Annotated in this window: 56 protein-coding genes (2 of these 56 only partly in view); 24 read left to right on the top strand and 32 right to left on the bottom strand. The window is 65.3% G+C overall.

Annotated elements, in window-relative coordinates:
• The 6 genes from PZ895_RS15950 to PZ895_RS15925 all read left to right on the top strand — a co-directional run.
• Positions 1-1,819 carry the 3' portion of a xanthine dehydrogenase family protein molybdopterin-binding subunit gene (locus PZ895_RS15950; RefSeq protein WP_275839986.1) on the top strand. 563 nt of this gene lie to the left of the window's left edge, so the window shows 1,819 of its 2,382 coding nt (coding positions 564-2,382); its start codon lies off the left edge, out of view; its stop codon occupies positions 1,817-1,819.
• A 44-nt stretch (positions 1,820-1,863) separates the two neighbouring features.
• Positions 1,864-2,925: a C4-dicarboxylate TRAP transporter substrate-binding protein gene (locus PZ895_RS15945; RefSeq protein ID WP_275839985.1), complete on the top strand. Its 1,062-nt coding sequence runs from the start codon at positions 1,864-1,866 to the stop codon at positions 2,923-2,925.
• 68 nt (positions 2,926-2,993) lie between these two features.
• Positions 2,994-3,554, top strand: coding sequence for a TRAP transporter small permease (locus PZ895_RS15940; RefSeq protein ID WP_275839984.1), 561 nt, complete (start codon positions 2,994-2,996; stop codon positions 3,552-3,554).
• Positions 3,551-4,879, top strand: coding sequence for a TRAP transporter large permease (locus tag PZ895_RS15935; RefSeq protein WP_275839983.1), 1,329 nt, complete (start codon positions 3,551-3,553; stop codon positions 4,877-4,879). The genes PZ895_RS15940 and PZ895_RS15935 overlap by 4 nt, the downstream gene beginning before the upstream one ends.
• Before the next feature lie 96 nt (positions 4,880-4,975).
• Positions 4,976-5,713: a cytochrome c biogenesis CcdA family protein gene (locus tag PZ895_RS15930; protein ID WP_275839982.1), complete on the top strand. Its 738-nt coding sequence runs from the start codon at positions 4,976-4,978 to the stop codon at positions 5,711-5,713.
• Between the two features lie 47 nt (positions 5,714-5,760).
• Entirely contained in the window at positions 5,761-6,660 is a 900-nt protein-coding gene (locus PZ895_RS15925) for an MBL fold metallo-hydrolase (RefSeq protein WP_275839981.1), read from the top strand.
• 9 nt (positions 6,661-6,669) lie between these two features.
• Here PZ895_RS15925 and PZ895_RS15920 read toward each other — a convergent pair whose 3' ends face one another.
• Together PZ895_RS15920 and PZ895_RS15915 are read right to left on the bottom strand one after the other, a co-directional pair.
• Positions 6,670-7,455, bottom strand: coding sequence for a DUF1499 domain-containing protein (locus PZ895_RS15920; protein ID WP_275839980.1), 786 nt, complete (start codon positions 7,453-7,455; stop codon positions 6,670-6,672).
• 47 nt (positions 7,456-7,502) lie between these two features.
• Positions 7,503-9,143 (bottom strand): long-chain-fatty-acid--CoA ligase, encoded by a 1,641-nt coding sequence (locus tag PZ895_RS15915; protein WP_275839979.1) that lies wholly within the window; start codon positions 9,141-9,143, stop codon positions 7,503-7,505.
• 170 nt (positions 9,144-9,313) lie between these two features.
• Between PZ895_RS15915 and PZ895_RS15910 the strand changes: the two genes are divergently transcribed.
• The 4 genes from PZ895_RS15910 (at position 9,314) to PZ895_RS15895 (ending at position 12,226) form a co-directional block, all read left to right on the top strand.
• Positions 9,314-9,679 carry a hypothetical protein gene (locus PZ895_RS15910; protein ID WP_275839978.1) on the top strand — a complete coding sequence of 122 codons (366 nt, stop codon included), beginning with the start codon at positions 9,314-9,316 and terminating at the stop codon, positions 9,677-9,679.
• A gap of 98 nt (positions 9,680-9,777) precedes the next feature.
• Positions 9,778-11,166, top strand: coding sequence for an aminotransferase (locus tag PZ895_RS15905; RefSeq protein ID WP_275839977.1), 1,389 nt, complete (start codon positions 9,778-9,780; stop codon positions 11,164-11,166).
• Positions 11,167-11,393: 227 nt separating this feature from the next.
• A complete protein-coding gene (locus tag PZ895_RS15900) occupies positions 11,394-11,741 on the top strand; it encodes a hypothetical protein (RefSeq protein WP_275839976.1) in 348 nt (115 codons plus the stop codon).
• Between the two features lie 110 nt (positions 11,742-11,851).
• Positions 11,852-12,226 carry a DUF427 domain-containing protein gene (locus tag PZ895_RS15895; RefSeq protein WP_345803534.1) on the top strand — a complete coding sequence of 125 codons (375 nt, stop codon included), beginning with the start codon at positions 11,852-11,854 and terminating at the stop codon, positions 12,224-12,226.
• Positions 12,227-12,229: 3 nt separating this feature from the next.
• On the opposite strand, the gene PZ895_RS15890 is transcribed toward PZ895_RS15895, so the two are convergent.
• Positions 12,230-13,273 (bottom strand): GSU2403 family nucleotidyltransferase fold protein, encoded by a 1,044-nt coding sequence (locus tag PZ895_RS15890; RefSeq protein ID WP_275839974.1) that lies wholly within the window; start codon positions 13,271-13,273, stop codon positions 12,230-12,232.
• 290 nt (positions 13,274-13,563) lie between these two features.
• On the opposite strand from PZ895_RS15890, the gene PZ895_RS15885 reads away from it, so the two are divergent.
• On the top strand, positions 13,564-13,932 hold the full coding sequence (locus PZ895_RS15885) for an SPW repeat protein (RefSeq protein ID WP_275839973.1): 369 nt from the start codon (positions 13,564-13,566) through the stop codon (positions 13,930-13,932).
• Between the two features lie 52 nt (positions 13,933-13,984).
• On the opposite strand, the gene ppdK is transcribed toward PZ895_RS15885, so the two are convergent.
• The gene (gene ppdK / locus PZ895_RS15880; protein ID WP_275839972.1) at positions 13,985-16,648 is read right to left on the bottom strand and encodes a pyruvate, phosphate dikinase; all 2,664 of its coding nucleotides are present in this window, start codon (positions 16,646-16,648) and stop codon (positions 13,985-13,987) included.
• 182 nt (positions 16,649-16,830) lie between these two features.
• Between ppdK and PZ895_RS15875 the strand changes: the two genes are divergently transcribed.
• Positions 16,831-17,169 carry a VOC family protein gene (locus tag PZ895_RS15875; protein WP_275839971.1) on the top strand — a complete coding sequence of 113 codons (339 nt, stop codon included), beginning with the start codon at positions 16,831-16,833 and terminating at the stop codon, positions 17,167-17,169.
• Here the strand turns inward: PZ895_RS15875 and PZ895_RS15870 are convergent, their stop codons facing one another.
• The 4 genes from PZ895_RS15870 to PZ895_RS15855 form a co-directional block, all read right to left on the bottom strand.
• The gene (locus tag PZ895_RS15870; RefSeq protein ID WP_275839970.1) at positions 17,170-17,556 is read right to left on the bottom strand and encodes a hypothetical protein; all 387 of its coding nucleotides are present in this window, start codon (positions 17,554-17,556) and stop codon (positions 17,170-17,172) included. It abuts the gene before it with no gap.
• On the bottom strand, positions 17,553-21,008 hold the full coding sequence (smc, locus tag PZ895_RS15865; protein ID WP_275839969.1) for a chromosome segregation protein SMC: 3,456 nt from the start codon (positions 21,006-21,008) through the stop codon (positions 17,553-17,555). Before smc ends, PZ895_RS15870 begins: the two co-directional genes overlap by 4 nt.
• 60 nt (positions 21,009-21,068) lie before the next feature.
• Positions 21,069-21,782: a DsbA family protein gene (locus tag PZ895_RS15860; protein ID WP_275839968.1), complete on the bottom strand. Its 714-nt coding sequence runs from the start codon at positions 21,780-21,782 to the stop codon at positions 21,069-21,071.
• Positions 21,783-21,918: 136 nt separating this feature from the next.
• A complete protein-coding gene (locus tag PZ895_RS15855; RefSeq protein ID WP_275839967.1) occupies positions 21,919-22,428 on the bottom strand; it encodes a DciA family protein in 510 nt (169 codons plus the stop codon).
• A gap of 50 nt (positions 22,429-22,478) precedes the next feature.
• On the opposite strand from PZ895_RS15855, the gene mutY reads away from it, so the two are divergent.
• Both mutY and PZ895_RS15845 read left to right on the top strand, forming a co-directional pair.
• A complete protein-coding gene (gene mutY, locus PZ895_RS15850) occupies positions 22,479-23,603 on the top strand; it encodes an A/G-specific adenine glycosylase (RefSeq protein ID WP_275839966.1) in 1,125 nt (374 codons plus the stop codon).
• A complete protein-coding gene (locus PZ895_RS15845) occupies positions 23,600-24,211 on the top strand; it encodes an HAD family phosphatase (RefSeq protein ID WP_275839965.1) in 612 nt (203 codons plus the stop codon). The genes mutY and PZ895_RS15845 overlap by 4 nt, the downstream gene beginning before the upstream one ends.
• Before the next feature lie 7 nt (positions 24,212-24,218).
• Here PZ895_RS15845 and PZ895_RS15840 read toward each other — a convergent pair whose 3' ends face one another.
• Positions 24,219-25,352 (bottom strand): site-specific DNA-methyltransferase, encoded by a 1,134-nt coding sequence (locus PZ895_RS15840; protein ID WP_275839964.1) that lies wholly within the window; start codon positions 25,350-25,352, stop codon positions 24,219-24,221.
• A 142-nt stretch (positions 25,353-25,494) separates the two neighbouring features.
• On the opposite strand from PZ895_RS15840, the gene PZ895_RS15835 reads away from it, so the two are divergent.
• Together PZ895_RS15835 and blaOXA are read left to right on the top strand one after the other, a co-directional pair.
• Complete coding sequence (locus PZ895_RS15835; RefSeq protein WP_275839963.1) at positions 25,495-26,181, top strand: HAD family phosphatase; 687 nt, start codon at positions 25,495-25,497, stop codon at positions 26,179-26,181.
• Positions 26,182-26,185: 4 nt separating this feature from the next.
• The gene (gene blaOXA, locus PZ895_RS15830; protein ID WP_275839962.1) at positions 26,186-26,989 is read left to right on the top strand and encodes a class D beta-lactamase; all 804 of its coding nucleotides are present in this window, start codon (positions 26,186-26,188) and stop codon (positions 26,987-26,989) included.
• Between the two features lie 21 nt (positions 26,990-27,010).
• On the opposite strand, the gene PZ895_RS15825 is transcribed toward blaOXA, so the two are convergent.
• Complete coding sequence (locus PZ895_RS15825) at positions 27,011-27,556, bottom strand: hypothetical protein (RefSeq protein ID WP_275839961.1); 546 nt, start codon at positions 27,554-27,556, stop codon at positions 27,011-27,013.
• A 114-nt stretch (positions 27,557-27,670) separates the two neighbouring features.
• Between PZ895_RS15825 and thrC the strand changes: the two genes are divergently transcribed.
• Genes thrC through PZ895_RS15805 form a run of 4 tightly spaced genes read left to right on the top strand, consistent with a single transcriptional unit; the run spans position 27,671 to position 33,911 of the window.
• Positions 27,671-29,077, top strand: coding sequence for a threonine synthase (gene thrC / locus PZ895_RS15820; protein ID WP_275839960.1), 1,407 nt, complete (start codon positions 27,671-27,673; stop codon positions 29,075-29,077).
• 48 nt (positions 29,078-29,125) lie between these two features.
• Positions 29,126-30,418, top strand: coding sequence for a pitrilysin family protein (locus tag PZ895_RS15815; RefSeq protein WP_275839959.1), 1,293 nt, complete (start codon positions 29,126-29,128; stop codon positions 30,416-30,418).
• A 7-nt stretch (positions 30,419-30,425) separates the two neighbouring features.
• Complete coding sequence (locus PZ895_RS15810) at positions 30,426-31,022, top strand: GNAT family protein (protein ID WP_275839958.1); 597 nt, start codon at positions 30,426-30,428, stop codon at positions 31,020-31,022.
• Positions 31,023-31,052: 30 nt separating this feature from the next.
• Positions 31,053-33,911, top strand: coding sequence for an EAL domain-containing protein (locus tag PZ895_RS15805; RefSeq protein WP_275840080.1), 2,859 nt, complete (start codon positions 31,053-31,055; stop codon positions 33,909-33,911).
• A gap of 222 nt (positions 33,912-34,133) precedes the next feature.
• Here the strand turns inward: PZ895_RS15805 and PZ895_RS15800 are convergent, their stop codons facing one another.
• Complete coding sequence (locus PZ895_RS15800; RefSeq protein ID WP_275839957.1) at positions 34,134-34,742, bottom strand: YqgE/AlgH family protein; 609 nt, start codon at positions 34,740-34,742, stop codon at positions 34,134-34,136.
• Between the two features lie 137 nt (positions 34,743-34,879).
• Between PZ895_RS15800 and PZ895_RS15795 the strand changes: the two genes are divergently transcribed.
• Both PZ895_RS15795 and PZ895_RS15790 read left to right on the top strand, forming a co-directional pair.
• Complete coding sequence (locus tag PZ895_RS15795; RefSeq protein ID WP_275839956.1) at positions 34,880-35,668, top strand: protein-disulfide reductase DsbD domain-containing protein; 789 nt, start codon at positions 34,880-34,882, stop codon at positions 35,666-35,668.
• Between the two features lie 61 nt (positions 35,669-35,729).
• Positions 35,730-36,215: a peroxiredoxin gene (locus PZ895_RS15790; RefSeq protein ID WP_275839955.1), complete on the top strand. Its 486-nt coding sequence runs from the start codon at positions 35,730-35,732 to the stop codon at positions 36,213-36,215.
• Here the strand turns inward: PZ895_RS15790 and rnhA are convergent.
• The 11 genes from rnhA to coxB all read right to left on the bottom strand — a co-directional run bounded on the left by rnhA (position 36,212) and on the right by coxB (position 45,397).
• A complete protein-coding gene (rnhA, locus tag PZ895_RS15785; protein ID WP_275839954.1) occupies positions 36,212-36,739 on the bottom strand; it encodes a ribonuclease HI in 528 nt (175 codons plus the stop codon). The genes PZ895_RS15790 and rnhA overlap by 4 nt on opposite strands.
• Positions 36,736-37,698 (bottom strand): homoserine kinase, encoded by a 963-nt coding sequence (locus PZ895_RS15780; RefSeq protein ID WP_275839953.1) that lies wholly within the window; start codon positions 37,696-37,698, stop codon positions 36,736-36,738. The genes rnhA and PZ895_RS15780 overlap by 4 nt, the downstream gene beginning before the upstream one ends.
• 32 nt (positions 37,699-37,730) lie before the next feature.
• On the bottom strand, positions 37,731-38,735 hold the full coding sequence (gene ispH, locus PZ895_RS15775) for a 4-hydroxy-3-methylbut-2-enyl diphosphate reductase (protein ID WP_275839952.1): 1,005 nt from the start codon (positions 38,733-38,735) through the stop codon (positions 37,731-37,733).
• Positions 38,736-38,784: 49 nt separating this feature from the next.
• Entirely contained in the window at positions 38,785-39,534 is a 750-nt protein-coding gene (locus tag PZ895_RS15770) for an SURF1 family protein (protein ID WP_275839951.1), read from the bottom strand.
• Positions 39,531-39,917 (bottom strand): DUF983 domain-containing protein, encoded by a 387-nt coding sequence (locus tag PZ895_RS15765; RefSeq protein WP_275839950.1) that lies wholly within the window; start codon positions 39,915-39,917, stop codon positions 39,531-39,533. Before PZ895_RS15765 ends, PZ895_RS15770 begins: the two co-directional genes overlap by 4 nt.
• Before the next feature lie 166 nt (positions 39,918-40,083).
• Positions 40,084-40,962, bottom strand: coding sequence for a cytochrome c oxidase subunit 3 (locus tag PZ895_RS15760; RefSeq protein ID WP_275839949.1), 879 nt, complete (start codon positions 40,960-40,962; stop codon positions 40,084-40,086).
• A 1-nt stretch (position 40,963) separates the two neighbouring features.
• On the bottom strand, positions 40,964-41,590 hold the full coding sequence (locus tag PZ895_RS15755; RefSeq protein WP_275839948.1) for a cytochrome c oxidase assembly protein: 627 nt from the start codon (positions 41,588-41,590) through the stop codon (positions 40,964-40,966).
• Positions 41,591-41,599: 9 nt separating this feature from the next.
• The gene (locus tag PZ895_RS15750) at positions 41,600-41,758 is read right to left on the bottom strand and encodes a hypothetical protein (RefSeq protein WP_275839947.1); all 159 of its coding nucleotides are present in this window, start codon (positions 41,756-41,758) and stop codon (positions 41,600-41,602) included.
• 2 nt (positions 41,759-41,760) lie between these two features.
• A complete protein-coding gene (locus PZ895_RS15745) occupies positions 41,761-42,699 on the bottom strand; it encodes a heme o synthase (RefSeq protein WP_275839946.1) in 939 nt (312 codons plus the stop codon).
• Positions 42,700-42,776: 77 nt separating this feature from the next.
• A complete protein-coding gene (gene ctaD, locus PZ895_RS15740) occupies positions 42,777-44,426 on the bottom strand; it encodes a cytochrome c oxidase subunit I (RefSeq protein WP_275839945.1) in 1,650 nt (549 codons plus the stop codon).
• A 92-nt stretch (positions 44,427-44,518) separates the two neighbouring features.
• Complete coding sequence (gene coxB / locus PZ895_RS15735) at positions 44,519-45,397, bottom strand: cytochrome c oxidase subunit II (protein WP_275839944.1); 879 nt, start codon at positions 45,395-45,397, stop codon at positions 44,519-44,521.
• Positions 45,398-45,715: 318 nt separating this feature from the next.
• Here coxB and PZ895_RS15730 point away from each other — a divergent pair, with 318 nt between their 5' ends.
• On the top strand, positions 45,716-46,237 hold the full coding sequence (locus PZ895_RS15730; protein ID WP_275839943.1) for an invasion associated locus B family protein: 522 nt from the start codon (positions 45,716-45,718) through the stop codon (positions 46,235-46,237).
• Positions 46,238-46,396: 159 nt separating this feature from the next.
• A complete protein-coding gene (gene tldD, locus PZ895_RS15725) occupies positions 46,397-47,812 on the top strand; it encodes a metalloprotease TldD (RefSeq protein ID WP_275839942.1) in 1,416 nt (471 codons plus the stop codon).
• Position 47,813: 1 nt separating this feature from the next.
• On the opposite strand, the gene PZ895_RS15720 is transcribed toward tldD, so the two are convergent.
• The 10 genes from PZ895_RS15720 to ribB form a co-directional block, all read right to left on the bottom strand.
• Positions 47,814-48,323, bottom strand: coding sequence for an RES domain-containing protein (locus PZ895_RS15720; RefSeq protein ID WP_275839941.1), 510 nt, complete (start codon positions 48,321-48,323; stop codon positions 47,814-47,816).
• Positions 48,316-48,687, bottom strand: coding sequence for an antitoxin Xre/MbcA/ParS toxin-binding domain-containing protein (locus tag PZ895_RS15715; RefSeq protein WP_275839940.1), 372 nt, complete (start codon positions 48,685-48,687; stop codon positions 48,316-48,318). Before PZ895_RS15715 ends, PZ895_RS15720 begins: the two co-directional genes overlap by 8 nt.
• 124 nt (positions 48,688-48,811) lie before the next feature.
• Positions 48,812-50,056, bottom strand: coding sequence for a class I SAM-dependent RNA methyltransferase (locus PZ895_RS15710; protein WP_275839939.1), 1,245 nt, complete (start codon positions 50,054-50,056; stop codon positions 48,812-48,814).
• On the bottom strand, positions 50,053-50,802 hold the full coding sequence (locus PZ895_RS15705; protein WP_275839938.1) for a TlyA family RNA methyltransferase: 750 nt from the start codon (positions 50,800-50,802) through the stop codon (positions 50,053-50,055). Before PZ895_RS15705 ends, PZ895_RS15710 begins: the two co-directional genes overlap by 4 nt.
• Complete coding sequence (dxs, locus tag PZ895_RS15700) at positions 50,799-52,721, bottom strand: 1-deoxy-D-xylulose-5-phosphate synthase (RefSeq protein ID WP_275839937.1); 1,923 nt, start codon at positions 52,719-52,721, stop codon at positions 50,799-50,801. Before dxs ends, PZ895_RS15705 begins: the two co-directional genes overlap by 4 nt.
• A 61-nt stretch (positions 52,722-52,782) precedes the next feature.
• Positions 52,783-53,703 carry a pirin family protein gene (locus tag PZ895_RS15695; RefSeq protein ID WP_275839936.1) on the bottom strand — a complete coding sequence of 307 codons (921 nt, stop codon included), beginning with the start codon at positions 53,701-53,703 and terminating at the stop codon, positions 52,783-52,785.
• Complete coding sequence (locus PZ895_RS15690) at positions 53,700-54,641, bottom strand: DUF429 domain-containing protein (RefSeq protein WP_275839935.1); 942 nt, start codon at positions 54,639-54,641, stop codon at positions 53,700-53,702. The genes PZ895_RS15695 and PZ895_RS15690 overlap by 4 nt, the downstream gene beginning before the upstream one ends.
• Positions 54,642-54,643: 2 nt before the next feature.
• Positions 54,644-54,901 carry an exodeoxyribonuclease VII small subunit gene (locus PZ895_RS15685; RefSeq protein WP_024589059.1) on the bottom strand — a complete coding sequence of 86 codons (258 nt, stop codon included), beginning with the start codon at positions 54,899-54,901 and terminating at the stop codon, positions 54,644-54,646.
• A 2-nt stretch (positions 54,902-54,903) separates the two neighbouring features.
• Positions 54,904-55,830 (bottom strand): histone deacetylase family protein, encoded by a 927-nt coding sequence (locus tag PZ895_RS15680; protein ID WP_275839934.1) that lies wholly within the window; start codon positions 55,828-55,830, stop codon positions 54,904-54,906.
• 74 nt (positions 55,831-55,904) lie between these two features.
• A protein-coding gene (gene ribB, locus PZ895_RS15675) for a 3,4-dihydroxy-2-butanone-4-phosphate synthase (RefSeq protein WP_275839933.1) crosses the window boundary here: on the bottom strand, positions 55,905-55,991 show its 3' portion. Its footprint extends 1,014 nt past the window's final position; 87 of the gene's 1,101 nt are visible here — the last part of the coding sequence; the start codon falls outside the window, past its right edge; the stop codon is at positions 55,905-55,907.

Below are 55,991 nucleotides of genomic sequence, written 5' to 3'. Positions count from 1 at the left end.
GGTCGTCGAGGCCCGTTTCAAGACCGGGCGCCACACCGGCGTCTGCCTCGAGCCGCGCTCGATCCTGGCCGATTACAGCCGCTCGGAAGGCCAACTCACCGTCCATCACTCGACGCAGGCCCCGCACATGATGCAGACGGTCTTCGCCCGGCATCTCGACCTGCCCGAGGCGAAGGTCCGCGTCATCTGCGGCGATGTCGGCGGCTCCTACGGGATCAAGGTCCATGTCTATCCCGACGAGGTCGCGACGGCTGCGATCGCGAAGATCATGGGCCGTCCGGTCAAATTCATCGCCGACCGCCTCGAATCCTTCTCCACCGACATCCACGCCCGCGACCACGAGATCGACGGCCGGATCGCCGTCGACGAGAACGGCAGGATTCTCGCGCTCGACATCGACGACCTGACCGGCATCGGCCCCTATTCCGTCTATCCGCGCACCAGTGCCATCGAGGGCAACCAGGTCGTCAATCTGTGCGGCGGACCTTACGATTTCCAGACCTACCGCGCCCGCACCACCGTCGTCCTGCAGAACAAGACGCCGACCTGCCAGTATCGCGCGGTCGGCCATCCGATCGCCACCGCCGTCACCGAGGGCCTCGTCGACATGGCTGCCGAGGCTATCGGCCTCGACCCGATCGAAATCCGCCGCCGCAATCTCGTCGCCGACGACGCCTACCCCTACACCTCCGCCGCCAACATGCGCTTCGAGGGCCTGTCCCATCACGCCAGCCTCGACAAGCTTATCGCCATGATCGACTACGACGCGCTGCGCGCCGACCAGGCCGAAGCCCGCAAGAGAGGCGTTCATCGCGGCATCGGCATCGCCTCGTTCATCGAACTCACCAATCCCAGCCCCTTCATGTACGGCATCGGCGGCGCGCGCATCTCCGCGCAGGATGGCTGCACCGTGCGGATGGACCCGGACGGCTCGGTCGTCGCCATGTCGGGCGTCACCGAACAGGGCCAGGGCACGGAAGGAATGCTGGCGCAGATCGTCGCCGAGGGCGTCGGCGTTCCCGTCTCCAAGGTCAGGATCATCACCGGCGACACGCAGACCACGCCCTATGGCGGCGGCACCTGGGCCTCGCGCGGCGCCGGCATCGGCGGCGAGGCCGCGCTTCAGGCGGGTCTTGCGCTGCGCGAGAACATCCTCGTCGTCGCCGCCTCCATGCTCCAGGCGGCGCCCGACGCGCTCGACATCGCCGACGGCCGGATCGTCGACAAGGCGACCGGCGAGGCGCGGATGCCGCTCGAGGAACTCGGCCGCATAGTCTATTTCCGCGGCGACACACTCGCCAGAGACCTGCCGCGCGAACTCGTCGTCACCCGCCACTACATCACCAGCGAATATCCCTTCGCCTTCACCAACGGCGTCCAGGCGAGCTATCTGGAGGTCGATGTCGACACCGGTTTCGTCAAGCTCCTGAAGCACTGGTGCGTCGAGGATTGCGGCCGCGTCATCAACCCGATGCTGGTCGACGAGCAGATCCGCGGCGGCATCGTGCAGGGCATCGGCGGCGCGCTCTATGAGGAATGCGTCTATGACGGCGAAGGGCAGTTGCTCAACGCCAACATGGCCGACTATCTCGTGCCGATGGCGGCCGAGATGCCGGACATGATCATCGGCCATGTCGAGACGCCGACGAGGGAGTCGCTGCTCGGCGCCAAGGGCGCGGGCGAAGCCGGCACCGCCGGCGCGCCGGCCGCCATCATGAACGCCATCAACGATGCGCTGCGCCCGCTCGGCGCGCGCGTCACCCAGATGCCCTTTACCCCCGAGCGCATTTTGACCGCTCTCGGGACCATCCAGCACTGACAGAAGCAGGCGCACTCAAACCACGTTTCAGGGAGGAAACTGGCATGAAGCACATTAGCCACATGATCGCCGCGACACTTGCCGGCACCATGCTCGCCGGCACCGCATACGCTCAGGAAACCATCACCATCAACATCGGCTCCAGCCATCCGGTCCAGAACATCTGGGCCTATGCGATGAAGAACTCGTTCCAGCCGGAAGTCGACCGTCTGCTCGAGGAGGCGGGCGGCAACTACAAGGTGGAATGGGTCGAGTCCTATGGCGGCACGCTCTACAGGTTCACCGACACCCGCGCGGCCGTCAGCGACGGCATCGTCGACATCGGCATGGTCGGCACGGTCTGGGAAGGCTCGGCCATGCCGCTCCAGAACGTGACCTATTTCACGCCCTTCGCCACCTCCGACCACGAAATGCTGATCGAGATCTTCGACAAGCTGACGGCCGAACTGCCCGAACTGCGCGATAGCTGGGAGGGCGAGAACATGGTCCACCTCTCCTCGCTGATCACCGACAGCTACGACGTCTACGCCAACTTCGAAATCAACGCCCTGTCCGACATGGCCAACCGGCGCATCAATGCGCCGGGCACCTCGGCCAACTGGCTTCAGCAGACCGGCGCGACGCCCGTCGACGGCGCCTTGACCACCTACTACACCGACATCCAGACCGGCGTATCGGAAGGCGCGCTCTCCTTCGCCTCCGGCATCCTGCCGACCCGCGTCTACGAGGTTGCGCCGAACCTAACCCGCGTCGGCATCGGCGCGATGTATTTCGGCGGCATCGCGGCCAACAAGGACTTCTTCGACAGCCAGCCCGAAGAGGTGCAGAATGCGATCCTCGAAGCCGGCAAGGCCACGTCGCTCGCCCATGGCGCCTATGTCACCGAGCAGGCCAATACGGCGATCGAGAAGATGGAGGCCGAGGGCCTGGTCATCTCCGAATTGCCGGAGGAGGAAAAGAGGAAATGGGTCGAGAGCCTGCCCAATGTCGTCGGCCCCTGGCTCGAAGCCAATGGCGAAGCGGCGCAGACCGTGCTCAAGGCTTATTTCGCCGAGTTGCGCGAGCGTGGCGTGACGCCGCTGCGCGACTGGGACGAAGGTCTTTGATCGAAACACGATGCCGCCGGCGGGCAACCGCCGGCCGCAACCCTCTTTGCGACGCCTGAAAGTCCTTCATGAGCGCACCGATCCCCGACATCGAGGAAGGCACCGGCCGGCCGGTCGACGCTGGCCTGTTCGGCATCGCCGCCAATGCGCTCGCGGCCATCGGCACGATCTGGATCTTTCTCCTGATGTTCCTGATCGTCGCCGACGTCGTCGGCCGCAATTTTCTGTCGAGCCCGATCACCGGCGTCGCCGAGATGGCGGCGCGCTCGGTCGTCGCCATCGTCTTCCTGCAAATCTCCGCCGCCGTTCTCGCCGGGCGGATGACGCGCGCGGATTTTTTCGTCAACTACATCCGCAAGGTCGCGCCGGGCCTGATGCGCGCCATCGACGTCATCTTCCTTATCGTCGGCGCCGCCGTCTTCGCCGCCATCACCTATGCGTCCTTTCCCGAAATGACCAAGGCGTGGCGCACGGGCGAATATTTCGGCGTCCAGGGCATCTTCACCATCCCGACGCTGCCCTTCCGCGCGATCATCGTCATCGGATCGGTCGCGGCCATCATCTCCTATCTGATCCTCATGGTGCGGGCCGCCACGCAGGATGACGACGCAGCGAAAGCCGATTCATGAGTGCGCTTGCCATCGGCCTGATCCTGATCGGGGTCCTGATCCTGCTCGTCCTTCTGGGCTTGCAGATCGCCATCGCGCTGTTTGCAGCCGGCTTCGTCGGCATCTGGATCATTCGCGACAATTTCGAGCTCGCCATGCGGCTCCTGTCGGTCACCGCCTATAACGGCATCGCCGATTATCTCTTCGCCACCATCCCGCTTTTCGTGCTTATGGGACTGCTGGTCTCCATCTCCAATGTCGGGCGCGATACGTTCGAGGTCGCCGAGGCGCTCTTGCGTCGCTTCCTCGGCGGGCTGGGCATCGCCACCGTCGCCGCCAACACGGTCTTCGCCGCCGTCACCGGCGTATCGATCGCGTCCGCGGCCGTCTTCACCAAGGTCGCCGTGCCGGAAATGGTCCGCCACGGCTACAGGACGTCGTTCGCGGCCGGCACGGTCGCCGGCAGTTCCGTCCTCGGCATGATGATCCCGCCAAGTCTGCTTCTCATCATCTACGGCGTCCTCGCCGAGCAGTCGATCGGCCGAATGTTCGTCGCCGGCATCGTGCCGGGAGCGCTCCTCGCCTTCGGCATGGTCACCGTCATCATGGGGCTTGCCTTCTTCAAGCCCTCCTTCGTCTTCTCCGACGTCGAGAAGGCAAGGCAGCGCCATGTCGAACGGTCCGGCCCGACGCTGTCGGGGCGTGACATCCTGGTCAAGCTGGTGCCGATCGTGGCGCTGGTCGTTCTGGTGCTGGGCGGGCTCTACAGCGGGTTCTTCACCCCGACGGAGGCCGGCGGCATCGGTGCCTTCGGCGCGCTTTTGATCGCGCTCGCGCGCCGATCGCTTGACCGGCATCGAATCTGGGACGTTCTGAAGCAGACCGGGTCCGTCTCGGTCGGCATCCTGATCCTGCTGATCGCCGCCGGCTTCTACAGCCGGATGCTGTCCGTCGCCGGCATTCCCGTCGCCATCGGCGATCTGGTGCAGGGCAGCGGCCTCGGCCCCTATGGCTTCCTGCTTCTCTACTGCATCATCATCCTGTTGATGGGCATGATCCTCGATTCCTCGTCGATCCTCCTGATCATGGTGCCGATCGCCGCGCCCATCGCCGAGGCGCTGGGGTTCAACCTGATCCATTTCGGCATCGTCACCGTGCTGACCGTCGAGATCGGGCTTTTGACGCCGCCCTTCGGCATATCGGTCTTCACGGTCCATTCGACGCTGGCCGACAAGCGAACCGGCGTGGAACAGATCTTCCTCGGCACCATGCCCTTCGTTGGCGTCATGCTCGTCTGCCTGTTGCTGATCGCACTCTTTCCAGCACTCACGCTCGCCCTGGTCTGAACGAAAAACGGTCGCGACGTTTGGCCACGCGTTTATGATTGGCAGGAGAGCGTCGCTTCGCGCTATCACCCGGCGTGAACGGAGCGGTGAAGACGAATGGCGCTGGACGTCGGATATGTGAGTGCGGTTGCAGCGGGGGCGATCTCGTTCCTGTCGCCCTGCGTCCTGCCGCTCGTCCCGCCCTATCTGTGCTACATGGCCGGCGTCTCGGTCGACGAGTTCCGCGAGGGCGCAAAGCCCGCCCGCGCGCGCTCGGCGCTGATCGGTTCGGCCCTCGCCTTCGTGCTGGGCTTCACCACCGTCTTCGTCGCGCTCGGCGCCGGCGCGTCCTCCATCGGCGGCCTCCTGCGCGCCTGGCAGCAGGAACTCGCCATCGTCGCGGGCGTCCTCATCATCTTCATGGGGCTGAATTTCCTCGGCATCATCCGCCTGCCCTTCCTGTCCCGCGAGGCGCGGTTCCAGGCCAACGTCTCGCCCGCAAACGCCTTTGCGGCCTATATCATGGGCCTTGCATTCGCCTTCGGCTGGACCCCTTGCATCGGGCCGGTCCTCGGGCCGATCCTGACGCTTGCCGGCGGGCGCGAAACGGTCGGCGAAGGCGCGATGCTGCTCGCCGCCTATTCGCTCGGCCTCGGTATTCCGTTCCTGATCGCCGCGCTCTTCTCCGGCGCCTTCATGCGTTTCCTCAGCCGTTTCCGCGTCCATCTCGGCCGCGTCGAAAAAGTCATGGGCGGGATGCTGGTCGTCGCCGGCATCCTGTTCCTGACCGGCGGCATCCAGACCGCCTCCTTCTGGCTCTTGGAAACTTTCCCGGCCCTTGGCCTTCTCGGCTAAGGAACAGCCATGCTAGACACCCTTCGCAACTGCGAAGGAGCGCGGGAATGGAATTCGATACGACGTTCGAGCCGCATTACGGCGAGGCGGTTTTGGTGGCGGACAAGCTTCTTCGCCTGACCGTGAACAATCCCGGCCCGTTCACCTTCCACGGCACCAACAGCTATATCCTCGGCACCGACATGCTCGCGGTCGTCGATCCCGGCCCGGAAGACGATGCGCACTATGCCGCGCTCCTGAAGGCGATCGCCGGCCGGCCGGTCAGCCACATCTTCGTCAGCCACACGCATCGCGACCACTCGCCGCTCGCCGCCCGGCTCAAGGCCGATACCGGTGCGCTGATCATGGCCGAAGGCCCGCACCGCTCCGCGCGCCCGTTGCGCATCGGCGAGATCAATCCGCTCGACGCCAGCGCCGACACCGATTTTTCGCCCGACCACGCGCTTGCCGACGACGAACTGGTCGAAGGCGACGGCTGGGCCGTCCGCGCCATCCACACGCCCGGCCACTGCGCCAACCACGTCGCCTTCGCCATCGAGGATACCGGCATCCTGCTTTCGGCCGATCACGTCATGGCCTGGGCCACCTCGATCGTCGCCCCGCCCGATGGCGCGATGTCGGATTTCATGGCCTCGCTCGACCGTCTCTCAGAGCGCGACGACGCGATCTACCACACCGGCCATGGCGGCCCGGTCACCAATCCGCGTGCCTTCGTGCGCGGGTTACGCACCCACCGCAAGATGCGCGAGCGCGCGATCCTCGAGCGCCTCAAGGCCGGCGACCGGACCATCCCCGAAATCGTCGCCGCGATCTACCGCGACACCGACCCCCGCCTCCATGACGCTGCCGGCCTCTCGGTCCTCGCCCATCTCGAAGACCTCGTCGCCCGAAACCTCGTCACGGTCGAGCCGGAACCGTCCATCGATGCGGTGTACCGGCCGGCCTGAACCGGCGCCCTATTCCTCCTCGACGATCACCCCCGTCACCACGTCGACCTCGTAGTCCAGCGCGTCGAGGAAATTGACGATGCGCCTGGCATTTTCGCCCTGGTCGTGGCCGCCATAGCGGGAGGCCGAGCGCATGTCGACGCGGGTGGTCTCCCCCTCTGCGCGAAGCCGGATCGCGATGTCCGAGGGGAAGCCGAGGAGGAAGGAATAGCCGATGAATTCGAGCGTTTCGCCGCCGGGCGCGGACATGCGCCCCAAAAGATCGAAACCGCGCGCATCGGCCACGCGCAGCACGGCCTGCGTCATGTCGGCCAGCGGCAGCGCGAAGCTGCGTGCGACCAATTCGGGATAGGCCGCGCGCATCGCCTCCGCTTCGTCCGGTGCGATCGTGCGGATCGGATTCATGCGCGCATCGCGGTTTTCGGCTGCCGCGACGAAATCGGGCGGCAAGGTCCGATCCGTGGCAATGTCGGTGAGCCGCGGATGCGTGAGGAAACCCTGCAATCCCACCCCGAACGGCGCCAGCACGATCAGGGCGAGCAGAAGCCCTGCGACGGCCGGTCCCGTCCCCGCATCGTCCTCGATCCAGATGCGCCGCAACGCGAAAACCGCAAGGATCAGCGCGACAAGGGCGAGCCCTGCGACGATGCCGAGCACCCACAGGAATTCCGGCGTCGGGATCGAGCCGAAGCGGTGGGCGAGGCTCGCCAGCACGAACAGCACGAGCGCGAAGAACGCGATGCCCTGCGCCGGTCTGGCCTGCGGCGTGTATTGTCGGTAGTCGTCCCGCGCCATGTCGTCAGTTCTGCGTCGTCAACATCATGGCGCGGGTTCTAGCACGCTCAGGCGGCGCTGGAAGCTGTGGGCAGTTCATATCCCTTGAACTGGTCGCGCAGCGTCGTCTTCTGGATCTTGCCGGTCGCCGTGTGTGGGATTTCGTCGACGAAAGCGACGTCGTCCGGCATCCACCATTTGGCGATCTTGCCTTCCATGAAGGCCAGAAGTTCCTCCTTCGAGGGGTTCTTGCCTTCCTTCCTGACGACCACCAGCAGCGGCCGCTCGTCCCATTTGGGGTGCGCGATGCCGATCACCGCCGCCTCGGCGACGTCAGGATGGCCGACCGCGATGTTTTCGAGGTCGATGGTCGAGATCCACTCGCCGCCTGACTTGATCACGTCCTTGGCGCGGTCGGTGATCTGCATGTAGCCGTTCTCGTTGATATGGGCGACGTCGCCCGTATCGAACCAGTTGTCGGCGTCGAACTGTTCCTTGCCCGCCCCGCCATAATAGGCTGCGGCAACGGCGGGTCCGCGCACCTTCAGACGGCCGAACTTCTTGCCGTCCCAGGGCAACTCGTTGTTCTCGTCGTCGGTCACCTTCATCTCGACGCCAAAAGGCGCGTAGCCCTGCGTCTGCTTGATGTCGAAGAGCGCATCGCCGGTCGTCGCGGCATATTCCGGCTTGATCGTCGCCAGCGAACCCAGCGGCGACATCTCCGTCATGCCCCAGGCGTGGATCACCTCGACGTCGTAGTTCTTCTCGAACTTCTCCGTCATCGAGCGCGGGCAGGCCGAGCCGCCGATCACCACCTTCTTCAGATGCGGCAGCTTCAGATCGTTCTTCTCCATGTGCTGGAGCAGCAGCAGCCAGACGGTCGGCACGGCGGCGGTGAAGGTCACCTTCTCGGTGGTCAGCAATTCGTAGATCGCCTCGCCGTCCATGCGCCCGCCCGGCATCACCAGCTTGGCGCCGACCATCGGGCTCGACTGCGCGAGGCCCCACGCATTGGCGTGGAACATCGGCACGACCGGCAGGATCGTGTCGCGCGCGGAAATGCCCATCGCATCGGGCATACAGGCGAGCATGGCATGGATCACGTTCGAGCGGTGCGAATAGACGACGCCCTTCGGGTCGCCCGTCGTGCCGGACGTGTAGCACATGCCGGATGCGGCCTTCTCGTCGAGCGCCTTCCAGCGATAGTCGGCATCGGCCTCGCCGATCCAGTTCTCATAGGCGACGACGTCGGGCAGCGACGTCTGCGGCATGTTCGCGCCGTCCGTCAGCACGATCACCTTGGTCAGCGACTTCACCTCGGCCGCGATCTTCTCGACCAGCGGCAGAAAGGTCAGGTCGACGAACAAAGCCTTGTCCTCGGCGTGGTTCATGATCCAGGCGATCTGCTGCGGGAAAAGCCGCGGGTTGAGCGTGTGATAGACGCCGCCCATGCCCATGATGCCGTACCAGGCTTCGAGGTGCCGCGCCGTGTTCCAGGCAAGCGTCGCGATCCGGTCGCCGACCTGAAATCCCTCCTGTTCGAGGCGCTTGGCGACCTTCAGCGCGCGCTGGCGCACGTCGCGGTAGTTGGTGCGCACGATCGGCCCCTCGACGGAGCGCGAGACGATCTCCCGGTTCGGGTGCTGGATCGCCGCGTGATCGAGAATCTTGTGGCACAGAAGCGGCCAGTCCTGCATCAGTCCGAGCATACAATCCTCCCTGTTCGAACGGAGCGCTATTTTGTTCGGATCGTGGCCGGTGTCCAGCAAAACCCGCGTTGTTGTCAGAAAGTTCAATGGCTTGTCCGCGCCTTATTCGAGCCGCGATTGAACGCGACCTTTCGCGGCGACGGGGCGGCATCGACAAACGGAAGAACGCGATGAAAAAGGCGAAAAACGCCCGGACCAAGTCCGCCCCCGCTCCCATCGAAGCCCCGAACGACCTTTCCACCGCCATTCTCGACGCCGTGTGCGCGGGTGACGGTCAAAGCTTCGAGGCACGCGTGCGTTCCGCCGTCGACGACCTGCCGGCCCATTTCCTCTTCCACATGCGCATCGACCTCGAACCGGCACTGGACGTCGCCGCCATCGCCACCGCCGACAGCGAGACCGCCGACTTCCTCATCGTGCGCCAGAGCGAGGGCGGGGACGTCGCCATCGAGCCGGCCGCGGAGTCCGATCTGCCGATCGCCGCCCTCATCCCCGCCTATGCCGGATTGGCCGCAACGCTGCCCAGCGCGGCCTGACTGGCCCAGCCCGACTGGACCAATCGAACCAGCATTCGAGCGGGGTTCTTCGCGCAACGATAAACGGCTAGTCTCCAGACAACCCCCAGGAGACAGCCATGCTCGACCAGCCTCCCCTCACGAATTTGCAGACCCGCGACATCGAGGCGGTGCTGCATCCCTATACGCCGCTGCACAAGCTGAAGACCAACGGTCCGCTCGTCATTGAGCGCGGCGAGGGCGTCTTCGTCTACGACACGCAAGGGCGGGATTATATCGAGGGCATGTCGGGCCTGTGGTGCGCCGGGCTCGGCTTCGGCGACGAGGAGATGGTGGAGGCGGCGACCCGGCAGCTTCGCACCCTGCCCTACTATCACCTGTTCGGCGCCAAGGGCATGGAGCCCGCCATCGAGCTTGCCGAGAAGCTCAAGGAAATCGCGCCGGTGCCGATCTCCAAGGTGTTCTTCACCTCGTCGGGCTCGGAGGCCAACGACACCCAGGTCAAGCTCGCCTGGTACATGAACAACGCCATGGGCCGGCCGAACAAGAAGAAGATCATCTCGCGCCAGAAGGCGTATCACGGCGTCACCATCATGGCCGCCTCGCTGACCGGCCTGCCCTATAACCATATCGGCTGGGACCTGCCGGTCGACCGCGTGGTCCACACCGACTGCCCGCATTTCTACCGCTTCGGCGAAGCCGGCGAGACGGAGGTTGAGTTCGTCGCCCGCCTGGTGAAGTCGCTCCGCGATCTCATCGAGCGCGAAGGACCGGGCACGATCGCCGCGATGATCGCCGAGCCGATCATGGGCGCCGGCGGCGTCATCGTCCCGCCCGCCACCTATTTCGCCGAGATTCAGAAAGTGCTCGACGAGCACGACATCATGATGATCTCGGACGAGGTCATCAACGGCTTCGGGCGCACCGGAAACTGGTGGGGCGCGCAGACGATGGGCATGACGCCGAAGACCATATCGGCCGCCAAGCAGCTCACCGCCGCCTATGCCCCGCTCGGCGCGGTCCTCGTTCCGCAGGACGTCTACGACGCCTATGTCAGCCATTCGGAGAAGATCGGCACGTTCGGCCACGGCTTCACCTATGGCGGCCATCCGCTCGGCTGCGCGCTCGGCGTCAAGGCGATCGAGATCTATCAGCGCCGCGACATTCTCGGCCATGTCCGCAACATGACGCCGACCTTCGAGGCCCGTCTGAAGAAGATCGCCGACCACCCGCTTGTCGGCGAAGTGCGCTCGGCCGGCCTCGTCGGCGGCGTCGAGATGGTGGCCGACAAGGCGACCAAGCGCTCCTTCGACCCGAAGAAGGGCGTCGGCGCCCAGATCGCCAAATTCTGCGAAAACCGCCGCGTCATCCTGCGCGCCATCGGCGACACCATCGCCTTTTGCCCGCCGATGGTCATCACCGAAGCCGAGCTCAACGAACTCTTCGACCGCTTCGAACTCGCGCTCGCCGACGCCGAAGCCTGGGTCTCCAGGGAAGGTCTGCGCTAGGCTTCCAGGAATTGCAAAGCCTGCGTGAGGGACCGCCCCGGCTTCCTCGCGCAGCCGCCATGCGCCTTGCCGCGATCAATCCGGCCGGTTTTGGCCGGACGGAGATGGCACCTTGCGTCCGGCGATGAGGGCTGCCGGACAAATGATCGTCGCAAAATGTTTCTAAATGAAATTCGCCGTGATAGGTTTGCGCCGTAAAATCGGAAAAAACCGGATCGGGGAAAGACATGAACACTCCAGAATGGATCAAGCCGGCTCTCGGCGGGGCTGCTGCTGGTGCAATTGCTCTTGCGGTCGTCGGCTTCACATGGGGCGGCTGGGTCACGCAGAGCACGGCGGCGTCGATGGCATCGACCGCGGCCAGTGAAGGCATGGTCGCGGCGCTCGTCCCGCATTGCGTGGCACGGGCGAGCACCGATCCCGAGGCAAGCGTGATTCTGGCCGAACTCAAGGCCGCAAGCAATTTCAACCGCCGCGGCGTCGTCGAGAAGGCCGGCTGGGCAACGCCGATCGGGGAGGAACGTCCGAACCGCGCCCTTGCAACCGCCTGCTCAACGGCGCTTGCCGACCTTTAAGTTCGCTTCGAGCGTCACGAAGAAGGAGGGGGTCGTCAACGGACGGCCCCTTCCTATTTTCCATGGAACAGAGCAGAGCCGTTCCGGCTCGGCATACCATGGAGCGAGCCATGTCCAATCCGTCACCCGGCCTGAAGCGCGATCCGGGCCACACGATCACCATCACGCCCCATTCCGGCGCCGTCACCGTCAAATTCGGCGAGGTCGTAATCGCTTCGACGCGCAACGCGCTGCAACTTGCGGAAGCGACCTATCCACCGGTCCTCTACATCCCCTTCGCCGACATCTATTTCGAGCACCTTCTGGCCTCCGACACCAGGACCCGTTGCCCTTTCAAGGGCGAGGCGTCCTATTGGAGCGTGACCGGCCAGGGCGAAGGCGAGGCCGACGTCATGTGGGCCTATCCGCATCCCTATGACGAAGTCGCCGCCATCAGGGACCACGGCGCGTTCTATTCGCACAAGGTGACGATCGACGCGGGGTAATCGTCACGCCAAGGCGTCGGACATCGACTTGAGTCCCAATCGGTCCAAGCGGAACAAGGAGGCGTCGAGCGCCTCCCGCCAAGCTGCGCCTCCGTCCCGTGCCTCCCGATACGCATCTTTCAGATCGGCGGTTCGACCCGTTGCCTGTAGCGCCGTAGCAAGTTTCGCCGCCTGCTCGAGGTCCTTCAAATCCTTGCCGGTCCCGATCTTTCGACGCGCCGCCACGATCAGCTTGTGAACCGCATAGCGGCTGGGATCGGGCACAAGAACTGGCACCCCCCCCTTGTGCAGCAGAACGGTACGAACAGGATCACGAAGAAGGAAATCGAGGAAGCGAAGCGGCGTCGCAGACGCGCCGCCAAGCGACGGCATTGCAGCAGGCTTGTCGGCATGATCGTCCGAGCCCCGGTTCGGCGTCAAGAACTCGACGCGAAGTCCTTGATCCGCCTTGAAGCGCGAAGGTCCCGCCTCGTCTCCCAATTGCGGTATCGGCCGAAAGCTCTCGTCCACACCTTTCAGCACGTCCAGCACCGGGGGGATCGTGTCCTCCACCGCGACCGAAATTGAATGGAAGAGCGCCAGATCGATGTCGCCGGTCTGGAGCGATGCGCCTGACATGCGGTAGCCGAGGACAGTTCCGTAGGTCTGGAAGGCGATGGTCCCGACGAGACATGCACGAAGCCTGAAAAGCCCCGCCTTCCAAACCGCCTCCACGACATCGCCGACGCGCTGCTCCGGCGCGAACAGGCGTGCTTCACGCACCAGCGTCGACACGATCCGGCGGCGCGCCTGGAAATCGTTCTTGTAGGTCTTGAACTTCTCGACGCGTCGGTTGATCGCTGCGTCGTCGGCCGGTCCGACGTAGACGCGTTTGTCAGCGGCGCCCCCGCGCAGCGACGGCTTGTAATACCAGTACTGCCGGTCCTTCGACTTCACCTTGATGAAGGAACCTGCTTCGTCGAAATCCGCATCGAACTGGGCGTCGAGGCAACGGTCTAGAAGTTCGGCAACCAATGTGGCGTAGGCAATATCGAGTCTTGCAGACATGGAACCTATACCCAAAATGCGATTTGGGTATAACCATGATCAAGAATGCCAGCCAGTGTCAACATACCCAATTCGCGAATTGGGTATAATTCCGGATAGCCGGCTCCATGGCTTCATTCACCTGCACCGCGCCTGCGACACTTGCCTGCGACATCGATCCCATTGAAAACATTGGCCGGATGGAAGATAATCCTAGCCGTGCGTGCGAACTGACCCATGAGGAGTTTCGTGACGCCAGTATCCTCCGGCAGTCCGGCTGCGCACGAACGTAGCGGGAAGGAGGATTTGTCATGGCAACGCTCAACAGAATGGGATCTCTCGGTCTCTCCGAACACCGGAGATGGGAGGACTTCGCGGCCATAGCGCTCGGCGCTCTGATCGTGGCTTCGCCATTCATCGCCGGGTTCGAGGGCATGACGACCATGTTCGTGACGACCATCGTTGCGGGTGGTCTCGTCATGGCCATCGGCCTGATGGAACTCGCCACTCACCGGATGTCCGAAGAGGCGGTGGCATTGGCCTGCGGCGTTTGGATGATCGCGTCGCCCTATGTGTTCAACTATGCAGGCGAACTGCGCGCCTGGCACATGGGCCTCGGCGCACTCGTCGCATTGCTGGCGCTGCTCGAGCTCTGGCAGCCGCACGGCAAGAAGGCGTGACGTCGAAATCCGGCAGGCGCGCCGAAATCAGTCCCGGCGCGCCTGTTCCCGATCAGCCTTTCTTCACCGCGGCCTGCGCCGCAGCGAGCCTTGCGATCGGCACGCGGAAGGGCGAGCACGACACATAGTCGAGCCCGATCTCCTCGCAGAAGTGGATCGAGGACGGGTCGCCGCCATGTTCGCCGCAGATGCCGAGCTTGATGTCGGGCCGCGTCGCGCGTCCCTTGTCAGCCGCCAGGCGCACCAGTTCGCCGACGCCCTCCTGGTCGAGCGAGACGAACGGGTCCTGGTCGATGATGCCCTTCTGGCGGTAGGTCTCGAGAAAGGACGAGGCGTCGTCGCGCGAGATGCCGAACGTCGTCTGCGTCAGATCGTTGGTTCCGAAGGAGAAGAATTCCGCCGCCTCCGCGATGACATGGGCGCGGATCGCCGCGCGCGGCAGTTCGATCATCGTGCCGACGAGATAGTCGATCTCCTCGCCCTTTTCCTTCATCACGGTCCTGGCGGTCTCGTCGATCCGCGCCTTAACGAAGTCGAGTTCCTTCATGATCCCGACGAGCGGCACCATGATCTCGGGCACGACCGGATTGCCGGTCTTCTTGCCCGCCTCGATCGCCGCCTCGAAGATCGCGCGCGCCTGCATCTCCGCGATCTCCGGATAGGAAACCGCGAGGCGGCAGCCGCGATGGCCGAGCATCGGGTTGAACTCGTGCAGCGCCTCGGTCCGTTCGGTCAGTTTCACCGGGTCGATGCCCAGCACCTTTGCCACCTCGCCGATTTCCTCTTCCGTCTTCGGCAGGAATTCGTGCAATGGCGGGTCGAGCAGGCGGATCGTGACCGGCAGTCCGGCCATGATCTCGAACAGTTCGACGAAGTCGGAGCGCTGCATCGGCAACAGCTTGGCGAGCGCGGCGCGGCGTCCGTCCTCGGTGTCGGCGAGGATCATCTCGCGCATGGAGATGATGCGGTCCTCGTCGAAGAACATGTGCTCGGTGCGGCACAGCCCGATGCCTTCGGCGCCGAACGAGCGCGCCGTGCGCGCGTCCGCGGGCGTTTCGGCATTGGCGCGCACCTTCATGCGCCGCGCACCGTCGGCCCATTCCATGATCGCGGCGAAATCGCCCGAAAGTTCCGGCTGCAACATCGGCACCGCGCCCTTGAGTACCTGCCCGCTGGCGCCGTCAATGGTGATCACGTCGCCCTTCTTCAGCGTCACGCCCATCGCCATCAGCGTGCCCGCGCGCGTGTCGACCCGAAGCCCGCCGGCGCCCGAGACGCAGGGCTTGCCCATGCCGCGCGCGACGACGGCCGCATGGCTCGTCATGCCGCCGCGTGTGGTCAGGATTCCCTCCGCCGCGTGCATTCCGTGAATGTCTTCCGGGCTCGTCTCGACGCGCACGAGAATGACCTTGCGGCCATGGCCCTTCAGTTCCTCCGCATCGTCCGAGGTGAAGACGATCTCGCCCGTCGCCGCGCCCGGCGAGGCGGGAAGTCCGGTTCCGATGATGTTGCGCTCGGCCTTGGGGTCGATGGTCGGGTGGAGAAGCTGTTCCAGCGACGCTGGATCGATGCGCGCGACCGCCTCGTCCCTGCCGATCAGCCCTTCGCCCGCCATGTCGACGGCAATCTTGAGCGCCGCCTTGGCCGTGCGCTTGCCCGAGCGCGTTTGCAACATCCACAACTTGCCGCGCTCGATGGTGAATTCGAGGTCCTGCATGTCGCGGTAGTGCCGCTCCAGCCGGTTCGCGATGTCGACGAAGGCCGCGAATGCCTCCGGCATCACCTTCTCCAGCGACGGCTTGTCGGAACCTGCGGCGATGCGCGCGGCTTCGGTCAGGTTCTGCGGCGTGCGGATGCCCGCCACCACGTCCTCACCCTGCGCGTTGACCAGGAACTCGCCGTAGAGCGCCTTCTCGCCGGTCGACGGGTTGCGTGTGAAGGCGACGCCGGTCGCAGACGTATCCCCCATATTGCCGAACACCATGGCCTGCACGTTGACGGCCGTGCCCCAGCTTTCGGGAATGTCGTGGAGGCGCCGATAGGTGATCGCGCGGTGGTTCATCCAGCTTGAGAACACCGCCCCGATCGCGCCCCAGAGCTGCTCGCGCGGGTCCTGCGGAAACGGCCTTTCAAGTTCCTCGACGACCTTCGTCTTGTAGAGATCGACGATCTGCCGCCAGTCGGCGGCGGACAGTTCCGTGTCGAGTTCGACCCCCCGCTGCGCCTTCTCGTCTTCCAGGATTTCCTCGAAGACTTCATGATCGAGCCCGAGCACCACGTCGCAATACATGGTGATGAAGCGGCGGTAGCTGTCGAAGGCGAAACGCTCGTCGCCGGCGTCGCGCGCCAGCGCCTCGACCGTCTCGTCGTTGAGGCCGAGATTCAAGACCGTGTCCATCATGCCGGGCATCGACGCGCGCGCGCCCGAGCGCACCGAGACCAGAAGGAGATTTTCGGGGTCCCCGAACCGCCTGCCGGCGATCCTGCCCACTTCGGTGAGCGCCGCATCCACCTGGGCTTCGAGTTCGCCCGGATAGGCGCGGCCATTGCCGTAATAATGGACGCAAGCCTCGGCCGTGATGGTGAAGCCGGGCGGAACCGGCAGGCCCAGATTGCACATTTCGGCAAGATTCGCGCCCTTGCCGCCGAGCAGGTTCTTGTCGCCGGCGCGCCCCTCCGCCTTGCCATCGCCGAATGCGTAGACCCACTTCGTCATGCCGTCCTCCGTGCTCGCGGTTTCGAGCGATAGAGTGCAGCGCAGCAAAAGGCAAGACGCCCCTCCCCAACTCCACTTCCTCAATCGATTGAGTGCCGGACACGCTTCATGTTCGCTTCTTTCGCTTGCCTTTCTCCCTTGGGCGAACTAGAACATAACATGAACACACATGGAGTTGACGAATGCGCAAGGATGGAAAGCTCGATTATCTCGAAATGCAGGCCGCCGGCGCGATCGACAGCGTCAAATCCTTCTACAGCGCCGCATTCGGCTGGACCTTCACCGATTACGGCCCGCGCTATTCGGCCTTTTCGGAAGGGCTCGACGGGGGTTTCGACGCATCGGCCGCGCAGGACGCAAAGCCGCTGCCGGTGCTGTATTCGGCCGATCTGGAAAGGACGCTTCGCCTGGTCGAAGACGCGGGCGCGACGATCAAGCGGCCCATTTTCGACTTTCCCGGCGGCCGGCGATTTCACTTCACCGATCCGGCCGGCAACGAGGTCGCGGTCTGGGCGGAATAGCTAATTCAGACGCACCAGCACGGCGCGCAATCTGCCCGTCGCGATCGCGACGTCCGGCGCGTTCTGCACCGCCATCAGATGGCGCAGGCGAAACTGCGCGTCATGGCCCTCGCCCTCTCCGATCAGCCGCCGGGCGCTTTTCGCCGCGTCGGCGAGGATTTCGCCCGAGAAGGTTTCCTTGTCGGCCCGCGCCTCGTCGAGAACGACGATGAGTTGCGACAGGCTTTCGAGCCAGGCAAAGCGCGGATTGCCGATCACGTCGAAGAGCAGCGTGTAGGGGTTGGAATAGGCCGGGTCGTCGCCGGCTTCGGCATGGATCAGCGCCTTGTGGAGATCGCGCAAGGCCGTCGACAGTTCGGCCGCCTTCTTCCGCCATTCCTCGCTCATACCGCCTCGCGCAATTGTTCCGCCGTCTCCAGGTCGACGGAGACGAGCTGGCTCACGCCCTGCTCGGCCATGGTCACCCCGAACAGCCGGTTCATCCGCGCCATGGTGATCGGGTTGTGGGTGATGATGACGAAGCGCGTCTCGGTCGTCGCGGCCATCTCGTCCATCAGATTGCAGAACCGCTCGACATTCTGGTCGTCGAGCGGCGCGTCCACCTCGTCGAGCACGCAGATCGGCGCCGGATTGGTCAGGAACACCGCGAAGATCAGCGCCATCGCCGTCAGCGCCTGCTCGCCGCCGGAAAGCAGCGTCATGGTCTGCGGCCGCTTGCCCGGCGGGCGGGCGAGGATTTCCAGCCCCGCTTCCAGCGGATCGTCGGATTCGATCAGTTGCAGTTCGGCCGTGCCGCCGCCGAACAGATGCGTGAACAGCCGGCGGAACTCGGCATCGACGCGGCCGAACGCGGCCAGAAGGCGCTCGCGCCCCTCGCGGTTCAGGCTCTGGATCGCCTCGCGCAGCCGCGCGATCGCCTCCACCACGTCGACCCGTTCCCTGGTGATGAGGTCGTAGCGATCCGACAATTCCCGCGCCTCCTCCTCGGCGCGCAGATTGACCGCGCCCAGGCGCTCGCGCTCGCCCTTCAGCCGGTCGAGTCGGCGCTCCACATCGGCGATTTCGGGTTCGGCCTGGTCGGCCAGAAGCTCGGCCTGCCGCGCCACCAGATGCGGCTCGACGCCGACCACCTCGCGCATCCGCGCTTCCACTTCCCTGCGCCGTTCCTCGGCGGCCGACAGCCGTTCCTCCGCCCGCCCGCGCTCCTCGCGCGCGCGGCTCAGCCCCTCGATCGCGTCGGTCGCCGCGCGGTCGAGCATCACCTGCCCCGTCTCGGCGCTCGCCAGCGCATCGGCTGCCAGCCTTCGGACAGCTTCCGCCTTGTCGATCTCGCCGGCCAGCGCGCGACGCCTCATCTCCAGTTCGCCCGGCGCATCGGCCAGCAGCGCCGCCTCCGCCGCCGCCTCGCCGCGCCGCGCGGTCAGCGCGTCCACCTGCGCACCGGCATTTTGCGCACGCGCCACCCAGCCCTGCCGCTCGGTTTCGATCGCGGCAAGCCTTCGCGCACGCTGCTCGGCCTCGCGAACCAGACCGTCGCGCGCGGCCCGCGCCTCGGCCTCGGCCTGGCGCGTGGCCGACACCTTTGCGGACAGGTCGGAAAATTCCGCGTCGAGCGCGGTCGGGTCGGGCGCCTCGGCCAGCGCCGTCTCGGCCTCAGTGCGGACGCGCGCGATCTCCGCCAGCGCCTCGGCCAGCCGCTTCGCGGTCTCGTCCAGCCCGCCGCGCCGGTTGTCGATCTCGCCGCGCGCGCGTTCGGCCTGCGCCAGTGCCTCGCGCCTTTCGCCGACGGTCTTTTGCGCAAGGCGCAGACGCTCGCGCGCAGACCGCTCGGCATCGGTCGCGTGGCGCGCCATTTCTTCCGCCTGCTTCAGCGCGGCCTCGCTGCTCGCGACCGCCTCCCGCGCCGCTTCCTGCTCGCGCTCGAGTTCGGCGAGGCGATTGCGCTGCGCCAGCCTTTGCGCGGCGGCGGTCGGCGCGTCGGCGCCAGCCACGATTCCGTCCCAGCGCCACAAATCACCCTCGCGCGAGACCAGCATCTGGCCCGCTGCGAGCCCGCCATGCAGCCGCGCGCCGTCTTCTCTCGAAACCACCCCGATTTGCCGCAACCGGCGGGCAAGCTCGAGCGGCGCGGTCACATATCCCGCCAGCGCCTCGACGCCCGCCGGCAGTTCCGGGTCGCCATCGCCTTCGATCGCCGTCCACCGCGCAGCCGCGCCGACATCGAGCGGCAGGTCGAGATCGTCGCCCAGCGCTGCCCCCAGCGCCGTCTCATAGCCGCGCGCGACCGAAATCTTGTCGAGCACCGGCAGATATTTCGCATCGCCGCCTGCGGACAGGATTTTCGCCAATGTCCGCGCTTCCGTTTCCACCCGCGCCAGCGCGTTGCGCGCTTCCTGCACCGGCGGCCGCGCGGCCGCTTCCGCTGCTCGCGCCGGAGGCACAGCCGCCTCGGCCGCAGTCACCCCGTCTTCCGCCTCCGCGCGCTCGGTTTCGGCACGCTCAAATTCGGCTCGCCGTTCAGCCGGGTCGGGCAGGTTCGCGGCCTTCGCGTCGAGCGCGGCCAGTTCCGCCGCGTTGGCCTGGCTCTGGCGCTCGGTCCGCATCTGGCTCTCGCCGAGATCGCGCAGCGTCTTCTGCACCTGCGCGCGGATCGCCGCGTTTTCGGCTCGCTTCGCCGTCACCGACGACAATTCGCGCTCCAAGCCGGCCAGCCGGTCGGAGAGTTCGACCAGCCGCGCGGCCGCATCCGCCTCGCGCTCGCCCTGCCCCTCGCCGGCTGTTTTAAGTTCGGCCTCCTCTGCCGCCAGCCGTTCGAGAATGCCGGCATTCTCCCTCATCAATTGCCGCTCGCGCGCAATGTCGGCATCGGCCTGCGCGAGGCGCTTGGCGAGTTCATCGCGCCGCGCGGCGATGCGCTTCGTCTCTTCCTCGAGCTGCGTGCGCGCGATCGTCAGGCGTTGCAGCACGGCGGCGGCCGCCGCCTCCGCCTCGCGCAGGCGGGGCAGCTTGTGCGCGCCGACGGCCTGCTCCTTCGCCGCCTCGATCTGCGCCTGCGCCTGCTCTGCCACCAGCGACGTCGCGCGCGCCAGCGCCGATTTCGCCTCGCCTTCCTGCGCCTTGGCGTGGACCCAGCGCAGATGAAGCAGCGTCGCCTCCGCCTTGCGGATGTCGGCCGACAGCGTCTTGAAGCGCAGCGCCTGCCGCGCCTGCCGCTTCAAACTGTCGATCTGCGTCGTCAGTTCGCCGGTCACGTCGTCGAGCCGTTCGAGATTCTGTTCGGCCGCGCGCAGGCGCAGTTCCGCCTCGTGGCGGCGCGAATGCAGGCCGGAAATGCCGGCCGCTTCTTCCAGAAGCGCGCGGCGCGCCTGCGGTTTTGCCTGGATCAGTTCGCCGATGCGCCCCTGTCCCACCATCGAGGGCGAGCGCGCGCCGGTCGACTGGTCGGCGAAGAGAAGCTGCACGTCCTTGGCGCGCGCTTCCTTGCCGTTGATCCGGTAGACCGAGCCGGACGCGCGCTCGATCCGGCGCGAAACCTGCAATTCATCGGCAGTGTTGAAGGCGGCGGGCGCGGTGCGGTCGGAATTGTCGAGGAAAAGCGTGACTTCGGCGGTGTTGCGCGCCGGCCGCGTGCCCGAGCCGGAAAAGATCACGTCGTCCATGCCGGACGCGCGCATGTTCTTGTAGGAGCTTTCGCCCATCACCCAGCGCAGCGCCTCGACGAGGTTCGACTTGCCGCAGCCATTCGGCCCGACCACGCCCGTCAGGCCGCGCTCGATGACGAATTCACCGGGATCGACGAAGGATTTGAAGCCGAGAAGGCGGAGCCGGTTGAAGCGCATCAGCGCATGGCCCGAAGTTCGGGCACGGCATGGCCGCGCCCGATTGCGTAGAAGAGGACGCTAGAGCATCGAATCGATGATGGCCGACATCTCGTCAACCGACAGTGCCCCCGAATACTTGTTGCCGTTGATGAAGAATGTCGGCGTCGCCTCGACACCGAAATCATTCTGGCCGCGAGCCCTTACCGCCCGGATTTCATCGAGAAGCGCCTGATCCGTCAAGCAAGCCTCGAAGGATTCCTGTGTAAAGCCGCCGAGGCGTGCAATCCTCAGGAGCGCTTCGCGCGCATTGTCGACCGGAACCCAGCTATTCTGCTGCTTAAAGAGCACGTCCGACATGGCGAAATAGTTGCTGTCCGCGCAGCGCGCCAGCATCGCGCCGGCCTCGGCACGCGGGTCGAACGGGAATTCGCGCACGATGAGGCGCGCCTGGCCCGTATCGATGTACTTCTCCTTGATCGTCGGCAGCGTGTTGTTGTGGAAATTGCCGCAGTGGCCGCAGGTCATCGACGCATATTCGACGATCGTCACCGGTGCGTCGGGCTCGCCCAAAACCTTGTCTTCCAGCGTGCCCGGCTCGAGCAGGGCTGCCATATCGACCGTGCCCTGCGGGTTCGGGGCGGTAGCGCCCGTCGTCACCGGATCGGTCGTGCCCGAAGCGGCGGCCGCGTTGTTCGCTGTCCCGCTGTCGCTGCAAGATGCGAGCGCAAAGCTTGCTGCGGGCAGCGCGACGAGCGAGGTCAGAATATGTCTGCGCGACAAGTAAGAGGCCATTCGAATCACCTTGCGTCCAGTTTCAGTGTTGCCTGCATTCCATCCCTCTAACGAGCGAATACGGCAAGGATCGTCCCTTTCCTACCGCCAAAGCGCGACACTGTGTTCACAAAGGTGCGACTTTCGGGGTGCGGATTCAAGCGCTGCGACGTTTCGCGCCGATCACCTCGGCGCCGAGCCGCTCCAGCGCGGCGCGCAGGCCGTCATCCTCGATCTGCGCGGTCACGCTCTTCAGATGCGCCTCCTGACGCCCGTCGAGCTTGGCCGGCCCCGGCCGCTTGAGCACCGTATCCACCGCGACCGGCTTCTGCACGATACGGATTCGCCCGACGGCTGAAAAGCCGAGGAAGCCGTTGACGCGGCCGATCACCTCGCCGGTCTCGTGCTGTAGCGCCAGCGCCGCCATGCCCTCGCAGGCAACGACCAGCGTCGCCGGCTCGAACGGGTCGTTCTCGCCCATGCGGCGCGGCCAGACGATCTTTTCCGGCCGCGAGGCCGAAGCGATGCGCTCGCCGACGATCTCCTCCCAGGACTGGATCAGCGCGACGGATATGCCGGCGCGCTTCTTGAGCACCGGGTCGAGGATGCGGGTCGCCAGGTCGGCAACCGGCTGGGCGCCCCACGGCCCTTTTGGTTTGCCTGCCATCGGAAATCCTCTATGCGCTTGAGTTGAACGACCCTATCAGGAACGAAAGAATGGCGCCATCGGGCGACGGAACATGGTTCGATGCCGAACGGGGAAAACGCGTCGCGGCGGCGCTTCTCGCCTGGTACGACAAGCATCACCGCGACCTGCCCTGGCGCATCCCGCCGCGCGATCTCGCGGCCGGATCGCGCACCGATCCCTATCGCGTCTGGCTGTCGGAGATCATGCTTCAGCAGACGACGGTCGAGGCGGTAAAGCCTTATTTTCTCACGTTCATCGAGCGCTGGCCGACCGTCTCCGACCTCGCGGCGGCGGACAGCGACGACATCATGAAGGCATGGGCCGGACTTGGCTACTACTCGCGTGCGCGAAATCTGAAAACCTGCGCGGAAGTGATTGAAAATGTCCATGATGGTGCATTTCCGAACACCGAAACCGGCCTGCTCGCGCTCCCCGGCATCGGCCCCTACACCGCCGCCGCCATCGCTGCCATCGCGTTCGACCGGCCGGCCGCCGTGGTCGACGGCAATGTCGAGCGCGTCTTCACCCGCCTTGCCGCCATCGCCACGCCGCTGCCGAAAGCCAAGAGCGAAATCAAGGACTTGGTCGCACTTGCTGTGCCCCTGAATCGCCCCGGCGACTTCGCACAGGCGACGATGGATCTCGGCGCGACCATCTGCACGCCGCGCCGGCCGAAATGCCTGATGTGCCCGGTCAGGGACGAGTGCCTCGCCCTGCGCCAGGGCGACCCGGAGCACTACCCGGTCAAGGCCGCCAAGGCGGAAAAGCCGCTGCGGCGGGGCGCGGCGTTCGTGGCGATCCATGACGGGGCGATCTTTCTGCGCAAGCGCGAGGCGAAGGGGCTCCTCGGCGGCATGGCCGAAGTGCCGTCGACGGGCTGGACTTCGCGCACCGACGGCGAACTTGTCCCCGGCGCCGCGCCGTTTGCGGCGAAATGGGAGAATTCCGGCTCGATCTCCCACGTCTTCACCCATTTTGCGCTGGAACTGACCGTCTTTCGCGCTGAAATCGAGCGAAAACCCGTCGAAAACGGCGGCTGGTGGACGCCGCTCGAAGATATCCACACGCAAGCGCTGCCGACTGTCATGAAGAAGGCAATCGAGGCTGCCATACCCGGATCGACGAAAGCCAGAGCGAAGGAAAAATCGCGTTGAGAGAAATCCGCCACATCGTCTTCGACATCGGCAAGGTGCTGATCCACTACGACCCCGACCTCGCCTATCGCGACCTCATCCCCGATGCCGACGACCGCCGCTGGTTCCTTGAGACGGTGACGACCGGCGACTGGAACATAGAGCAGGATCGGGGTCGTAGCTGGCCGGACGCCGAGGCGCTGCTGGTCGCCGATTTTCCCGACCACGAGCCCCACATCCGCGCCTTCCGGCAGAACTGGCACAAGATGGTGCCGCACGCCTATGACGACAGCGTCGCGATCCTCGAAGCGCTGATCGATGACGGGCACGACGTCACCATGCTGACCAATTTCGCCACCGACACCTTCGCCGAAGCCAAGGAGCGGTTCGCGTTTCTCAGCAAACCGCGCGGCGTCACGGTTTCGGGCGCGTGCGGGCTGATCAAGCCGGACACCGCTATCTATCACCTCCACGCACGCACGTTCGGGCTGAACCCCACGCACACGCTGTTCATCGACGACAGCGCGAAGAATGTGGAAGGGGCGAAGGCTGCGGGGTGGCAGGCGGTGCAGTTTACGGATGCCGCAACGCTGGAGCGGCATCTGGCAGGTTACGGCATCGCCACCTGAGAGGGCTTCAAGCCCCCGCGCGATCCATGCCCAGCCGCGCGATGCGGCGCAGTTCGTCGATCTGGTTGAGGCCGCCGGAACGCTCGTAGTGCCAGAAGGTCCAGCCATTGCAGGCGTCGAGGCCCTGCACCAGGGCGCCGACCTTGTGGATCGAGCCGGACATGTCGCCGACCGCGACGGTGCCGTCGGCGCGCACGCGGGCCTGCCAGCGGCGCTTGACGTCATGGAGCACCGCGCCGGGCTTGATGAGGCCGGAATCGATGAGGCTGACGAAGGCGACGCGCGGTTCGGCGCGCTTGCCGGTCAGGACGGAGAGATCCATGTCGGCCAAGGGCTTGACGCGGTCGATGCGCTCCTGCGCGGCGTCGATATAGGTCTGGTCGCGCTCGATGCCGACGAAGTGGCGGCCGAGGCGCTTGGCGACGGCGCCGGTCGTGCCCGAACCGAAAAACGGGTCGAGCACGACATCGCCGGGCCTGGTCGAGGAGAGCATGACGCGGGCGAGAAGCGCCTCCGGCTTCTGGGTCGGGTGGACCTTGTTGCCGTTCTCGTCCTTCAGCCGCTCATTGCCGGTGCAGATCGGGAACAGCCAGTCGGAGCGCATCTGCACGTCGTCATTGGCCGCCTTCATGGCGTCGTAGTTGAAGGTGTAGCCCTTCGCCTTCGGGTCGCGCGAGGCCCAGATCATGGTCTCGTGGGCGTTCTGGAAGCGGCGGCCGCGAAAGTTCGGCATCGGGTTGGTCTTGCGCCAGACGACGTCGTTCAGGATCCAGAAGCCGAGATCCTGCATGATCGCGCCGACGCGGAAGATGTTGTGGTAGGAGCCGATGACCCAGATCGTGCCGTTCGGCTTCAGGACGCGGCGCGCGGCGAGCAGCCAGGCGCGGGTGAAGGCGTCATAGGCGGCGAAGCTTTCGAACTGGTCCCACTCGTCGTCGACCGCGTCGACCTTGGACTGGTCGGGACGGTGAAGGTCGCCTTCGAGCTGGAGATTGTAGGGCGGGTCGGCGAAGATGACGTCGACGGAATGGTCGGGCAGCCTGTTCAGCGCCGCGACGCAATCCCCTTTCAGGATCGTGTCGAGCCAGACGGAGCTTTCGGCTGAGGGGGAAAGGTCGGCAAGGTGACGCACGGCAGACATTAGGATACCCGATACTCGACAACACGCATTTACTGGCCGTTATGGTTACCGATCACCGTTAACATCGCGTGAAGGCTGGCGAATTGCCCCCTTGGCCGCAGTCGTGTACGAGGCGGCAACTCCCAATGTGACTGGATTTGCCATGGCTGCTCCCGAACTCGTCATTTTCGATTGCGACGGCGTGCTCGTCGATTCCGAGATCATCGCCGCGCGCGTCGAGGCGGAGATTCTTTCGGCCGCGGGCTACGAGATCAGCGCCGAGGAACTGGCGGAAACCTATGCCGGCCTGACGTTTCGAGAAATCATGCTGCGGATCGAGCGCGAGGCGGCGATCCCGTTCCAGATCTCGATGCTGGACGAGGTGGAAAGGCGCGTCGACCAGCGGCTGAAGGCCGAGGTCAAGGCGATCGAGGGCGTGCATGAGGCCGTTGCAGCGGTGACGGGCAAGCGTGCGATCTGCTCCAATTCGAGCACCGAACGGCTCGACATGATGCTGACCAAGGTGCGGCTGAAGCCCTTCTTCGAGGGCGTCGTCTTCTCCTCGCGCGACACGCCGTCGGGCAAGCCAAAGCCCTCGCCCGACGTCTTCCTGCACGCGGCCGAAACGCTGGCGGCCAATCCGGCGAAGACCTTCGTCATCGAGGATTCGATCCACGGCATCCAGGGCGCGAAGCTTGCCGGGATGCGGGTGATCGGCTTCACCGGCGCCTCGCACACCCATCCGGGCCACGCGGACATGCTGACCGAGGCGGGAGCGGAAACCGTCATCCGCCGCCACGCCGACCTGCCGGCGACGCTCGCCGCGCTCAGCGCCTGGTCGGAGGACTGAAGCCATGATGCGTTGGCCGACGATCCTCGCCATCATCGCCTCGTGTCTGATTGCAACAACCGGAGCGAAGGCGGCGGAAATCTGCACTCTGATCGCCGACGGAAAGAGCGGCGCGGTGTTGATGGAACGCGGCGACTGCCATACGCCCGTCACGCCGGCTTCCACGTTCAAGGTGCCGCTGGCGGTAATGGGCTATGATGCGGGCTTCCTGACCGCGCCCGACGCACCGGTGCTCGATTTTCAGGAAGGCTACCCGGACTGGATCGCCGAATGGCGCCGCCCCACCGACCCCGCCGCATGGATGCGCCATTCCGTCGTCTGGTATTCGCAGCGGATCACGCAAGCACTCGGGGCGGAGCGATTGTCGGCCTATGCCGCGGCTTGGGGCTACGGCAATGCCGATTTCTCCGGTGATCCGGGATTTGACAACGGGCTCGAACGCGCCTGGATCGCCTCGTCGCTACAAGTATCGCCAGTCGAGCAGGTCCGGTTTCTCCACGGCCTGGTGAACCGGACGCTGCCGGTGTCTGCGGCCGCGATGGACATGACCGTCGCGATCGTCGAGGGACATTCGGCGGGCGAGTGGTCGGTCAGGGGCAAGACGGGTTCGGCCTTTCCGCGCCTTGCCGACCGCAGTTTCGACCGGTCGCGCGCATGGGGCTGGTATGTCGGTTGGGCGACGAAAGGAGAGCGCAGCGTGGTCTTTGCAAGGCTGAACCAGGACGAGCAGCGAACGGAAGGGCCGAGCGGCATACGTGCGCGTGGCGGGTTCCTGGCGGAGTTGCCGGGGCTGATGGCGGGGCTGTAGTGGGCGCCCCGCCGCGTTGGGTCAGCGGGCCTCGGGCACGGCGAGGCGCACGAAGATGCGGGTCTGCTGGGCGCCGGCCTGCGGGATGAGGATCGCCGGGTCGTTGAAGACGAACTGCGTCGCGCCGGCCGTATCGGTGACCTGGACGCCGTAATTCACCGGATTGGAATAGACGACCTCGCCGCCGCGGCGCGCCTCGACGACCAGCGGCAGGGACACCTGCCCCGGCCTGCCGGCAGGGCCGGGGACGACGCGGCCTGCGACGGCGACGTTCACCGTGATCGCGTCGGCCGAATAGGAACAGGCGCGCGTGGTATCGGAAATGGTGGTGCGCTGGACGAGCCGCGCGGCATCGCCCTCGCCGCCACGCTCATATTGCGACCAGACCGTGCCCGTCGTCTCCAGAATGACCTGCGGGCAGTAGGCGCGCAGTTCCTCGACATTGACCTGGGCAGGCTGTGCCGCCACCGCGGCGCCGTCGCTCGACTGGCAGCCGGCAGTGGCCAGAAGGGAGCCGAGGCTCGCCAGCACGGCAAGATGACGGATCGACGAACGACAAATCGGCATGGACGGCCCTTCCCTCACGCAAAGCTGGTGTTCTATACCAACCCCGCAATCAAAATGCGACCGGACCTCATGCGTTTTCCAAAGGGGGCCGAAGCCGCAGAGAAACGGAATCCGATGCGCTTTTCGAGTACGCGCGGCGAGGCGCCGCAACTTGGCTTCGCCGATGTCCTTCTCGCCGGGCTTGCCCGCGATGGCGGGCTCTATCTTCCCGACGCCTGGCCGCAATTTTCCGCCGCCGACATCCGCGCGATGCGCGGTTTGACATACCCGGAACTGGCGATCCGGCTCTTGACGCCGTTCGTTGCCGAAGACATCGCCGATGGCGATTTCCGCCGCATCGTCGAGGACGCCTATGCGACCTTCCGGCACGAGGCGGTGTGCCCGCTCGTCCAGACGGGCGCCAACGAACATGTGCTCGAACTCTTCCACGGCCCGACGCTCGCCTTCAAGGACGTGGCGATGCAGTTGCTCGCGCGCCTGATGGACCATGTGCTGGAACAGCGCGGCCAGCGGGCGACGATCTGCGGCGCGACTTCGGGCGACACTGGCGGCGCGGCGATCGACGCCTTCGCCGGGCGCGACCGGACCGACATCTTCATCCTGTTCCCACACGGCCGCGTCTCGCCCGTCCAGCAGCGCCAGATGACGACCTCGACGCAGGCCAACGTCCATGCGCTCGCCATCGAGGGCAATTTCGACGACTGCCAGGCGCTGGTGAAGGGCATGTTCAACGACCATTCGTTCAGGGATCGCGTGATGCTCTCGGGCGTCAACTCGATCAACTGGGCGCGGATCATGGCGCAGATCGTCTATTACTTCTCGTCCGCCATCACGCTCGGCGCGCCGGACCGGCCGGTCTCGTTCACCGTGCCGACCGGCAATTTCGGCGACATCTTCGCCGGCTATGCGGCCAAGAAGATGGGACTTCCCATCGACAGGCTCGTCATCGCCACCAACGACAACGACATCCTGGCGCGCACCTTCGAGACCGGGCACTACGAGACGCGCGGCGTCGTCGCCACCACCTCGCCCTCAATGGACATCCAGATCTCGTCCAATTTCGAGCGGCTCCTGTTCGAGGCGGCGGGGCGGGATGCGGCAAGCGTGCGGCGCTCGATGGAGAGCCTGAAGCAGTCGGGTGCCTTCACCATCGATGCCGGTCCGCTCGAAGCGATGCGGGCGGAGTTTGCCGCCGGGCGCGCGAATATCGGCGAGACGGCGAAGACGATCCGCCAAACGCTCGAAAAATCGGGTTATCTCGCCGATCCGCACACGGCGATCGCGATCAAGGTCGCGCGCGATTTCAAGGGTGATCCGGCGGTGCCGATGGTCGTGCTTTCGACCGCGCATCCGGCGAAATTTCCCGATGCCGTCCAGGCGGCGAGCGGGGTCGATCCCGCGCTGCCCGCCTGGCTCGGCGACCTGATGACGAGGGCCGAGAAATTCGACGTCCTTCCATCCGACCTGAAAATGTTGGAAGATCACATCGACCGCCACACAAGAGCGGCCGCAAACCAGTAAGGCGCGTCCCCGTCCACCGACGCGCATTGTCCAGGGAGTACGACCCGCATGAGGGTTGAGGTTAGCCGTTTGTCGAACGGCCTGACGGTTGCAACCGAAACGCTGCCGCATATCGAATCCGTGTCACTCGGAATCTGGGTCAAGTCCGGCTCGCGCGACGAACGAGACGACGAGCATGGCATCGCCCATCTGCTCGAACACATGGCGTTCAAGGGCACCGGCAAGCGTGCGGCTTGGCAGATCGCATCCGATATCGAGAATGTCGGCGGCGAGATCAATGCGGCGACGAGCGTCGAGACGACGTCCTTCTTCGCGCGCGTGCTCAAGGACGACGTGCCGCTCGCCATCGACATCCTCGCCGACATCCTGATGGATTCGAAATTCGACGCGGACGAACTGGAGCGCGAGAAGCACGTAATCTTGCAGGAGATCGGCGCGGCGCACGATACGCCCGACGACATCGTCTTCGACCGGTTCACCGAAACGGCTTTCCGGCACCAGACGCTCGGCCGGTCCATTTTGGGGACATCTGAAACGGTCCGCGCGTTCACCTCGCAGCAATTGCGCGGCTTCCTCGAGCGGCAATATGCGGCCGACCGGATGATCGTCGTCGCGGCCGGCGCGGTCGACCACGACGGCTTCGTGCGCGAGGTCGAAAAACGCCTCGGCTCGTTCCAGCCGCGATGCGAGGCGACGCTGCCCCAGCTTGCGCATTATGTCGGCGGCGATTTCCGCGAAAGCCGCGATCTGATGGACGCGCAGATCGTGCTCGGCTTCGAGGGCCGCGCCTATCACGTGCGCGACTTCTACGCTTCGCAGGTGCTCTCCATGATCCTCGGCGGCGGCATGTCGTCCCGCCTCTTCCAGGAAGTGCGCGAGCGGCGCGGGCTGTGCTACTCCGTCTACGCCTTCCATTGGGGGTTTTCGGACACGGGCATCTTCGGCATCCACGCCGCGACCGGCAAGGAGGACATTGCCGAACTGACGACGGTGCTTCTGGGCGAACTCAGGAAATCGGGCGAGGCCATCCTGCCCGAGGAACTCGACCGGGCGCGGGCGCAGTATCGCGCCGGGCTCTTGATGTCGCAGGAGAGCCCGTCGAGCCGGGCCTCGCAGATCGCGCGGCAATTGCTGCTCTACGGACGCCCGATCCCGATGGAGGAACTGATGGACCGGCTGTCGAAGCTGACGACCGACCGGCTGGCCGACCTTTCCTCGCGCCTTTTTTCGGCCCGGCCGACCATCGCCGCCGTCGGGCCCGTCGGAACGCTGCCGGCCTTCGAGACGGTCACCGACCTGCTGGCGAGTGCCCCGGCGCCGGCGCGCAAGCTCGCCGTCTGACAAGGCGATGCCGTTCCCGCCTTTCGTCAGAAGCGCCATGCCGGCGTTGTCGGGCGGCGGCGTCACGCTTCGCCCGCCCCGCAAGCGCGATCACGAGGAATGGGCCCGTCTGCGCCAGGACAGCCGCGCCTTCCTCGAACCGTGGGAGCCGCGCTGGCCGGCCGACGACCTCGACTATTCGGCCTGGCGCCAAAGGTTGCGGCGCTACAATGCGGAAGCCGCGGCGGGCACAGGCCACGCCTTCCTGATCTTCGAAAACGAAAAGGGCCGGCTCGTCGGCGGCATTTCCGTTGGAAACATCCGCCATGGCGTCGCTCAATCGGCGCAGATCGGCTATTGGATGGGGGAACGTTACGCTGGCCGGGGGCTGATGCAGGCGGCGATGAAGCTCGCGCTGTCCCATGCCTTCGACACGCTGAAACTGCATCGGCTCGAAGCGGCCTGCATTCCCGACAATGCACGCTCGATCCGCGTGCTTGAAAATGCCGGATTCCGGCGCGAAGGACTGTTGCGATCCTATCTGCGCATCAACGGCGTGTGGCGGGATCATCTTCTCTACGCCCTGATTGCCGAAGAGCATCGGGCCAGACACGAACGAGGCTGAGGTTTGGGGCGTTTCAAGGCCAGCGCGATCCTGGTTTTCCTGGCGGTCCTGATTGGGGTCGCCGCCAGACCCGCATTCGCGCTCGATCCCGTCGCCATCACCGGCAACGAGGCGGCCATCGAGTTGACCGATCGGGTCGACCTCTACCGCAACCAGGGCTCGAGCTTCCAGGTCTCGACCGCGCCCGGCACCGACGGCATCGTGCGCCGCATCGAGGTCGAGGCAAACGACGAGCGCTCGTCGGGCGACTGGGCGGTGTTCGCGATCTCCAACCCGACCGACCGGCAGATCGACCGGCTGATCGTCGCCCCGCATTTCAGGCTGGTGGATTCGGGAATGATCTGGCCCGATCTCGGCTCCAGCCGCATCGCCGCCATCACGCCGTCGGAGGGGTTCGCGCTCGACCGGCAGGCCGCCCCCGACAGCGACGTCTTCCTCGTCACGCTCAATCCGGGCTCGATCGTCACCTTCGTCGCCGAACTCGCCTCGCCCGACCTGCCGCAGTTGCGGCTGTGGGAACCGGAAGCCTACAAGGACAACGTCAACTCCTACACGCTCTTCCGCGGCATCGTCATCGGCATCGCCGGCCTGCTGGCGCTGTTCCTGACCATCCTCTTCGTCGTCAAGGGAACCTCGCTCTTCCCCGCCACGGCGGCGCTCGCCTGGTCGGTTCTCGCCTATATCTCGATCGATTTCGGCTTTCTGACCCGCGTCATCGAGATCACGCCCGGCAACGAGCAGATCTGGCGCGCGGGCGCGGAAGTCGCGCTCGCCACCACCATCGTCGTCTTCCTGTTCGCCTATCTCAACCTCAACCGCTGGCACTGGCATTTCAGCTATGCGGCGCTCGCCTGGGTGTTCGGGCTCCTGATGATCGCGGGCGTCGCGACCTTCGACCCGGCAATCGCGTCCGGCATCGCGCGGCTTTCCTTCGCGGTGACGGCGGTCGCGGGGCTCGGCCTCATCGGCACGTTCGCGATCAAGGGTTACGACCGGGCGGTGATGCTCATACCCAGTTGGCTGATGATCCTCGCCTGGCTGGCGGCCGCCTATATGGCGGTGACCGGCGGCATCGACAACGACATCATCCAGCCGGCGCTTGGCGGCGGACTCGTGCTCGTCGTGCTCCTGATCGGCTTCACCGTCATGCAGCACGCCTTTGCCGGCGGCGGCCTGCAACAGGGCCTTTTCAGCGACCTCGAACGCCAGGCGCTCGCCGTGACCGGTGCCGGCGACACGGTCTGGGACTGGGACGTGACCCGCGACCGGATCGTCACCCGGCCCGACATCGCGCGCCAGCTCGGGCTGGAAGCGAACAGCCTGCACGGCCCGGCGCGCAACTGGCTGCCTGCGCTCCATTCCGACGACCGCGACACCTTCCGAACGCTGCTCGACGTCATCCTCGAACACCGGCGCGGCCGCATCGGACAGGCGTTCCGGTTGCGCGGCGCCGACGGTCATTTCCACTGGTTCACGCTGAAGGCGCGGCCGGTGATCGGATCGGACGGCGAAATCCTGCGCTGCGTCGGCACCATGGTCGACACGACGGAGCAGAAGAAGGCGGAGGAGCGCCTGCTTCACGATGCCGTCCACGACAATCTCACCGGCCTGCCCAACCGTCAGATCTTCGTCAGCCGTCTCGACGCGCTGCTTTCCGTCGCCAAGTCCGAAGACGCGATCCGGCCTTCCGTCTTCGTCATCGACCTCGACCGGTTCAAACAGGTCAATGACAGCCTCGGCATCTCGGCCGGCGACACGATCCTGCTTACCGTCGCACGCCGGCTGCACCGCATCTTGAAGCCCAAGGACAGCCTGTCGCGCATTGCGGGCGACCAGTTCGCGCTGATGCTGGTGTCCGAACAGGACCCGGTGCGGGTCGCGGCCATCGCCGAGGCGGTGCGGGACGCGATCAGCGCGCCGATCACCTTCGCCAAGCGCGAGATCGTGCTGACGGCGTCGATCGGGCTCGTCTCGTGGACCATCAACACGACGAATTCGGCCGACATGCTGAAGGACGCGGAACTCGCCATGCACCAGGCCAAGCGCTTTGGCGGCGACCGGATCGAACCGTTCCGCCCGGCCTTCCGCACCGGTGGCAGCGACCGGCTCCAGATCGAATCCGACATGCGCCGCGCCGTCGAGCGCGGCGAGATGCAGCTTGCCTACCAGCCGATCATCCGTCTCGAAAACGGCACCATCGCCGGCTTCGAGGCGCTGATGCGCTGGGAGCATCCGCGACGGGGCGCCATTCCGCCCGGCGAATTCATCCCGGTCGCCGAGAGCTGCGGGCTGATCGTGCAACTCGGCCAGTTCGCCATGCAGAAGGCGGCCGACGACCTGCATGAATGGCTGAAGCTTGCCGGCGACCTGCCGCTTTTCGTCTCGGTCAATCTGTCGAGCCGGCAGCTTCTGCGCCGCGACCTCGTCTCGGACGTGCGCTCGGTCATCGCCCGCGCCTCGATCAAGCCGCGAAATTTCCGGCTGGAGCTGACCGAGTCGCTGGTGATGGACAATCCCGAACAGGCCGCGCATGTGCTCGCCAAGCTGCGCCAGATCGGCATCGGGCTGTCGCTCGACGATTTCGGCACCGGCTATTCCTCGCTCGCCTATCTGACGCGCTTTCCCTTCGACACGATCAAGATCGACCGCAGCTTCGTCGAGGATGCGAGTCCGAAGCGGCTCGTCCTGCTGCGCTCCATGGTCAACATGGCGCATGAACTCGGCCTGTCGGTCGTCGCCGAAGGCGTCGCGCAGGACAGCGACGCGGAGGAGTTGCGCGAGTTCGGCTGCGAATATGTCCAGAGCTTCGCCTTCGGCCAGCCGATGTCGGCCGGCGAGATCGTGCGGATGCTGAAGGAAAAGCCGGCACCGGCCGCAGCGGCGGAGTAGCGTCCGGCGACGTGTAGAGCCTTTGATCGCCCGGCCTGCGGCCGTGCGGACCCCCACCCTTCATCCCTCCCCACAAGGGGGAGGGAGTCGCCGACGTCGCGCCTTGATCTCCAAACCGCGTATTGCATTGAAGGGCCTGCATGGCGCTGACGACCTCCCTCCCCCTTGTGGGGAGGGATACAAGGTGGGGGTCAACTCAGAAAAACCAGTGTTCCGACAATCTCAGGCGTGGCCGGCCTGGGCGCTGAGGCGGGTGAGGTCGATGCCGAGCGAGGCGAGGACCCGATCGTACTGGCTGGCGAGATCGCCGTCGAAGAGCAGGCCGGGGCTGGCCGGACAGGTCAACCAGCCATTCTCCGCAATTTCCTGCTCAAGCTGGCCCGCGCCCCATCCCGAATAGCCGAGCGCCATCAGGGCGCGTTGCGGCCCCTTGCCGGTGGAGATCGCGCGCAGGATGTCGATGGTCGCCGTCAGGCAGACGTCGCCGGCGACGGGCAGCGAGGACTCGACCATGTAGTCGTCGGAATGGAGGACGAAGCCGCGCGAGCGGTCGACCGGACCGCCATTGCGGATGATGATCGAGCGCGCCGGCTCGGGCAGGCGGATCGCCTCCTCCTCCTCCAGAACGTCGAGCTGGACCAGAAGATCGGGAAAGAGAAGCTGCTGCGGCTGGTTGACGATCAGCCCCATCGCGCCTTCTTCCGAATGGGCGCACAAATAGACGACCGAGCGCTCGAAGCGCTCGTCCTGCATTCCCGGCATCGCGATCAGGAACTGGTTCTCCAGGAAACCCTGACCTGCGGCACCCTTTCTGTGGCCCAGTATGTCCATGTCGAAATCGTAACCCGTTTCCGATAAAGGCGAAAGTCAAGCCGGTGTCATTTGTTGAACCGTCATCACCGCGAAATGATCCATCGGAACCAGGCGGGACATTGCCAAGACCGGCGCGGCGGGTCAAAACCGGTGGCATGAAAGCCCGATCTGCACTTCTCGCGGCCGTTGCCTTTTTCGTGCCCGCCCTCGCTCATGCCGGCGCCAGCGACTGGCACGAAATGACCGGCGGCAAGCTGCGGCTCGTGACCGAGCGGACGGCAGACTCCGATGGCGTCTTGCGCGGGGCGCTCGAAATCCGCCTCGACGAAGGCTGGAAAACCTACTGGCAGGAGCCGGGCGAAAGCGGCGTCGCGCCGCAGATTTCGCTGCACGAGGCCGCATCCGCCGCAAGCGTCGCGCTGCGTTTTCCCGCGCCGCAACGCTTCGACGACGGCGCGTCGCAATGGGCGGGATATGACGGGGACGTCACGCTGCCGATCATCGTCTCGGGCCTTGCCGACATCGAAGCGCCGCTCGGCGTCGACATCTTCCTCGGCGTCTGCGAGACGATCTGCGTGCCCGTGCAGACGACGCTGACCGCAACGCCTTCCGACGACATCGGACCGCTCGACGAGGCCGGAATCGGCCGCGCCTTCGCCAATCTGCCAGGCGAGGCACAAAACGGATTCGAGGTCGTCGGCGCGAGCCGGAAGGCGGACGTGCTGGCCATCGAGGTCGACCTGCCGAACGGAATCGAAACGGCCGATCTCTTCCTCGCCGGCCATGACGGGCTGATGCTCGCCGCGCCGGAATTTACGCCCGGTTCTTCGGGCGGGATCTTCACCGCACGCATCCTGTCGACAGACAAGGATGGCGCGGTCGCCGCCGACTACACGCTGGTCGCGGGCGACGCGGCGGTAGCCGGCACGCTCGCCCTGCCCTGACGCATTGCCAAGGCGGGCGCGGCCCGCTATCGCGGAACTCCCAATAATTCGGAGCTAAGAGATGACGATTTCGGTTGGCGACAAACTGCCCGACGCGACCTTCAAGACCATCGGCGCGGACGGCCCCGTCGGTATCACCACCGGCGAACTGACGGCCGGCAAGAAGGTGGTGCTGTTCGGCGTGCCGGGAGCCTTCACGCCGACCTGCTCGAACAACCACCTGCCCGGCTACCTCGAAAATTACGACGCGCTGAAGGACAAGGGCGTCGACACGATCGCCGTCGTCGCCGTCAACGACATCCACGTCATGACCGCCTGGGCGCGCTTCACCGGCGGCGAAGGCAAGCTGATGTTTCTCGCCGACGGCAGCGGCGAATTCGCCAAGAAGTGCGGGCTCGACGTCGACCTTTCGGCGGCCGGCATGGGCCTGCGCGCGACGCGCTTCTCGATGATCATCGAGGACGGCATCGTCACCGCGCTCCACAGCGGCGACGCGCCGGGGAAAGCGGTGGAATCGGGCGCGGCGAAGATCCTGGAGACGCTTTAGGCTTTACGGGTCGCGTTGCCGATCAGGCGCGGCTTTCGGGCCGGAGCGGGAGGCGTCTCGGCATGTTCCGCAGGCGCCTTTTTCTTCGGCTTGAAGGGGGCCATGGCGAGGCGGGCGAGTTCGTCCGCCCGCTCGTTTTCCGGGTGGCCGGCATGGCCCTTGATCCAGTGCAGCGTGACGTCGTGCTTCTGCCGCGCCGCATCCAGCGCCTGCCAGAGTTCTGCATTCTTGACCGGCTTCTTGTCGGCGGTGCGCCAGCCATTCTTCTTCCAGCCGTGAATCCATTTGGTCAGCCCGTCGCGGACATAGTTGGAATCCGTGTAGAGATCGGCCTTGACCGGCTCCTTCAGCGCCTGCAAGGCCGAAATGGCGGCGAGCAATTCCATGCGGTTGTTTGTGGTGTCGGCCTCGCCGCCCGACAGTTCCTTTTCGATCCCGCCGAAGCGCAGGATCGCGCCCCAGCCGCCGGGGCCGGGATTGCCCGAGCAGGCACCGTCGGTGAAGATTTCGACATGTTTGGTCATCGGGGCAGTCCGTATTCGGCGGCGGAGGCCACCTGCCGGTGGAAGCGCATCCTGCGCAGATATTCGAGCGGGTCCTTCTTGACGACCAGGCTGCCGGCGGGCGTGTTCACCCAGTCGTAGAGCCGCGTCAGCATGAAGCGCAGCGCGGCGCCGTGGGCGAGAATCGGCAGCGCGGCGGCCTCGGCGTCGGACAGCGGCCGGACCGAGGTGTAGCCCCTCAGAAGCGCGGCGCCCTTGGTGAGGTTGAAGGCATGGTCGCGCTCGAAGCACCAGGCGTTGAGGCAGATCGCGACGTCGTAGGCGAGGAAATCGGTGCAGGCGAAGTAGAAATCGATCAGGCCCGCGTCCTGACCGAGGAAGAGCACGTTGTCGGGGAAGAGATCGGCGTGGATGGTGCCGGCCGGCAGGTCACGCGGCCAGTTGGCTTCGACGCGGGCAAGATCGGCATCGGTTTCGGCGGCAAGGCCCGGCTCGACCGCGTCGGCGCCGTCATGCGCCTTGTCCCAGATCGCGCGCCAGCCTTCGATGGAAAGCGCGTTCGGTCGCGTCATCGCGAAATCGGCGCCGGCGAGGTGCATTTTCGCGAGCGCTTCGCCGACCGCGCGGCAATGCTCGGCCGTCGGGCGGCGCGGCCACATGCCTTCGAGGAAGGAGACGATGGCGGCGGGGCGGCCGGCGAGTTCGCCGATCAGCGGGCCGGCCTTCGGCGCGATAGGGACCGGGCAGCGCACGCCGCGCGCGGCCAGATGCTGCTTCAGGCCGAGGAAGAAGGGCAGGTCGTCGCGGTTGACGCGCTTTTCGTAGAGCGTCAGGAAATAGGCGCCGGCCGTGGTGTGGAGGAGATAGTTCGAGTTCTCGACACCCTCGGCGATGCCCTTGTAGGAGGTCAGCGTGCCGATGTCGTAGGCCGTCAGGAAGTCGGCGAGTTCGATCTCGTTGATGTCGGTGTAGACGGCCATGGAAGTCCGGAAGCGCTGGAATTTGCCTCTGTCTAGACGCTTCCATTGACGAACGCCATGTCGGCACTCGTCAATTCCACATCGCGCAGCGCGCTCATGACGGGGAAGTTCTCCGTTTCCTCCGCGGTGATCACCACGTCGAGCGTGACGTCGTAGCGGGCGCGGAAGGCTTCGATGATCTCGTCGATGATGATCTCGGGCGCCGAGGCGCCGGCCGACAGGCCGAGGACCGCGATGTCGCCGATCTCGTGCCACGGAATCTCGCTCTCGCGCTGGACGAGAAGCGCACGCGCGGCCCCTGCCCGCTCCGCGACCTCGACCAGACGGCGCGAGTTGGATGAATTGGGCGCGCCGACCACGAGGAAGAAATCGGCGCCGGGGGCGGCTTCCTTCACCGCCTCCTGGCGGTTGGTGGTGGCGTAGCAGATCGATTCGGCGGCCGGCGCCTCGATCTGCGGGAAACGCTCCTGAAGCGCGCGGATGACGCCGGCCGTGTCCTCGACGGACAGCGTCGTCTGGGTGACGAAGCCGAGATCCGTTTCGGGGGCAAAGTCGAGACTGGAGACTTCGGCCTCGGTTTCGACCAGCGTGACGTCGCCGTCGGGCAACTGCCCCATCGTGCCGATGACTTCGGGATGGCCGGCATGGCCGATCAGCACGACATGGCGGCCGAGACGGGAATGGCGCATGGCCTGCTTGTGGACCTTGGAGACGAGCGGACATGTGGCGTCGAGATAGAAGAGATTGCGCGCCTGCGCGTCCGCCGGCACGGATTTGGGCACGCCATGGGCGGAAAAGACGACCGGCTTGTCGGCGTGTTCGGCGGGAATCTCCTCGAGTTCCTCGATGAACACCGCGCCGCGCGCCTTCAGCCCCTCGACGACATATTTGTTGTGAACGATCTCGTGGCGGACATAGACGGGGGGGCCGTATTTCTTCAGCGCCAGCACCACGATCTGGATTGCACGGTCGACGCCGGCGCAGAAGCCGCGCGGTTCGCACAATCTCAACGTCAGGGGGCGCTTTTCGACGGTCATGAAATCTCTCTTCGCCAAAACCCGGACATGCGGTCTCGACCGGCCGGTGTCAAGGTTTGCGCCGCGATCGCCAGAACCAGGCACCCAGCACGCCGAGAAGCGCGAGCGCGAGGCCATACCAGGTAATGGCATATTGGAGATGGTTGTTCGGCATGTCGATCATGGTGACGCCGCCGATCGGCAGGCCGCCCGGATTGGCCGTGCCGTCGGCATCGAGGAAGAAGGGCAGCACCTCGGCCCCGCCCGGCAGGCCCGCCGTCGCGGCCATCGCGTCGATGTCCTTCCAGAAGAAGATGTTCTTCTCCGGCTCGTTCTCGGGGACGATGAAGGACGGCTTTTCGTCGAGCCGGTCGCGGGCCAGTCCCTCGACCGTCACGCGCCCCTCGATCTGGCCTTCGGCGCGCGATGCGGCATCCTTTCGGTCAAAGGGCACGAAACCGCGATTGACGAACAGGAAGCGCCCGTCGTCGAGGCGCAGCGGGGTATAGACGTAATAGCCCGAGCCGCCCTGATGGGTGGCGAAGAAATGGCGCTCCGAGCCATGGACGAAGGTTCCCTCGGCGCGTGCCGGCCAGTAGTCGACGTCGCCGGCGCTCGCTTCCAGCGCCTCGATCTCGGCCAGCGGGCGCGGGGTGCCGGCAATGCGCTCGGCGATCGTCGCCAGCAGGTCTTCCTTCCAGTGAAGGCGCTGCACCTGCCAGGTGCCGAGAATGAGCAGAAGCGCCAGCGCGAGGATGCTGCAGATGGCGAGGCCGGCCGCCCAGACGCGGCCCATCCGGGGTGTTTCGATATCGGTCATTTCGGTCCGTCGAGCCGGCCTTCGGCCGCCTTGTTGGCATATTGAAGCGTGATGAGGACGCCCTTGGCGAGCCGCATCGCGGCGAGAGAGAGGCCGACGGCGAGTGGCACCCAAATCAGGAAATGCAGCCAGAGCGGCGGCTGGTAGCTTACCTCGACATAGAGCGCGAGCCCGACGACGACGAAGCCGACGATCAGGATGACGAAGGCAGCCGGCCCGTCGCCGGAATCGGCGAACGAATAGTCGAGCCCGCAGGCCCCGCAGCGCTCGTCCACGGCCAGGAAGCCCGAGAACAGCCGCCCTTCCCCGCAACGCGGGCAGCGCGCGGTCAGCCCGGCGCGAACCGGGTCGACGGGCGGGCGGTGTGCGCGGTCGTCGTTCATGCCGGTTCCTTTATCGGATCGGACCGCAAGATGCCAACGCCATGGCGACGCAGGTCGGGCGATGGATAGACCGAGGCTACTACGCGCAGGCAGTGCAGATCCCACCCCAAAAGCAAACCGGCCGCGCTTGCGCGCGGCCGGTTTCACATCTCGAGGCGGACCGCGATCAGTGCGCGGCGATCGGAGCGCCGATGGAGGCCCATACGTAGATCGAGACGAAGAGGAACAGCCAGACCACGTCGACGAAGTGCCAGTACCAGGCAGCCGCCTCGAAGCCGAAATGCTTTTCCTTGGTGAAGCCGTCATTCATCGCGCGGATAAGGCAGACCAGCAGGAAGATCGTCCCGATCAGGACGTGGAAGCCGTGGAAGCCGGTCGCCATGAAGAACGTGGCGCCGTAGATCGAACCGGCGAAGTCGAACGGCGCGACCATGTATTCGTAAGCCTGGACACAGGAGAACAGAACGCCGAGCGCGACCGTGAGTGCCAGTCCCCAGATCAGCCCCTTGCGATCGTCATGCAGGAGCGCGTGGTGCGCCCAGGTGACCGTGGTGCCCGACAGGAGCAGGATGATCGTGTTGTAGAGCGGCAGGTGGAAAGGGTCGAGAACCTCGATGCCGGCCGGCGGCCACTGGCCACCCGTATATTCGGTACGCGCGACCTGGGCGGCCTCGTCGTAAAAGAGGCTGGCGTCGAAGAAGGCCCAGAACCAGGCGACGAAGAACATCACCTCGGAGGCGATGAACATGATCATGCCGTAGCGCAGATGCAGCGACACGACGCGCGTATGATGGCCTTCGCGGCCTTCCCTGATCGTATCCGACCACCACGCATACATGACGTAGAGGATGATCGCCAGACCGATATAGAACAGCCAGGGACCCGCCAGATTGATGCCGAGAAGGCGGAACTGGCTGCCGTTCAGATACTGCATGTAGCCGACGCCGCCGAGCATCATGATGAAGGCGCCGACAGAGGCGATGAACGGCCAGGGGCTCGGGTCGATGATGTGGTAGTCGTGATTCTTTGCGTGTGCGTCTGCCATTTCAACCCCCGAATTCGGAATCGGCCGCTGCGTTGGTGTTGTCCCCCTCATCCGACTTCGCGGCGACCGAGGGAGCCTCGGCAACGGCGAAGAAGGTGTAGGACAGCGTAATCGTCCTGACGTCCTTGAGTTCGGGAACGTTCACGATCTCAGGGTCGACATAGAAGACAACCGGCATATCCATGGATTCGCCGGGTTGCAATTCGGTATCGGTGAAACAGAAGCATTCCACCTTCATGAAATAGGCGCCGGCCATATGCGGCGAGACGTTGAAACTCGCGCGGCCCGTGGCGGGGCGGTTCGACACGTTCGTCGCCCGATAGGCGACCTGCGTCGTCTCGCCGATCTTGAGCGTCGTCGAGCGCTGGACCGGCTCGAAGCGCCAGGCAAGTCCTCCCGAGACGTTGGCATCGAAGCGGACGTTGATATCCTGGTCGAGAATGGTCTGCGAATATTGTTCGGCGCGCTGCGTCGTGCCGCCATAGCCGGTGATCTGGCAGAAGAGCTCGTAAAGCGGCACGGCCGCATAGGCGACGCCGATCATCGAGGAAAAGAACACGGTGCAGGCGATCGCGACGGTGCGGTTGCGCTTCTGCTTGTCCTTGTCGAGCGTGTAGTTCCCAGCCATCGTCTGCTCCTACATCGGCCGCACGAGAATTTCCGGGCCGAGCTTGGTCAGGGTCGCCACATAGAAGATCACGACCATGGCGACCAGCGCCAGCGCGATCGCCAAATTGCGGCGCTTGCGGGCCTTCTTCTGCGCTTCCGTCAGTTCGACGGTCTCGATCGGCTTCATGGTCAAAGCCCCATCAAGCGGCCGACGGCGACGTCGCCCAGAAGGACCGCAAAGATCGCGAAGAGATAGACGAGCGAATAGGCGAAGAGGGCCTTCGCCGGACCCATCGACCGGTCGGCTTCGGGCATCCGCAGCACTTTCCACGCATACCAGATGAAGGCCGCGCCAAGCGCGATGGCGACGACGCCATAGACCGCCGACGTCATGCCGATCAGCCAGGGCGCGACGACGATGGCGGCGACGAGGAGCGAATAGCCGAAGATCTGGCGCTTGGTCGACGCCTCGCCGGCGACGTTCGGCATCATCGGAATGCCGACGCTGGCGTAATCCTGCGACTTGAATAGCGCCAGCGCCCAGAAATGCGGCGGCGTCCACAGGAAGATGATGAGGAAGAGGACGAGGCTTTCGAGCGACACCGAACCGGTGACGGCGGCCCAGCCGATCATCGGGGGAAAGGCGCCCGCCGCGCCGCCGATGACGATGTTCTGCGGCGTCGAGCGCTTCAGCCACATCGTATAGACGACGGCGTAGAAGAAGATGGTGAAGGCGAGCAGAGCGCCGGCGAGCGGATCGACCAGCAGGCCGAGCGTCATGACCGCGAGCACGGACAGGACGATGCCGAATGCCAGCGCCTGATCCGGCGTGACCCTGCCCGCGGGAATCGGGCGCTTTGCGGTGCGCGACATGACGGCGTCGATGTCGGCGTCGTACCACATGTTCAAGGCGCCCGAGGCACCCGCGCCGACGGCGATGGCGAGGATCGCGATCAGCGCGATGACCGGATCGATCGCGCCCGGCGCCGTCGCCAGACCTACGAAGGCGGTGAAGACGACCAGTGACATGACGCGCGGCTTCAACAGCGCCAGGAAGTCGCCGGGCATGGCTTCGGACACGCGGAACTCCGGCGCGTCCGTCAGGCTGTGCTTTTCGACCAGGGCCATTTGCTGCTCGTCACTCTCTTATCGGGAGAAACCGCCGGATGGCCGGCGGTTTCGTTGTTCGGTGCCGCAATCCGAGGTCACTTGACCTTGGGAAGCTGCTCCCACTGGTGGAAGGGCGGCGGCGAGGACAACTGCCATTCGAGCGTCGTTGCGCCCTCGCCCCACGGATTGGCGCCGGCCTCGCGCCTCTTCGAGAACGCCTCGAAGACGCCGTAGAGGAAGACCAGCACGCCGATCGCCGACAGATAGGAGCCGTAGGAGGAAACCAGGTTCCAGCCCGCATAGGCATCCGGATAGTCGATATAGCGGCGCGGCATACCGGCCAGACCCAGGAAGTGCTGCGGGAAGAAGATCAGGTTCACGCCGACGAAGGTGATCCAGAAGTGGAGCCGGGCGATGAACGAATTGTACATGTAGCCGGTCATCTTCGGGAACCAATAGTACCAGGCCGCGAAGATCGCGAACACGGCGCCCATCGACAGGACGTAGTGGAAGTGGGCCACCACGTAATAGGTGTCGTGATAGGCGCGGTCGAGACCGGCATTGGCGAGTTGGACGCCCGTCACGCCGCCGACGGTGAACAGGAAGATGAAGGCGATCGCCCACAGCATCGGCGTGCGCAGCGAGATCGACCCGCCCCACATGGTCGCGATCCAGGAGAAGATCTTGATGCCGGTCGGCACTGCGATGACCATCGTCGCGAAGACGAAATAGCGCTGCGTGTTGAGCGACAGGCCCGTCGTGTACATGTGGTGCGCCCACACCACGAAGCCGACCGCGCCGATCGCGACCATGGCATAGGCCATGCCGAGATAGCCGAAGACGGGCTTGCGCGAGAAGGTCGCGATGATGTGGCTGACGATGCCGAAGCCCGGCAGGATCAGGATGTAGACTTCCGGGTGACCGAAGAACCAGAACAGGTGCTGGTAGAGGATCGGGTCGCCGCCGCCTTCGGGCGCGAAGAAGGCCGTGCCGAAATTGCGGTCCGTCAGGAGCATGGTGATGCCGCCGGCCAGGACCGGAAGCGACAGAAGCAGCAGGAACGCCGTGATCAGCACCGACCAGGCGAAAAGCGGCATCTTGTGCAGCGTCATGCCCGGAGCGCGCATGTTGAAGATGGTGGTGATGAAGTTGATCGCGCCGAGGATCGAGGACGCGCCCGCAATGTGCAGCGACAGGATCGCCAGATCCATCGCCGGTCCGGGCGAGCCCATGGTCGACAGTGGCGGATACATCGTCCAGCCGGTGCCGACGCCATAGCCCCCGGCAGCGCCGGGAACGAACATCGAGATCATCAGCAGCAGGAAGGCGGGCGGAAGCAGCCAGAACGAGATGTTGTTCAGGCGCGGGAAGGCCATGTCCGGCGCGCCGATCATGATCGGGATCATCCAGTTGGCGAAGCCGCCGATCAGCGCCGGCATGACCATGAAGAAGATCATGATCAGGCCGTGGCCGGTCGTGAACACGTTGTACATGTGCTTGCCGGCGTCGAGCGCGGCATCCTCGGGGATGCCGTAGACCATCGAGGCCAGGCCGTGGAAGATCTGGATGCCCGGCTCCTGGAGTTCCCAGCGCATCATGACCGACATGAAGCCGCCGACGACGCCCGCAAAGATCGCGAAGATCAGATAGAGGGTGCCGATGTCCTTGTGGTTCGTCGAATAGACCCAGCGCGTCCAGCCATAGGGCTTGTGTTCGTGGTCTTCGTGAGCAGCAGCGCCTGCCATTTTCCCGCTCCGTTCCTTGTTCGATAGCATCGGACCGAAAGGTGGAATCCGATCTTCGGTGGATTCCGATGCTCAATCAGTAATGTGTCGGCTCAGTTGCCGGCGTCAGCTACGTCCTGGGTGCCTTCGATCGCGGCGATGAGCGCGCGGTTCGCATCGCCGAGATTTTCGGCGGCGGCGACGCGCCATTCGTCGAAAAGCTCCTGGCTCACGACGCGGATTCCGATCGGCATGAAGGCGTGATCCTTGCCGCACAATTCCGAACACTGGCCGTAGAAGAGGCCCTCGCGCGTGGCGCGGAACCACGTTTCGTTGATGCGGCCCGGCACGGCGTCCACCTTGACGCCGAAAGCGGGCATGGCGAATGCGTGCAGCACGTCGGCGGCGGTGACGAGCAGGCGCACGGTCGTATCGACCGGCACCACGACCTCGTTGTCGACGGCGAGAAGGCGCGGATAAAGGGCCATATCCTCCTTGCCTTCGGCGGCGCGATCGCCCTCCTGCAACATGATCGAGGAGAAGGAGACCGTCTGCTCATCCTCCGTGTCGGCCTGGTACTCATATTCCCAGTACCACTGGAATCCGGTCGCCTTGACCGTCATCGTCGGATCTTCGTCCGGGTCGTACTGCGCCGTCAGAAGCTGGAAGGACGGCACGGCAAGAAACAGCAGGATCACGACCGGAGCGACGGTCCAGACAACCTCGATCAGCGTGTTGTGGCTGGTGCGCGAGGGCACCGGATTGACGCTGGCGCGGTACTTGACGATGACCCAGGCGAGGAGCGCCGACACGAACAGCGTGATCGGCACGATGAACCAGAGCGTGTACTGCTCGAACCAGCGGATCTGCTCCATGATCGGCGTCGCGGCCTGCTGGAAACCGAGCTGCCAGTCGACCGGCTGTCCGGCCACCGCGGCCGACGCGCTCAGGACCGCCACTGCTGCGCTGAGGCCCAAAAGGAACTTCTTCATCACCCTCTCGTCTCCCGGATCGTCCGTCGCGCAGCGCCAATGCGGCAGCCGCCACGCGGATTGCATGGCTTTCTTCGCGCGTTCAAATCATACTCCGGGTTCGACCGCAAGAAAGCCATCAAAGGAGGTGTGCGGCATTTTTGCGCGCGCGGGGACCGTTCGCGCCAAAGCGCCCTCAATTCGCTCGATTTGTGGAAAACCCTGCGTCGACCGCGCCGGAAGCGCCATCACCCGGCCCCGGCAAACAAGGTGTGGAAGACAATGCGCGTCTTGCGATACACCTTGTCTCCACCTCCATCCGCGATTCGCAGGATCAAGATGACGTTCTTCCAAAGCCTCCGCCCGGCCCTCGCCACGCTCACGCTCGGCGCCGCCCTGATTTCCGGCAGCGCACTGGCGCAGCAGGCACCGCAAGGTGCGGTGCGCTCGACCCATGGCGCCTGGTCGCTGATCTGCGACACGCCCGCCGGCTCGACCTCCGAGCAATGCGCGCTGATCCAGAACGTCGTCGCGGAGGACCGGCCGGAGGTCGGGCTTTCCGTCGTGGTGCTGAAGACGGCGGACAACCAGGCGGAGATCCTGCGCGTGCTGGCGCCGCTCGGCGTGCTCCTGCCCAACGGGCTCGGCCTCAATGTCGACGGCGAGGACATCGGCCGCGCCTATTTCGTGCGCTGCTTCCAGGACGGCTGCTATGCCGAGGTGATTCTGGAAGAACCTCTCAAGACGACGTTGCGCAATGGCGAGGCGGCGACCTTCATCGTCTTCCAGACGCCGGAGGAAGGCATCGGCATCCCGGTGGAACTGGACGGCTTCGGCGAAGGCTTCGACGCGCTTCCCTAATTCGCACTGGAGTGGCCTGCAAATGGCGCCTCCCGGGAGCCACCATTTTCGGCACACCTCAGCACGAATTTGCGACGTCGCGTCATGGCAGAAGCAAGGTCGCGAAACCGGATCGGCGTCTCTATATAGGGCGGGTATCCCTGCCCGACGGAGAACAAATTGACCCAGCGCCTGATCGAACAGTTCGACATTTCCGAAGAGGCCGTGCGCCGGATCGTCTCCGATACGGTTGGCGGATCGGACGATGGCGAACTCTTCCTGGAATATCGCGAGGGCGAGGCGCTGGTGTTCGACAATGGCCGCCTGAAGACGGCGAGCTTCAACACCGACAAGGGCTTCGGGCTGCGCGCCGTCGCCGGCGAGGCGGTCGGCTATGCCCACGCCAACGAATTGTCTCAGACCGCGCTGCTGCGCGCGGCCGACGCGGTTGGGGCCGTGAAGGCCGGGCATTCGGGAACGCTCGCTGCCGCGCCGCAGGGCACCAACCGGAAACTTTACGGCGACGCCAACCCGATCGCCGAGCCGGGCTTCGAGGCGAAAGCCAAGCTGTTGCAGGAGATCGACGCATGGCTGCGCGGCCGGGACCCACGCGTGCGGCAGGTGACGGCCTCGCTCGCCGCCTCGTGGCAGCATGTCGAGATCGTGCGCGCGGACGGGCGGATCGCGACCGACGTGCGCCCCCTCGTGCGCTTCAACGTGGCGGTCGTCGTCGGCGACGGCGACCGGCAGGAGACCGGCTCCTACGGCGCGGGCGGGCGCAAGGGCTTCGGCGAATTCCTCGCCGAGGAAAGCTGGCAGTTCGCGGCCGGCGAGGCACTGCGGCAGGCGCTGGTGAATCTCGAGGCGGAGGACGCGCCCGCCGGCACGTTCGACATCGTGCTTGCAAACGGCTGGCCCGGCGTGATGCTGCACGAGGCGGTGGGGCACGGGCTCGAAGGCGACTTCAACCGCAAGAAGACCTCCGCCTTTTCCGGGCTGATGGGCAGCCAAGTCGCAGCCAAGGGTGTGACCGTGGTCGATGACGGCACGATCTCGGAGCGACGCGGCTCGCTGACGATCGACGATGAGGGCACGGCGACCAACCGCACCGTGCTGATCGAGGACGGCAAGCTCGTCGGCTACATGCAGGATCGCCAGAACGCGCGGCTGATGGGCATGACGCCGACCGGCAACGGACGCCGCGAGAGCTTCGCGCACCAGCCGATGCCGCGCATGACCAACACCTACATGACCGGCGGCGACCATACGCCGGAGGAGATCATCGCATCTGTGAAGGACGGCATCTACGCCGTCTCCTTCGGCGGCGGGCAGGTGGACATCACGTCGGGAAAGTTCGTCTTCGGCTGTACCGAATCCTACCGGATCGAAAACGGCAAGGTGACCCGGCCGATCAAGGGCGCGATGCTGATCGGCAACGGGCCGGACGCCATGCACCGCGTCTCGATGATCGGCAACGACATGAAGCTCGACACCGGCATCGGCATGTGCGGCAAGGCCGGACAGGGCGTCCCGGTAGGCGTGGGCCAGCCGCATCTTCGGATGGACCGGATGACGGTGGGCGGAACGCGGGCTTAGGTCAGATCCAGGACGCCTGCGATTTCGGCAGCCGGCCCTCCGGATCGATGATCTCCAGCCGCGGCCCTTTCGGGCCGTTCCACCTCCAGAGCGCCACGCAGGTTCCTCCCTTCGACATGAAGGACGGATAGACGACCCCGTCGATGCCTTGGTCGAGAAGGCGTTTGCGCAGGGCGTAGGTTGGCGGCTCACCGTCCACATCCATGATCTGCCGCCATTCGCAATCATGGATCGTCGCGTCGGTGCCGTTTTCGGCGAGCACATGGTGATCGGTCAGGTCCGCGAGCGTCGCGCCCGACAGTTCGAGCCGGACGATCAGGGCCGGGTGCTGGACAAAGCCCTGATTGTATTCCGCCCAGGCCGTCGATAGCTCGCGCGCGGCATAGATGGTCGGCGCGCCGACCGGGTTCCAGCGACCTCCGAACCGTGCCGCCCCCTCGCCCGACAAAGGCGCGAAGGACCAGCGCGGCACGAAGGCGCGCCAGAGCGCAACCGGCGCCTCGTCAGGCATAGATTCCGGCGCGCACCGATTCGAGATAGGTGAGAACCTTGTCGCCCTTGCCTTCGCCGACCAGATCGTAGGCCGTCTTGCCGGCCCAGCCAGGGATGGGCTGGTGCTTGAACCAGATGGCGGCACGGGCGTCGCTGCCAGTCATTTCGGCGGCCATGGCAAGAATGCGCACGAGCGGGCTCAGCGCCGCATCGACCTTGCGCCCGCCCTTGACCGAGGCCAGCGTGTTGCGGGCAAGGCCGACGAGGCCGGCCAGTTCGCTCATCGTGACACCGAGCCGTTCGGCCACGCGGCGCGGCGACAGGAACGGCGTCGCGCCATCGCCATAGTGGGACGCGAATGCATCGAGCGTTGCCATGATCATGCCCTTTCGTGCGCTTCTATTATCAAGTCAATGCCAGATTTACGCTCAATTCATGCGCAATTCAAGATCACTGGTAAGGACGCCATTCCGACCGACGAGCGGCGAGGAAGAACCGGCGAATTTTTCACCGCCGCTTCTTCGGCTTCTCCAAAAGTGCCACGGCTTCGACATGCGGCGACCAGAGGAACTGGTCGACGGGCGTCACGGATTTCAGCGCGTAGCCGCCGGAGATCAGGATTTCGAGGTCGCGGGCGAGTGTGACGGGGTTGCAGGAGACGGCGGCGACATATGGCACGCTCGAGCGCGCGATCTGTCTGGCCTGATCTTCAGCGCCGGCGCGGGGCGGGTCGAAGACGAGGCCGTCGAAGCGGGCGTCGATCTCCTTGAAGGTCAGCGGGCGGCGGAAAAGATCGCGCTTTTCCGTAGTGACGGTCTTCAGGCCATCGGCGAAGCGGAAGGCGCGGTCGAGGGCGGCAAGCGCCGGGGCGTCCGCTTCGACGGCGTGGACCTGTGAGCGTTTCGCGAGCCTGAGCGCGAAGGTGCCCCAACCGCAGAACAGGTCCGCAACGTTCTTCGCCCGGCGCAAATGCTCGATGACGAGCGTCGCCATCGCGCCCTCGGCATGAGCGACGGCCTGGGCGAAGGCGCCGGGCGGCGGATTGACCGCGACGTCGCCGGCCATCAGCACCGGCTTTTTCGGCTCGATGACGATTTCGCCGTCGACGCTGACGCGCGCGAAGCCGGCGCCAATGGCGAGGCGGGAGGCAGCGTGGCGGGCGGCGTCGGTCAGCTTGCCGGCGTCGCGCAATTCGATGTCGAGGCCGGTTTCGGTCGCGGTGACGGCCATGCGGAAGGCGTCGCCGGTATTGGCGAGAATGCGGGCGAGGTCGCGCAGCTTGTCGCGTGCGGCAACGATGGCAGGAGCCGAGATCGGGCATTCCTCGATGTCGACGATCTGATGCGAGAGCGCCTGGTTGTAACCGAGCAGCATCGCGCGCTCGGTGCGGCGGACGGCGAAGACGACGCGACGGCGCGAATGCAGCGGACAGACGACGATATCGCCGACGGGCGCATCGATGCCCCTGCCCTTCAATGCGGCGACGACCTTGTCGCGCTTCCATGCGCGATAGGCAGGGTCGGCCATGTGTTGCAGCGCGCAGCCGCCGCAGGTGCCGAAATGGCGGCAGGCGGGCACGACGCGTTCGGGCGCCGGGTCGAGCACGGCGAGAAGGTCGGCGCGGTTCTTGCCGACCGCCGCCGTCACGCGCTCGCCGGGCAGCGTGAAGGGCACGAAAATCTGGCTATTGCCGGAGAGCGCAACCCCATCGCCTTGCGAACCCAGATGGTCGATGGTGAGCGCGGTGCTCATCGGTCCTTCACTCCGGCCAAAAGGAATTCGCGGTTGCCGTCGCCGCCCTCTATGGGTGACGGGACGAGCCCGGTCACGCGCCAGCCGGGCATGGCGTCGAGCCAGTTCCGAAGGTCTTCGGCGACGATTTCAGCCTGGGCCGGATCGCGCAGGAGACCGCCCTTGCGGATCGCATCGCGGCCCGCCTCGAATTGCGGCTTGACCAGGAAGACGCCGCGCGCGCCAGGCGCCGCAAGGGCGAGTGCGGGCGGCAGGGCTAGCTTCAGCGAGATGAAGGAGACGTCGGAGACGAGGAAATCGGGTGCGATGCCGTTCAGGTGCTCGGCGGCAAGATCGCGGGCGTTGAGGCGCTCGATGGAGGTGACGCGCGGGTCGCCGGCGAGCGCCGCGTCGAGCTGGTCATGGCCGACATCGATGGCGAAGACATGCGCCGCGCCGCGGTCGAGCAAAACCTGCGTGAAGCCGCCGGTCGAGGCGCCGATGTCGAGCGCTGTCGTGCCGTCGGGATCGATGCCGAACGCATCGAGCGCGTGGACGAGCTTCAGCGCCGCGCGGGAAACATAGTCCTGCGCCGGGTCGTCGACGGTGATTTCGGCATCCGAGGAAACGCCGAGGCCGGGTTTGGTCACCACCGCGCCGGCAACGCAGACCGTGCCGCGCAGGATCGCGTCGCGCGCCCGCGAGCGCGATGCGAAATGCCCGCGCGCGACGAGCAATTCGTCCAGTCGCGTCCTTTCCGCGTTCACGCGGTGGCGGCTGCGCGGTCGCGGCCCAGAGCGGCAAAGACGGTGCGGACGATGCCGGCGGAATCGAGACCCGCATCGGCATACATCTTTTCCGGCTTCGCATGGTCCGTGAATGCATCAGGCAGGACCAGCGGGCGCACCTTGATGCCGGTTTCGAGCAGACCCTCATGGGCGAGGAAATGGAGGACGTGGCTGGCAAAGCCGCCGATCGCGCCTTCCTCGACGGTGACCAGTACCTCGTGCTCGCGCGCGAGGCGGCGGACGAGGTCCTCGTCAAGCGGCTTGGCGAAGCGGGCATCGGCGACGGTGGTGGAAAGACCTGCCGCGTCGAGTTCCTCGGCCGCGAGCAGGCAGTCGGCCAGGCGCGTGCCGAAGGACAGAAGCGCGACCTTGGTGCCTTGCTTGACGATGCGGCCTTTGCCGATCTCCAGAATTTCGCCCCGCGCGGGCATTTCGACGCCGACGCCGTTGCCGCGCGGATAGCGAAAGGAGATCGGCCCGTCATCATAGGCGGCGGCGGTGCGCACCATGTGTTTCAGTTCCGCCTCGTCGGCGGCGGCCATGACGACGAAACCGGGGAGCGAGGCGAGATAGGTGACGTCGAACGCGCCGCAATGGGTGGCGCCGTCCGCGCCGACATAACCCGCCCGATCGATGGGAAAGCGCACCGGCAGATGCTGGATCGCGACGTCGTGGACGACCTGATCGTAGGCGCGCTGGAGGAAGGTCGAATAGATGGTGGCGAAGGGCTTGTAGCCTTCGGTCGCAAGACCGGCGGCGAAGGTGACGCCGTGCTGCTCGGCGATGCCCACATCGAAGGTGCGGCCGGGAAATTCCTTGCCGAAATGGTCGAGGCCGGTGCCGGACGGCATGGCAGCCGTCACCGCGACGATCTTCTCGTCCTCGCGCGCTTCCTGGATCAGCGCATCGGCGAAGACCCTGGTATAGGCCGGCGCGTTGGCGGGGGCCTTGGCCTGCGCGCCGGAAATGACGTCGAACCTGGAGACGCCGTGATATTTGTCGGCGGCTTCCTCGGCGTGCGCGTAGCCTTTACCCTTCTTGGTCACGACGTGGATCAGGATCGGCCCGTCGCCATTGTCGCGGACATTCTTCAGGACCGGGACGAGATGTTCCAGATTGTGGCCGTCGATCGGGCCGATATGGAAGAATCCGAGTTCCTCGAAAAGCGTTCCGCCGGTGACGTAGCCACGCGCGTGCTCGACCGCGCGGGTGATCGCCTTGTCGGCGCGCTTGCCGAGATAGGAGGTCAGCTTCTTGCCGAAATCGCGGATGCCGGCATAGGTCGAACCGGAGGCGAGGCGCGCCAGATAGTGGCTCATCGCGCCGGAGGGCGGGGCGATCGACATGTCGTTGTCGTTGAGGATGACGATCAGCCGCGCGTCGAGCGCGCCGGCATTGTTCATCGCCTCATAGGCCATGCCGGCCGACATCGCGCCGTCGCCGATGACGGCGATGACGTTGTTCTTCGCGCCCGACAGGTCGCGCGCCACGGCCATGCCGAGCCCGGCCGAAATCGAGGTCGAGGAATGCGCCGCGCCGAACGGGTCGTATTCGCTTTCGGAGCGCTTGGTGAAACCGGACAGGCCGTTTTCCTGGCGCAGGGTGCGAATGCGGTCGCGCCGGCCGGTCAGGATCTTGTGCGGATAAGCCTGATGGCCGACGTCCCAGATGATGCGGTCGGCGGGCGTGTCGAAGACGTAATGCAACGCGACCGTCAGTTCGACGACACCCAGCCCCGCGCCCAGATGCCCGCCTGTCTGCGAGACGGCGTCGATCAGTTCGTGACGCAATTCGTCCGCCAGTTGCGGCAGGTCGCCTTCCTTCAGGCGGCGAAGGTCCGCCGGAACCTTGACCTGGTCCAGAAGCGGCGTCTCGGGGGGTGATTTCACAGGTGCCATGATCTCTCGTCGCGCGTTAACGGGGAGATAGTGGCTCGGGTTGCGAAAGTAAATGCGACGCTCAGCCCTCGGGAAGCGGAATGCGCTCCTCGGCGTCGCCCGGCACGATGTCGAACCGGCCGGTGCGCCATTCCTCCTTCGCCTGTTCGATGCGTTCTTTCGACGACGAGACGAAGTTCCACCAGATATAGCGCTGCGAGCCGAGCGAGGCACCGCCGAACAGCATCAAATGCGCTCCGCGTTCTGACGACACGACGATCTGGTCGCCCTCCCGGAAAACGAGAAGCTGGTTGTTGGCGAAGCGGTCGCCCGCAATCTCAACCTCGCCTTCCAACAGATAAATCGCGCGCTCCTCGGTTTCGGCGGGGATGGGAATGCGCCCGCCGGGCTTCAACGTGATGTCCACATAGAGCGTGTCGGACGCGGTGCGGACCGACGCCCTGAGGCCGGAAAACGAGCCGATGACGACACGGCCGGTCGCCTCCTCGCCGTCGATCTCGGGAAGTTCGGCGCGGCCGGTATTCTCGAACAGCGGCGCGATCTCCTCCTTGTCTTCCGGCAGAGCCAGCCATGTCTGGAGGCCGGAAATCGACAACGGACCACCTCGCAATTCCTCGGGCGAGCGCTCAGAATGAACGATGCCGCGACCGGCCGTCATCAGGTTCACATCGCCCGGTTCGATTACCATTTCGGTGCCGAGCGAATCGCGGTGCCGGATCTTGCCATCGAAGAGATAGGTGACGGTCGACAGCCCTATATGCGGGTGCGGGCGCACGTCGAGCGCCTGCCCCGCGCGCAGGATCGCCGGCCCCATGCGGTCGAAAAAGATGAACGGCCCGACGAGACGGCGGCGTGCGGACGGCAATGCGCGGCGCACTTCGAGGCCGCCAATGTCATGGGCGCGCGGGATGATCAGGGTCTCGATGGCATCGCAGGCGAAGGCATCGCCGGCAGCGGGATCGGTTCCAGGGAAGAAGCTCATGTGACCTCCGGGAAGATGCTACCATTCAGGAAATGTTCGGTTATTTCGTCGTCCAATGCATTGAATTCTTCAAGTGATAGCTTATTATACATTCCCGCAAGCAGACCAAGCTTTATAGCACTGGACTTTGGAACGATGCCCTCTGCTTTAAGTCTGCCTGCATTCTGCTTGAACCGTTCATGTGCCCACGGCTGAATGCATCTGAAGGGCGGCAGGATAATCCATCCATCATCGTCACCGACGGCTGTGTACTCGCCAGCCGCAACGCAAAGAGCAGTGATGGCGCAGACGATCGCGGCCCGATCGTCGTGATTTCGAAATTCATCGAATGAGAATTTTAGCTGTCGCGCTGGAAGAAGTGAACAAACCAATTCCTCCAAAGTACCAGTCTCTGCAAGCACCCCGTAAAAAATATCGGACGATGCTTTACGTTTATTTTTGAGCCCATTTGGGTCTCGTAAAAGCACGCCAAGAAATGACGTTGGAAACGCTTCGACGATAGCGAGTGAATGAATTTTCTCTTCGTGCTCGGCACGTTCGACCAAGCGAGCATTCGCGAGGAGCATCGCGCAACGCGTGGCGTGCCAATTTAGCAGTCGCCCATTGTATGAGCTCGTTTGACCGGGCTTACCGATGTATGGCTGAAACCCTAAAGTCAGCACTCGCTCTGCAAATCGGTAGGTTGAGCCATCCGCAAAGCCAGTAAGAAGCGGTCCGTCGATTGCGACGCAAAGTGCGCCGCCGGAGAGTACTTCCAAGATTGTAGCTGAGCGCTCAGATTCGATTGCGCGAAACCGCTTTACATTTACGTCGATCGACGTTGCATTCCAGCTTATGCGAGCGACAGCGCTTGACGCTCGCTTCTCCGACCATCCGACATCAATCCCTCCGACCGACCCAACTTCAGGTAATGGTATGGGAATTGATGTTTTGATCATGTTCAGTCCCCGTCGAGCGGCTCCGTGCCCATCGGCTTGCCATCCCGCGACAGACGGATCTTCTCCACCTTGTCTTCGGCCGCCTTCAGAAGCTGGTCGCAATGCGCCTTCAAGGCTTCGCCGCGCTCGTAGATGCGGATCGACTGGTCGAGGGGGACGTCGCCGCGCTCGAGGTCGTCGACGATGCGCTCCAGCGCTTCCAGCGCCTGTTCGAAGCTCATCGCCTTGATGTCGGCATTCGGGGTGGTCTGGTCGGTCATGGTCATCCCTTCATCAGGCGGGCGATGTGGACGGCGGCCGAGAAGGCCAGGCCCTGCAAATCGTAGCCGCCTTCGAGCAGCGAGACGAGGCGGTTGTTCGAATGGCGCGTCGCGCGCTCCATCAGTTCGCCCGTCGCCCAGTCGAAATCGTCTTCGGTCAGGTTGATCTCGGCGAGCGGGTCGCGGTGGTGCGCGTCGAAGCCGGCGGAGATGATGATGAGGTCGGGGCGGAACTCGTCGAGCGCGGGAAGGACGCGGCCGTTGAACGCCTCGCGGAAGGTTTCGCTGCCGGTGCCCGGATCGAGCGGCGCGTTGACGATGTTGCCGGCGCCGGTCTCGGATTTCGCGCCGGTGCCCGGATAGAGCGGCATCTGGTGCGTGGAGCAGTAGAGCACGGACGGGTCGTCGTAGAAGATGTCCTGCGTGCCGTTGCCGTGATGGACGTCCCAATCGACGATCGCGACGCGCTCGGCGCCGTGCGCCTTCTGGGCGTGGCGGGCGGCGATGGCGGCGTGGTTGAAGAGGCAGAACCCCATCGCCGTCGCCTTCTCGGCGTGGTGGCCGGGCGGGCGGGAGGCCACGAAGACATTGTCGGCGCGGCCGGCGAAGACATCGTCAACAGCCGCATTGGCGGCGCCGACGGCGGTGAGCGCCGCGTCGAGGCTCTTCGGGCTGACCGTGGTGTCGCCGTCGATGCTTGCCAAACCTTCTGCCGGGATCAGCGCGCGCAGCTTGTCGACATGGCTTTGCGGGTGGGCGTAGAGCACGGTTTCGATGTCGCCCATCGGCGACAGATGCCGGTCGAGCCGCTCGAACGCCTCGGCCTCCAGCGCGCGTTCCAGCGCGCGCAGGCGGTCCGGCCGCTCGGGGTGGCCGGCGGGCATCAGATGTTCGAGATAGATCGGGTGCGTGTAGAGACGTGTGACCATGGGCGCATGATATAGGGCCGATCAGGGCGCGTGGCCACGCCCCGATTTCACTTCCTGCCAGCGATCAACAGCGATCAGCTCTGGATGATCTCGGTCGACGCGATTTCGATGCCGAAGCCCTCGAGGCCGATATAGTGACGCGGGCGCGAGGCCAGAAGGCG

The sequence above is a fragment of the Mesorhizobium sp. YIM 152430 genome (genome assembly GCF_029210365.1).
Taxonomy (GTDB): Bacteria; Pseudomonadota; Alphaproteobacteria; order Rhizobiales; family Rhizobiaceae; genus Aliihoeflea.
The sequence above is the reverse complement of the archived record's forward strand: the minus strand, read 5'-3'. Positions and strand labels throughout refer to the sequence as shown.

Bases quoted from the DNA above. Each gene is read 5' to 3' on its own strand.
- PZ895_RS15945 (WP_275839985.1), top strand. From the start codon at position 1,864: ATGAAGCACATTAGCCACATGATCGCCGCGACACTTGCCGGCACCATG.
- PZ895_RS15940 (WP_275839984.1), top strand. From the start codon at position 2,994: ATGAGCGCACCGATCCCCGACATCGAGGAAGGCACCGGCCGGCCGGTC.
- PZ895_RS15935 (WP_275839983.1), top strand. From the start codon at position 3,551: ATGAGTGCGCTTGCCATCGGCCTGATCCTGATCGGGGTCCTGATCCTG.
- PZ895_RS15930 (WP_275839982.1), top strand. From the start codon at position 4,976: ATGGCGCTGGACGTCGGATATGTGAGTGCGGTTGCAGCGGGGGCGATC.
- PZ895_RS15925 (WP_275839981.1), top strand. From the start codon at position 5,761: ATGGAATTCGATACGACGTTCGAGCCGCATTACGGCGAGGCGGTTTTG.
- PZ895_RS15920 (WP_275839980.1), bottom strand. From the start codon at position 7,455: ATGGCGCGGGACGACTACCGACAATACACGCCGCAGGCCAGACCGGCG.
- PZ895_RS15915 (WP_275839979.1), bottom strand. From the start codon at position 9,143: ATGCTCGGACTGATGCAGGACTGGCCGCTTCTGTGCCACAAGATTCTC.
- PZ895_RS15910 (WP_275839978.1), top strand. From the start codon at position 9,314: ATGAAAAAGGCGAAAAACGCCCGGACCAAGTCCGCCCCCGCTCCCATC.
- PZ895_RS15905 (WP_275839977.1), top strand. From the start codon at position 9,778: ATGCTCGACCAGCCTCCCCTCACGAATTTGCAGACCCGCGACATCGAG.
- PZ895_RS15900 (WP_275839976.1), top strand. From the start codon at position 11,394: ATGAACACTCCAGAATGGATCAAGCCGGCTCTCGGCGGGGCTGCTGCT.
- PZ895_RS15895 (WP_345803534.1), top strand. From the start codon at position 11,852: ATGTCCAATCCGTCACCCGGCCTGAAGCGCGATCCGGGCCACACGATC.
- PZ895_RS15890 (WP_275839974.1), bottom strand. From the start codon at position 13,273: ATGTCTGCAAGACTCGATATTGCCTACGCCACATTGGTTGCCGAACTT.
- PZ895_RS15885 (WP_275839973.1), top strand. From the start codon at position 13,564: ATGGCAACGCTCAACAGAATGGGATCTCTCGGTCTCTCCGAACACCGG.
- ppdK (WP_275839972.1), bottom strand. From the start codon at position 16,648: ATGACGAAGTGGGTCTACGCATTCGGCGATGGCAAGGCGGAGGGGCGC.
- PZ895_RS15875 (WP_275839971.1), top strand. From the start codon at position 16,831: ATGCGCAAGGATGGAAAGCTCGATTATCTCGAAATGCAGGCCGCCGGC.
- PZ895_RS15870 (WP_275839970.1), bottom strand. From the start codon at position 17,556: ATGAGCGAGGAATGGCGGAAGAAGGCGGCCGAACTGTCGACGGCCTTG.
- smc (WP_275839969.1), bottom strand. From the start codon at position 21,008: ATGCGCTTCAACCGGCTCCGCCTTCTCGGCTTCAAATCCTTCGTCGAT.
- PZ895_RS15860 (WP_275839968.1), bottom strand. From the start codon at position 21,782: ATGGCCTCTTACTTGTCGCGCAGACATATTCTGACCTCGCTCGTCGCG.
- PZ895_RS15855 (WP_275839967.1), bottom strand. From the start codon at position 22,428: ATGGCAGGCAAACCAAAAGGGCCGTGGGGCGCCCAGCCGGTTGCCGAC.
- mutY (WP_275839966.1), top strand. From the start codon at position 22,479: ATGGCGCCATCGGGCGACGGAACATGGTTCGATGCCGAACGGGGAAAA.
- PZ895_RS15840 (WP_275839964.1), bottom strand. From the start codon at position 25,352: ATGTCTGCCGTGCGTCACCTTGCCGACCTTTCCCCCTCAGCCGAAAGC.
- PZ895_RS15835 (WP_275839963.1), top strand. From the start codon at position 25,495: ATGGCTGCTCCCGAACTCGTCATTTTCGATTGCGACGGCGTGCTCGTC.
- blaOXA (WP_275839962.1), top strand. From the start codon at position 26,186: ATGATGCGTTGGCCGACGATCCTCGCCATCATCGCCTCGTGTCTGATT.
- PZ895_RS15825 (WP_275839961.1), bottom strand. From the start codon at position 27,556: ATGCCGATTTGTCGTTCGTCGATCCGTCATCTTGCCGTGCTGGCGAGC.
- thrC (WP_275839960.1), top strand. From the start codon at position 27,671: ATGCGCTTTTCGAGTACGCGCGGCGAGGCGCCGCAACTTGGCTTCGCC.
- PZ895_RS15815 (WP_275839959.1), top strand. From the start codon at position 29,126: ATGAGGGTTGAGGTTAGCCGTTTGTCGAACGGCCTGACGGTTGCAACC.
- PZ895_RS15810 (WP_275839958.1), top strand. From the start codon at position 30,426: ATGCCGTTCCCGCCTTTCGTCAGAAGCGCCATGCCGGCGTTGTCGGGC.
- PZ895_RS15800 (WP_275839957.1), bottom strand. From the start codon at position 34,742: ATGGACATACTGGGCCACAGAAAGGGTGCCGCAGGTCAGGGTTTCCTG.
- PZ895_RS15795 (WP_275839956.1), top strand. From the start codon at position 34,880: ATGAAAGCCCGATCTGCACTTCTCGCGGCCGTTGCCTTTTTCGTGCCC.
- PZ895_RS15790 (WP_275839955.1), top strand. From the start codon at position 35,730: ATGACGATTTCGGTTGGCGACAAACTGCCCGACGCGACCTTCAAGACC.
- rnhA (WP_275839954.1), bottom strand. From the start codon at position 36,739: ATGACCAAACATGTCGAAATCTTCACCGACGGTGCCTGCTCGGGCAAT.
- PZ895_RS15780 (WP_275839953.1), bottom strand. From the start codon at position 37,698: ATGGCCGTCTACACCGACATCAACGAGATCGAACTCGCCGACTTCCTG.
- ispH (WP_275839952.1), bottom strand. From the start codon at position 38,735: ATGACCGTCGAAAAGCGCCCCCTGACGTTGAGATTGTGCGAACCGCGC.
- PZ895_RS15770 (WP_275839951.1), bottom strand. From the start codon at position 39,534: ATGACCGATATCGAAACACCCCGGATGGGCCGCGTCTGGGCGGCCGGC.
- PZ895_RS15765 (WP_275839950.1), bottom strand. From the start codon at position 39,917: ATGAACGACGACCGCGCACACCGCCCGCCCGTCGACCCGGTTCGCGCC.
- PZ895_RS15760 (WP_275839949.1), bottom strand. From the start codon at position 40,962: ATGGCAGACGCACACGCAAAGAATCACGACTACCACATCATCGACCCG.
- PZ895_RS15755 (WP_275839948.1), bottom strand. From the start codon at position 41,590: ATGGCTGGGAACTACACGCTCGACAAGGACAAGCAGAAGCGCAACCGC.
- PZ895_RS15750 (WP_275839947.1), bottom strand. From the start codon at position 41,758: ATGAAGCCGATCGAGACCGTCGAACTGACGGAAGCGCAGAAGAAGGCC.
- PZ895_RS15745 (WP_275839946.1), bottom strand. From the start codon at position 42,699: ATGGCCCTGGTCGAAAAGCACAGCCTGACGGACGCGCCGGAGTTCCGC.
- ctaD (WP_275839945.1), bottom strand. From the start codon at position 44,426: ATGGCAGGCGCTGCTGCTCACGAAGACCACGAACACAAGCCCTATGGC.
- coxB (WP_275839944.1), bottom strand. From the start codon at position 45,397: ATGAAGAAGTTCCTTTTGGGCCTCAGCGCAGCAGTGGCGGTCCTGAGC.
- PZ895_RS15730 (WP_275839943.1), top strand. From the start codon at position 45,716: ATGACGTTCTTCCAAAGCCTCCGCCCGGCCCTCGCCACGCTCACGCTC.
- PZ895_RS15720 (WP_275839941.1), bottom strand. From the start codon at position 48,323: ATGCCTGACGAGGCGCCGGTTGCGCTCTGGCGCGCCTTCGTGCCGCGC.
- PZ895_RS15715 (WP_275839940.1), bottom strand. From the start codon at position 48,687: ATGATCATGGCAACGCTCGATGCATTCGCGTCCCACTATGGCGATGGC.
- PZ895_RS15710 (WP_275839939.1), bottom strand. From the start codon at position 50,056: ATGAGCACCGCGCTCACCATCGACCATCTGGGTTCGCAAGGCGATGGG.
- dxs (WP_275839937.1), bottom strand. From the start codon at position 52,721: ATGGCACCTGTGAAATCACCCCCCGAGACGCCGCTTCTGGACCAGGTC.
- PZ895_RS15695 (WP_275839936.1), bottom strand. From the start codon at position 53,703: ATGAGCTTCTTCCCTGGAACCGATCCCGCTGCCGGCGATGCCTTCGCC.
- PZ895_RS15690 (WP_275839935.1), bottom strand. From the start codon at position 54,641: ATGATCAAAACATCAATTCCCATACCATTACCTGAAGTTGGGTCGGTC.
- PZ895_RS15685 (WP_024589059.1), bottom strand. From the start codon at position 54,901: ATGACCGACCAGACCACCCCGAATGCCGACATCAAGGCGATGAGCTTC.
- PZ895_RS15680 (WP_275839934.1), bottom strand. From the start codon at position 55,830: ATGGTCACACGTCTCTACACGCACCCGATCTATCTCGAACATCTGATG.